Source organism: Streptomyces sp. NPDC005402 (genome assembly GCF_040606575.1).
In the GTDB taxonomy this organism is placed as follows: domain Bacteria; phylum Actinomycetota; class Actinomycetes; order Streptomycetales; family Streptomycetaceae; genus Streptomyces.
Map to the genome: position 1 here is coordinate 1 of NZ_JBEXFB010000035.1, position 57671 is coordinate 57671.

Sequence of the window (57671 nt, forward strand, 5' to 3'; positions counted from 1 at the left end):
ATTCGGACAGTGTGATCGACACAGCAGAAGGCCCCGGATGCGACATGGCAACAGGGTACTTACTAACCCTCAGGATTTCTGGCGCAGCACACTAGCGCCGCGCCAAGGCGAGGGCGTTCTCGATTCCCTGCTCGAGAACCTCATCGGAGAACTTCCGATCGGAGACGGCGCGGGACAGCTGCAACGTTCCCACCGCCATGGTGTAGAGCCCGATGGCCCGACCGCGGGCGGACTGCGGATCCTCCGGATTCAGGTGGGCGGCGAGCTCGTCCAAAATGGCTTTGGCGCCGTCGGTGTAGGCGCCCTTGGTCGCGTCACCGCAGCGGCCGATCTCGTCGAGCAGGGCCGCGGACGGGCAGCCGTCGCCAGGGTTGTCCCGGTGCTCGGGCGACAGGTACGCACGGATGAAATCCTCGAGTCCCTCGCGGCCGGGCCGCAGCGTGTCGTACTGCTTGACCTGCGCACGCAGCTGCTCGGCGACGACGTGGGCGACGAGGTCGTCCTTGGACTCGAAGTGGGCGTAGAAGGCTCCGTTGGTGAGTCCGGCGTCGGACATCAGCGTGGAGATGCCGGAGCCGTCGATGCCGTCCTGCTTGAAACGGTGGCCGGCCCGCTCGATGATCCGCTGCCGCGTCACCTGCTTGTGTTCTTTGGTGTAGCGCGCCACAGGGTTCCTCCCTCAAGTCCGCCGGGACATTGCAATTGGCTTCGGATGCCTGGGCAACCGACGCAGCTCTGCTGACCCGCCTGGGAACCAGGGGCGCTCGGCACGGCGACCGCAGCGGCTGCGACGCATGCTTTTACCTTCATCGGGCCGGCCCGAGTGACCAGGAAATCGAGCGCTCCTCGGGGAGTGGGGGCTGCACACAAACCATACTGGGCGGCGCACAGTCCTCTATCAATGCAGATCAGACGCGTAAACGATGCCGCGCAGGCGAAACTCGCGTGGAGTGATCGCGCGGACAAGCGGGAGGCTGACCCAAGGGCATACGGATTTTCGTGGATCACCTGCTTCGCCACGCACACCCCCGGACGTCCGATCACCAACTCGTACTCGGTGACTGCCTGACTTCGATGTCCACAAGGCCGTCTAACCGTGTGAGTCCGCCGCGTCCCTCTCGCGTGCAGAACGCGACACCTCAGCGACGAGCCGGCACCGAATGGCTCGGCGCCCTACGCGGCGTCCGAGCAGCTGACGAAGCCACAGTAGAAGTTCGCCGACTTGCTCGCCGGGCAGTTCGGCACCGGTCAGGGCGCGCAACAGCTGTCGCGTCGGATGATCTGACCGACCGCGTGCCAGTCCTCGCTGTCACCGTCCGCCCGGTCGACGGCGAGGCGGTGGGAGCCGACCACGCTCTCTTGTCGGTGCGTGATGCCGTCGCGCATCACCCAGGAGACCCGCGTCAGGTCGTTGAAGTCCCGGAAGGGGTCGCCGTCGATCACCGTGAGGTCGGCCAGTTTGCCGGGTTCCGCGGTGCCTAGATCGTCCTCGACTCCGAACATCTGGGCGGGCATGACGGTGGCGGTACGCAGAGCCTGCGCGGGGGACCGGCCGGCGACCTGGTGGAGGGCGCGAAGGCCGAGGTGGACCTGGAGACCGGTGGGGCACGATCGGGGCATCGGTCCCCATGACGAGCGAGCCGCCCTCGTCGAGAATGTGCCGGTAGGTGGCCATCTCCAGCCGCAGATGCCGCAATTGATACTCGGTGGGCCGGGTCTTGGCCAACGCGGTCACGGTGGCCCTGTCCCAGCCCGGCATGAGGGTGGTCACTCGCGGGTCGTCGGGGGTGGACCGGCCCGCTGGTCGAGTCAGCACAGGCCCGCGGGCGGGCTGTGAACGCTCCCCACCTCGTCGCTCTGGTCCCTGCCGGGGCCCGCTTCGAACGCGGCCACCTCGTCGAACGCCCCTGGACCCTCTCGGCGTGAGCAGCCTCAGCCGATTCGCTGAAGCCGGGAGGATCTCAGGCTCTCGGGCGCCGTATGTGCAGGTGGCCATCGTGGGGGAAGGAGGGCGGTGCCGCGGGCAGGATGGTGTCGAAGGCGTAGCGGCTCTTCTGGGCAACCCGGCACGATGCCAGGTTGTCCACCTGGTGCAGGAGTTCGAGACGTTTCAGCCCGTCGGGTTCGAAGGTGTCGAAGGCCCAGTTGGTGAGTGCCTCCAGAGCGCGGGAGGCCACTCCGCGCCCGCGAGCGGGCGCCGCGGTCCAGTAGCCCACTTCGGCCGCCGGTTTGCCGGAGGTGACTTCCTTGAGGACCACGTTGCCCACCAACTGTTCGCGAACTGAGCCGGGTTGTGTCTCAAGGACGGCGAAGCCGAACCGATCCCCCGCTGCCCAGCCCCGCTGCTGAGCCTGCACCCAGCGTGCCCCGTCGGCATCGCTGTCCACGACAGAACTCGCCCACTGGCGCAGTGCGGGATCCCGGCTCACCGCGACCAATGCGGCAACGTCCTCCATGCGCCAGGGGCGAAGAACGAGAGCGGGAGAGACCGGCGACGCGGCCACCTGAAGTATGACCGGGGCACTCATCAACCGATCATATGCGGCAGCGTTTCATCCGACGCCAGCCGCGTCCGCCCCATGCCGCCTTGCGACCGCCCCGTCATTGCTGTGTCCGGACGCGCAGAGCCTGGACGGACCAATCGAACACTGGAGCCAGACTCTCCGGGGCCGGCCAGCCGTTGACCACTGCGAGCAACTGGAGGTACCGCTCCCTGCGGGGGTCACTCACGCTCTCCAGCCGCGTCGCCAGCCGACGGCGAAGCTCAACGTCATCGGGCCGGCCGAGGACGTGCGCGCAGTGCGCCGTGAACGCCGCGATGATCGGATCGGCCTGGGGCGAGGCCGGGTCGATGCCGGCGGCCAGGGCCGGGCCGACCTGGTCACGGACGACTGCGGCAATGTCGCGGCGCGGGCCCACCATGTCGCTTCGGGTTTGCTCGGCTGCCTGGTCCTCGGCCATCTGCCGCATGACGGCGCGGAAACCCGGGTCCAGAGACAATTCGGCCAACTCCACCCACGCCTGGACCTGCTCTGCCTCCGAGTTGTCGGGCAACTCGGGGGTCATCGAGCGCATGACCCCCGCGAATGCGGGGGCGGCGTCAAGACCGCCGAAGACGGCGTCGAGGAAATCGCCGATCAGACGTCGGCGTTCGTCCTCGGAAAGCTGGGCCAGCCGGTGCATGAGTTCTGTCTCCTCAGGTGTTGCCCCTCGCTCGGCCACCGCCATCAGCACCGCGCGCCGCAGGCGCAGGACGCGGATCTGCACCGCCAGTGCTTCGGCGTGCGCCGCGGCGACCTCGGGAAGCGAGAGCTCGCGGTCCACGACCTTGCGGATCGTGGGAAGGTCCAGTCCCAGCTCGCGCAGGGTCCGCACGAGGTCCAGGCGTGCGACGGCGTCGATGCTGTAGAGGCGGTAGCCGGCCGGGCTGCGGTCCGTCGGCGCCACGATTCCGCGATCGGAGTAGAACCGAATGGTCTTGACCGTGAGACCGGTCCGTCGAGCGAGTTCGCCGATCGAGTAGAGCGTGTCGCCGTCCATGCCCCCACCTTTGTGTCTCCCCTTACTGGAGACTCAAGTCCCTTCGCCTGCCAGCACCAACCTCTCCTCATCCCACACGTCTTGACAATTCTTCGTGTAGCCGCGTTGGTCCGGTGTGTCGATGACTTCCTGGGCCACCGGATTCGCGGGCGGACCTGACGCACGGCCGGGTGATCGAGGTACTGGTGGCGAACCGGCTGACCGCTCCCGCGCCGCTGTTCCGCGTCGGGGACTGGGCGTACTCGTGTGAGGCCGTCAAGGGTCTTGGTGGAGGCTTATGCGTGTCCCGGCTGCTGCATTGACGGGTCCCATCGGTGTCCTGCTCGGGGCTTCGGCGATCAGCGTCGGGGTCGCGTCCGGCCGGTGGCAGCGAAGCGTCTCCTCAGGGACGCCACCGGAACTCGAAGATATCCATGGCGAGACGCCGACGTGTCAATCGGGTAGGAGGGTCGGGTGACCGGCCTGCCTACCCGATTGCTGCTCCGTCAGAAGACCAGCTCAGGCTCCAGTGGGGCGTATCCCGCCTCACCGGTGGGAGACAGGTGGGAGATGATCATGGTGTGGTGCTGCGATCAGCCGCTAGTGTCCTGCGCCAGAGATCCGTCGACAGAAGCGGGCGAGGGAGTCGAGGATCTCCCCGGCTGCTTTGGTCCAGATGAAGGGCTTGGGGTCTTCGTTCCAGGCCTTGACCCAGGTCCGGATGCCGGCTTCGAGGGCCTGGATGTTCTTGTGTGCGCCGCGGCGGATCATCTGGTGGGCGAGGTAGCCGAACCATCGCTCGACCTGGTTGATCCAGGAGGAGCCGGTCGGGGTGAAGTGCAGCTCGAACCTGGGGTGTTTGGCGAGCCAGGCCTTGATCGCTGGGGTTTTGTGGGTGCCGTAGTTGTCCACGATCAGGTGGACCTGCAGGTGGGCGGGCACCTCCTTGTCGATCCGGATCAGGAACTTTTTGAACTCTACGGCCCGGTGCCGACGGTGCAGGGCGGTGATGACTTCGCCGGTGGCGACGTCGAAGGCGGCGAACAGGGTGGTCAGGCCGTTGCGGACGTAGTCGTGGGTACGCCGCTCGGGCATGCCCGGCATTATCGGCAACACGGGCTGAGAGCGGTCCAGGGCCTGGATCTGGGACTTCTCGTCCACCGAGAGGACCACCGCGCCCTCGGGCGGGCTGAAGTACAGGCCGACGACATCGTAGACCTTCTCCACGAACAACGGGTCCGTCGACAGTTTGAAGGTGTCCGCGAGATGCGGCTTGAGCTGGAACTGCCGCCAGATCCGGCCGACCGTGGACTTCGACAGACCACTGTGCTCGGCCATCGATTTGCGAGACCAGTGGGTGGCGTTCTTCGGGAGCTGTTCCAGCGTGGTGACCACCACCGCTTCCACCTGGTCGACGCTGATGGTGGGAGGCCTGCCCGGCCGGGGCTCGTCGGACAGCCCGTCCAGCCGTTCGGCGAGGAAACGCCGCCGCCACTTGCGGACCGTGTCCGCGGACACCCGTAACTCCCGGGCGACCGCGACAATGGGCGGCACCTCCGGCCCGGCGCACGCCAGCACGATCCGCGCCCGCAGGGCCAGGACCTGGGCCGACGTTGCCCGACGCGTCCATCGCTCCAACACCGCCCGCTCGTCATCAGCAATAGTTCCAGCTTCGGGCAACGACGGGGAACTGTCGCACCAGCAGCAGAAGTCACGCAACTACTAACGATCAACTACTGGCGCAGGGCACTAGGTGCGGGCGATGCTGCAAGCGTCGTGAGAGCCACTGTGCGTTCTCTTTGCATCTGTAGAAATCCAGCACCTCGGTATGTTCCAATGGGCGCGGCTTAACGGATGCATGGGGCGATACCGTGTCACCCATGGTTGGCGCGGCGGCTGCGGCGACACGGCTGCGCTGAGAGGAAAAGCCCTCTGAGTCCTCGGCAGGCGGGGGTTTGGTCGATGACGCGTGTCAGCGTTCGGACTGGAGGACGGACCGGTGTTCGCTTCAATGCGCCTGCGCACTCCCGTGACTGTGTGCAAATTTTCCGAGACCAGGACGAAAAGCCTCAAGGTACTACGATCAGCAATCGGTTCGGCGAAGTGCGGGCCCTTCTTGTGGAGGGCGGTCCGCGCGAGATGATCCGGCCCAACAGGCTACTAGAATCCAATGCGGACAGGTATCTGAGCGTGTGTCGACCGCTGGCCGGCGAGATACTAGTCCTCCAGGGCGGAAAACATGCGGCGGCCCGTGGGGCGCAGCTTGTCTGCTACGACAAGTCACGGCCTTACAAAGTGTGGACACAGGGATCGAATTTTCGTCCGATAACGCGACGGGCCTTCCCGGACGGCGAGCCGCCACAGCGAGTTGCTACTCGGAACCCGCGAGCCGGCAGAACTCGACGTCCGCCGTCGATTTCGCGGGATTGATAGGGGCGAATCGACGTCGATGCACAACGCCGAGCCTCACCGGAAGGACAGTGGAAGAAGCAGATGGAGGATCAGGTGCGCGCGGTGCTTTCCACAGTGCCGCAACTAGCAGGAATCGTTGAGGATCTGCCCTCGGATGCGGATCTGTGGAGTGCCGGCATGAACTCCCTGACTAGCGTGCAGGTCTTAATGCGGTTGGAGGACAGTTTCGACATCGAGTTCCGCGAGGAGGATCTGACGCGGGAGACATTCGGAAGCCTGCGAACCATAGCAGCGGCAGTTTCCGCCCTCCTGGCCGCCACCGAGAACCACAGGTCGTGATGGCTATGCCCAAATATGACACACGCTCGGGTGCTGCCTGCGAACCGCCCAACACGTCCCGGCATATCGAGGACGCCTATGAAGCAGTGGAGCGTGCCGCGGCGCAGGCCGCGGCGGCCGCTGCCGAAGTCGACCGGAACGCCCGTTTTCCACACGAGGCCGTGACGAGCCTTCGTGAGGGGCGGCTCCTCAACGCCGCGGCGCCAACGCACCTCGGCGGTCTTGGGCTCACCATCGAGCAACTCGTCGACGTAGGGGGCCGGATCGCCCGGAGCTGCGGAACGTCAGCCATGATATGGGCGATGCATCAGGTGCAGCTCGCCTGCGTGGCACGTCATCACCCCGACGCCCCATTGCTCGCGCGTATTCTGGCGGAGCAATGGCTGATCGCCTCGGTGACCAGTGAGGTCGGCATCGGCGGGGATCTGCGCAGCAGCCGGGCCTCGGTGAACTCGGCAGACAACGGTGTACACACCCTGGAGAAGCAGGCGAGCACCGTCTCCTATGGGGCCGATGCGCAGGCCTTCCTGGTGACTGCGCGGCGAGACGCCGACGCCGCACCGAGCTCACAGGTGGCCGTACTGGTCGGCCGGGAGCAGGTGGCCCTTGAACAGACGGGACAATGGAACACCCTCGGCATGCGTGGCACCTGCAGTCCACCGTTCAGCCTCACCATGCGTTTCTCGCCTGGGCAGATCCTGCCCGTGCCCTTCGGCCAGATCGCCGCGTCCACAATGGTGCCGATGTCCCACGTCTTGTGGGCGGCAGTGTGGGCCGGAATGGCGGACGAGGCTCTGGACCGTGCTGCCCGGGCCGCGCGCCGCCGCAGTGCGCCGGGAGACGACGTCTCGGACCTCGCCGTGGCGCACGCCAGGCTTGCCGGTGTCCGGGCCCAGCTCGACGCCGCGGTGCACGTGGTGAAGCCAGTGCTGGAGGGCACTGCCGAGCCCACGCTGGCGTTGACCGTGCAATTGAACGCGCTAAAGATCTCGATGTCGGAGACGGTCGTGGATGTCGTGAGGCTGGCCCTCGCCGTATGCGGAATGGTCGGTTTCTCGGAGGACGGTCCCTATTCCGTCGCCCGGATTCTGCGTGATGCGTTTTCGGCACCTCTCATGATCGGCAACGGCCGACTCATCACTTCGAACTCACAGATGCTGCTCCTACGGGGAGGCATACGTTGACTACTCCAAACCCGCCGCTAGGCGATGCCGGCATGGGCTACGGCGTGCCCGGAGTGGTCCTGACACCGAGAGAGGATGCAAGGATCTTCGACGGTCTCAGGCGCGCCATCGCAGACCGGCTCGGCCGTGGCATCCAGCAGCATTACGTGGCGCCGCCGGTCATTGCACGAAGCATCGTGGAGCGGGTCGGCTACCCACTGTCCTTCCCTCACCTGCTCGGCTGGGTCCATCAGGCTGTCGACGGCGAAAGGACGAAGCTTTCGGACGTCGTCCTTACCCCGGCCGCATGTCACCACCTCTACCCGCTGCTCGCCGACCGCGTTCTCAAGTCGCCGACCACCATCAGTGTGGAGGGGGACTGTTACCGCGGCGAGGCCACCTTCGAACCGGGGCGGCTGCGCTCCTTCCGCATGTACGAAATCGTTTACCTGGGGGTGGCTGAGGAGGTCACCAACTGGCGCGACTCACTCCTCGACGCCGCCCGGGCCTGGCTGGCTGACATCGGATTGCACTCGGACATCGTGCCGGCCAGCGATCCGTTTTTCGGCCGGGGCGGCAAGCTGATGGCCTCGGCGCAGCGAACGCAGCAGCTCAAGTACGAGCTGACAATGGACGTGGCGGACGGCGTCGTGCAGGCCGTCGGCTCTGCCAACTGTCACAGGGACCACTTCGGCAAAGTGTTCGACATTCGCGGCGGCGACGGGCTTGTGGCCCACAGCGCCTGCCTCGCCTTCGGCCTGGACCGACTCGTCCTCGCTCTGCGGCACCGGCATGGTACGCAGACCGAACAGTGGCCACGGGGCATCCGGGAGAACCTCTCCGTAAGTGTATGACCGCGGTGCCGGGGCCCGGCACGGCTCCGATGAAGACGACAGCTCCGTTTGCTCGACGGTTCTGCTCGCTCCCGGGGGGGGCAGGGCCGTACGACGTCCGCCCCCTCGTGGACCGGCTGCGGTAGAACTTGCGTGCGGATCCGGTCCTCAGCCCCCGGCAGTCGGTAGCGCGTCAGTCCTCAGGCAAGCGAGTCGAACCACGCCAGAGAAAGCCGCTCCATGTGCCGGAGACAGTCACGTATCTCGCTCGGGGGGAACAGAGCAGTGTCGGCGCGCAGGGATACGGTCGTCTCACCGTCGGACTGGCGCACTGTCAGGTAGATGTTCATGTCTTCGTGCTCCATGGACGGCCCCCTAGTGAAGCGAGTGAGCCCCGCCAGCTCGGACAGGTCGTCCTCATCGCGGGCGGCCCCGCCGGTCGTGAGGTGCGACGGCATGAGCATGGTACTGAGCAGGTTCACCGCGCAGGAGAGGTCCGGCACGTGCCCGGTCTCCTGCCGCACCAGCTCCAGCATGGAGGCGAGCGCGGCCGGGTCGTACTGTGCCGAGAAGATCCCGTTCGAGAGGGACGTGTGAATGGCACGCAGCGTCTCAAGCAGCGGCCGTCGACCGGTCTCCACGACTACCGGGTAGTCCTGCACCAGACATCCTGACAGGTCCTGGGCGCTCCGCGTGAACCTGTTGTGACAGAAGATCAGGAACCCGACCCGCGGTTGTCCCGACCGCTCGGCCAGTATCGTCGACGCCAGGGACACGTACACGGACTGGCTCGACACGCCAGCGTGCTCCGACAATGTCCGGGCGGCCGCCTGGAGCGCCCTGGAGTGCATGTGAATCTCTTGGAAACGAGGTGCCTCCGGCGCGCGTCGCGACGGGACGTCGTTCGCCGCGGGAAAGGCGAGGATCTGGTCCTTCCAGTATTGGAGCGATTTCTCTGAGCGTTCTGCTCCGCGCCGACTGAACTCGTACTCGGCGCGGTCCGACGGTTGAACGACTCTTGGTTCGGGCTCGTCGACAGATTCGCCCGCACGCTTGCGCATGATCCGCCCTAGGTCGTCCTTGAGACGACATGCGGCCCAACCGTCGATCGTCAGATGGAAGACGACGAGCACGACTGCGGAAGGCACGCCGCGGGTCGTGATCACGGCCGCCCGCACGGCAAACTCGGGCACCGTGAAGGGCAGGGCCGTAAGAGCCGCGACGGCTCGCTCGGCAGTCCGTGACGGATCCTCCTCCCCGGAGTCGTGAAGCTCGACCGCGATTTCACCACTGCCGAACACGGTCTGCCGCGGGCGGCAGGATTCATCGACATGGAACCGTGTGCGCAGGGCATGATGCCGGGTCATCAGCACGGACAGCGCGCTGAAGGTGTCCTCGAGGCCGAGCCCGGTCGGCACCGGCACTGTCAGCTTCAGGTTCAGATGCAGCAAGTTGGGAGCGTTGAGCTGGACCGCTCGCCACATCCATTGCTGGGACCAGGTCAACGGGAAGCTCCCGGCTCCTGGCCCCGAGAAGGTGACCGAATGTGTCTGCGAGGGAATCTTCACAGTCCGACCCTTCGTTCTTGATGTCGACGTGGACCAGCTCGCCGGGCCGGCTGCGCTCGTAGCGGCGTATGACACGGCCGGCGGCCCGGTCCAGGTGAGCCAGGCCATAGGGGGTGAGCACCCGGTGCACGGTGGAGGGCACCAGTCGCAGCAGGTCCGCGATCTGTGCGGGCCCCCAGCGGCGCAGCAGGCGAACTTTGATGATGCGCCGCTCGTTGCGTGCCGGGGTCCGGCGGGGGCTGTGGTGCGGGCGGCTGGAACGGTCGGCCATGCCTGCCTCGCCGAGCCGCCGGCATCGGGCGGCCCACCGCTGGGCCGTGGTCAGCGAGGCCTGGAAGCGTCGACCGAGTGGCAGGTGACCAGGGTGGCGGGGCTCCGTGCAGCTCGAGGTCCGCCACCGCGCGCAGGCCCGCGTCGAAGACCGCATCCGCTGCGGCAAGACCACCGGCTTAGGCCTTCCCCTCACGTCACTTCGCCATCAACCAGCTGGAGAGCGAACTGGCCGTCGCCGAGCCGAAGAAACAGCGCATTCGCCTGCCTCACAGCCCTACCACGGCCAGCCACCTGAACCACGGCATCCTCCCTGCCCGCCCATGACCTGAGGAACCCTGGAGACCCCGACCCCGCGCGTCGGGCCTCAGCCATGCCCACCCGGCCACGAGCAACCAAGACCACCGCCTCACCGCGACCAGACCGGCTCAGCCATCTGAAGCGAAACAAGAAGGCTAGCTCTGGCGGACCCGACCGGGTCAGGACTCTTAGCCCCAGGCGCTCCAGACGGGATATCAGCACATGGACTCAACCAGTCGTCGGCCTCAAAAGCAACGGCATTGGCATCCGTTCGGCAGTGGAGCACAGCCATGCCGAGCCCGGAGGCCAGCGGCCCTCTTGCAAAACCGCGGGAAAACATAATGGGGAGAGTCCACCCGGTGGCGGGATCAAGGGCGGGCATGTTGGCGACCCAACTCGGAGCGCCTACTCTAATCGGGCAACACGACAGCGACGGCTCCCGCCTCCGGTGGTGCGGGCCGGCGCGACCCCGTCACCTGCCGTCTCACCCTCCCACACGCACAGGAGGTTGCCGACTCCATGATTCCGCCCGATAAGTCCTCCACGGCATGGCAGATCCTGGAAAAGATATCGATTGCCGACTCTCCAGAAAGCGGGGACTACAAGTCGGCTGTGCAGCAGTTACGCGAGGGGTTCGATCCCGATGCGCTGATGTCCCTGACCGTCCGCCAGGGCATGGCGCCAATAGTCGCCGACTTCCTCGACCGAAACGACCTGATGACGCTCATGCCGCGTCCGGTGCGCGCCGCCCTGCGCGGGTCGCTCCATTGGAACTCGCATGTGACGAACGAGTATACCGCCGAGGCGTCACGTATCGTCTCCTCGCTTGAGAGAGCTGGTGTGAGCGTCGCCTGCAACAAGGGCATCGTGTTACAGGCGACGCTATACCACTGCAGGAACGTGCGATTCTTCAGCGATGTCGACCTCATGATCAGGCCCGAGGACAAAGAAGCGACTGCCGAGGTGCTTCGCTCCCACGGCTATGCGGAAGGCAAGCGTTACGACTTCCGGACCCGCAGACTTGTCAGCCGTCCGCGCGCAGAGATCATCACCTACAAGCTCTATCCCGACCACCTGCCACATTTCTACCGGCTGCCAGCTGACTCTTCGCTCCCTTTCTTTATGGTAGACGTCGCTTACAACCTGACCTGGTACGGCTGCAGCTGGCAGATTCCTATGAGTGAGGTATTGGGTACAGTCGGCCGGGTTCCGGTGTCAGCCACCGACCCCGAGCGGACGCTGCCTGCCCTCTCGGCCTCTTACGGATTCCTCTTCCTCGTCACCCACCTGTTCCGGGAGTCGTGGTTCGAGCGCACTATCCGCGACAAAGGCGTGCGGCTTACTCAGTTCGCCGACGTATTGCGGTACTGGCGGCGGTACAGCGACACCTACGGCGAGGAGATCCGCGCACTCATCGCGCAGTATGAACTCGGGCCGGTGGTCGCCTGGGTCTGCCATTACGTCGACCAGCTCTTCGACAGCCATCTCATTGAGCAGGTTGGGAAGTTGGACACATACCTTGACCCGGGCTGGCTGCGCAGTGCGGCAGCGGTCAACGGTTCGTACCTGGAGTGGGACGGCAACATGCGGCATCGGTTGCGCGTCGTCGGCACCGATCTCGCGCTGCGACAAGCGAAAGCCCCGCTGTTCGCCGAGCGTGTGCGTAACTACTCGAAGGGCCGTGGGTGAGGGGCCGTGCCATACGGAGGGCATTTTCGCGCGGCACGGTGCGCCCACTGTCTGATCGCGGTGTAGGGCCGCGCCGCGCGACCACGCGGTGCTGAGGCGAGAGCGACCGGGTCAAATGCACACGGGCAAACTGACGGCACGTCGAAGTTCCTGTAATTCAGGACTATGAGTCGAGATCTCCCTCAATGGGAGCTTAGTTGTGTGCGTTTCGGACCACCGCTACACCGTCACACAGCCCTCGCCAGCACAGACCCGCATGCACCAAGGCTTTGAGAGCAACCTTTTGCCCCACGGCTTAGGCAACACCGCGACGCATGGCGGCCGATGGCAACCGTCAACTGAGACGACGAGAAATGATGAGGAACCCGGTGGAGAGTGAAGCTTCCCTGGCCGTGGCCGGGCGTGGTGTGACAGTCCTTGGCGCGGCGGCAGGTACCGGAAAGTCGGGGGTATCTATCGGGATTTCACGGACACTGGACGACCGAGGCATCCGCTGTGTGCCCTTCAAGGCCGTCGCTGTGGTCGCGCCGAATGACCCCGCCTATCCGGCTGTGCCGCCCTGGCAAAGAGGCATTCTGCACAACTGCGGCGCGGCGCGGACGCAGGTGCGCTGGTGGAACAACCCGGTAGTCGTCAATCTGCCGGCTATTGGTGCCCATTCGGGTGACCTGTACGTGAGGGGGCGACGGATCGGCGAGGTTCCGGTGGCCGGCGAGGACAGCCTTGATTTGGGGGCGTTGCCCGAACGCCTGCGTCAGCTCTGTGTCGAAGCGGCGCACGAGGGCTTCGCGCGGGCAAGCGCCGACGGCGGGTGGCTGGTCGTCGAGGGCGCGGCTGGCGTGGGGGAGCTTGCCCCCTCGGTGGACCTCGCCAACCAAATCCTGCCCGAGCACGCCGGGCTGCCGACGCTGCTGGTCACCAATCCTCAACGCTCCGGCCATCTCGCCGCGCTCGCTGGCAGCGTACGGCTCCTCAGCTCCGGTCTGCGCGCGCAGGTGTGCGGCTACGTCCTCAACCAGGTTAGGAGGCCCGAGGCGGCCTCTGCCATAGGGGAGCGGCTCTCGGCGGCGACGGGGCTGCCCCTGCTCGGGGTGATCGGGGAGTCCCCGCTACCCGTCGACTACAACGGCTCGGCTGAGATGCTGGAGTCGCTCTACAGGCGACGCGCGAACTTTGTCGCCGCTTCGGGTTTGATCGAGCGCTTGTCGGGCGGCGTGGCGACGTCCGAAGAGGTTGTTTCGCGTGGCGGCGGCGCCGATCCCGACCAGCTGACCCACCGTGGGGGTATCGGCCGAAGCGGTAGCTCCGTTCAACGACCTCACGAGGGCGACCTTTCTACGAGGCCCCGGCGTTAACCGTCGTGCTGGGCAGTGCTGAGCCGGATGACGGTAGTAGCCCAGTCGCCGTCGAGTCGAGGAGCCGTGTGAGGAAGCCGACCGTATCCAGGCCGAATTGGCCGAGGCCGAGCAGGAATGGCAGGAGTGGGTGATCGCTCGCAGGCGGGTCGATACGGTGCTGGCTCCGAACGGCGGCGACACTGCCGGCACGGGTGGACTACCAGCGCATCCTAGGGGTCGGCATGGACGTGGTGCCGACGCGAGTGGAGGCGCTGCGGTCGAAGACGAAACGCCTGGTCGCGCGCGGCTGGCTGGCCGGTCCCGCGCCGGGCCGGTTCACACTGCTGGGGGCAACGCGCCGCCGGGCGTGAGGAGTTCCTCGACGCACCCGGACAGCCGTAGCGCCAGCACCCTGTGACTACCTGCGTCGCTGTCGCACACCGGCTCGTTGAACACTTCGTCGAGATACTTGACCATTCACCCCGCACAATTCCATGAGGGGGCGGGGCGTCCGGCCCCCGGGTGGAACGAACCGGTCGGTGAGCACCGCGCGACCGATCGATGCACCACGATGCGTCCCTTTCCTGAGCAGGGTGTCAATGGTCCACCGCCCCAGGCAGCCAAAGCCGCCCGTGATGACGATCCTCATGCACTGTCTCCTCGGTAGTTGTCCAGCCAGCCGAGGCCGTCGCTCGTGCCGGCACGAGGGATGTACTCGCAGCCGATCCACCCGTCGAAGCCCAGGTCGTCGACGACGCCGAACAAGTAGCTCATGTCGAGCTCGCCGTGGTCGGGCTCGTGGCGGTCCGGTACGCCAGCGATCTGCAGGTGACCAACCCGACCGGTCGGGAGATCGCGGCGCAACGTCGTCGTGAGATCGCCTTCGACGATCTGGCAGTGGTAGAGGTCGAGTTGCACCTTGAGATTCGGGGCGCCCACGTCCCGCACCACCGCGTGGGCCTCCGCCTGTCTCGACAGGAAGTAGCCCGGCATGTCGCGGCCGTTGATGGGTTCGACCAAAATGTCGACATCCAATTCGGCGGCTCGTGGCGCGGCCCACTCCAGGTTGGCCAGGTAGGTGTCGCGGTGCTCGGCCAGTTCCTTCCGAGTCACGTCCGGCGGTATGAGACCGGCCATCACGTGCAACCGCGGGCAGTCCAGTGCGGCGGCGTACTCCAAAGCCCGGGCGATCCCGGAGCGGAACTCCCTCTCGTGGCCAGGTAGCGCAGCGATCCCCCGTTCTCCGGATTCCCACGCCCCGTAAGGTGCGTTGAAGAGCACCTGGCTGAGGCCGTGGTCATCGAGCCGGTGGCGCAGTTCCCTGGCGTCGTAGGCGTAGGGAAGGGAGTATTCGACGGCGGTGAAGCCGTCTGCCGAGGCCGCGGCGAAGCGGTCGAGGAAGTCGTGCTCGGTGTACATCATGGACAGGTTCGCTGCGAACCTCGGCATGTTGGCTCCAGTGTGTGGGAGGAGGAGGGACTGGTGCGCACGCTGTAGTCGAGGTGGAAGAGAGTGGCCACGCCGATGAAGACGGCAGGGGTCGCCTCCACCAGGAACATCCACGCTAGCCCTGCCAGCCGTTCACGCCTTGAAACCGGTCCCAGATCCAGATGGAGAGCGGGTTGCCGAAGATGACGGACACCAATATGACGGACGCGAAAAGAGCGATCACCCGAGCATGACCAAGGTGAACAGTTCCATGTCTTTTCTATCGGCCCCCGGGCGGCGAGCTATTCGGGGAACAACTGATGATGTTCGGTAACCGATCGGATAGTCCCAGGCACAGCTCGCGCACCCCTGAACTGTGGAAACGGCCGGATGCTAGTGGCGGGTGGAGGTGCCGGCGGGTGCTGTCTCCCGCTCCAGGACCCCTGCCAGCTCAACTGACACATCGGCAGGTCGCGGAGCCCTCCGAATTTCGGCGCCTGTGACCGGCCATCACCCTACCCACCACGGGCACCCCATCCACCAAAGGTTGGATGGGAGCTCGACCGCCGTTTTGCTGGTGCGAGTACCGGTCCGCTGACCGGACATGTTTTCCCAGTGAACCGGCGAAGTCAGCCAGTCGACCACCTTCTGAATCGCGATGGCCTGCCACCTGTGGGTCTGCGGGTCGAGGTAATCGGGATCCCCGCGCACTGCGAAGCCGTGCGCCGCCCCTTCAATCTGCACCAACGCGTCACCGTCCTTGAGCCGCTTGATGGCGGCGTGGGAAGAGTCGATGGGGACGAAGGTATCCTCGGTGCCGTGAACGATCAGGGTTGGCGCCAGAATCTCATCGAGTACGGTGAACGCCCTGATCCAGAAGACTTCGTTCAGCAGTGCGCGCCCATGTTGCACGGTGGGAGAGTGGTCCAGGAAACCACGCTCCCTGAGCTGCTGCGCCTGCTCCTCGTCGAGAAAGTCATTGACCCACCACGGCTTCTGATCAATGAAACGGTGCTTGTGGTCGAGCTGCGGGTTGAGTAGCACCAGTCGGCCGACCTCAGTCGGTTGCTTGGCCGCGTAGTAGGCAGCCAGACCGCCACTGAAGCTGGTACCGACCAAGTTCGTGGCCTCGACTCCCGTCATCTCGCGTACGTGCGCCAGGGCGACCCGGATGTCATTCAGGTGCGAGGACAGTGTCCGGTCCTGTTGGCTCCCTTCGCTCTCCCCGTGAGCGCGAAGATCGAATCGGAGGCTGGGCACGCCCGCCCGCCCCAGCGCGGCAGCCAGCCGCGTGAACAATCCACACTCTTCCCTGGTGACACCGTTGCCGTGTAACAGGACCACCGCAGGGCCCCTGGGTTGTGCCGGTAGTGTCAGCGTGCCTGCCAAGTACAGGCCGTCGAGGGCACGGAATCTGGTGTCGGTGCTCTCGATGCGCATTCTTGCTCCATTCATGGGCACGGACAGTGAAACGGGAGCCAATCGGGCTGAAGAAAAAACAGGACTGGTCGCAGGCGGTGATCGATTCCTTCCAGGGCCGGGCCGTCGGTATCGTGCTCTCACCGTCGGCAGGTCCCGCTCGCGGTGTTGCTGACCGGGCCGCAGGACAGAGCCTTGAGAATGCCGTGCTCGGGGACGGCAAGGCGGTCAGGGCATCGTCGATCAGTGACCTACAGGTTGCTGAAGTCCGCTTGTGCAGTCCGGGTCCGCTTGATCTCGTAGAAGCCTGGGATTGAGGCGACCGCGATCGCACTGTCCCAGAGCTTGACGGCGTCCTCTCCCATGGGGGCCGGGGCGACGACGGGGCCGAAGAAGGAGATCTCCTCGCCGTCTATACCGGGCAGGGCGATGATCGGAGTGCCAACTTCCTGCCCGACCTTCCCGATGCCCTCCGTGTGGGAGGCGCGGAGAAAGGCGTCGAACTCGAAGTCCTCCTGGTCGGCGTACTCGATGAGATCGGCAGGGAGACCGACGTCCGCCAATGCGCCGGCGAGCGCTTCGATGGTCGGGCCCTCGCCGTTGTTGTGGAAGCGGGTGCCAAACGCGGTGTAGAGCGGGCCCACGATGTCGCCGCCGTGCTTCTGCCAGGCCGCGCTACACGCACCGGTTGCCAAGCGTGGGCTTCGAGCATCTGCCGGTAATCCGCCTGCAGCTCTTCGGGTTTGTCCTCGTTAAGTACGGCCAGGCTCATGCTGTGCCAGTGGACCTCTATTGGGCGTGATTTCGCCACTTCCAGTAGCCGGCGGCATGTCATCCAGGCCCAAGGGCACAGCGGGTCGAACCAGAAGACGACCGGACTTTTCACGGAGGCGATGGCTCTCTGGGGCACCGGCTCTCCTCGTAGTGCGGCAACCTGCACGGTCGCCGATATCGTTCCATTCCAGAGGGTGCCATTTCAAGGCCGCATGACGAGAAAATTGATACTTCTTATCGAGTTTGTTCTTGTTGTCCTGGTCTGTCGGTCCACGTATTCTCATCATCGGTTCCTGCCGATGCGTGGAGTGAAACGAGATTTACCAGCATCGCCGATCAGGAATTTTCGTCAACTGGGAGGTTAACTAATGGGTTCCAATTTCCCGGAGGCGTTGCGTCGATTTGACCTCACTGGCCGGGGGCCGCGGTGACGCGGGCTTCGTCCGGGCTCGGTGAGTGAGCCCATTCCAACTTCAGGCGGCAGCCGATCGACGCTGTGCCACGGAGGTCTGGTAGACCCTGGCTATGACGTTCTTGGCGGTGGTCGAAGGCGATGCGTGCGGATGGCGCATCGATCGGGATGGTCTGACAGAAGCGATGCGTGCCCGGTGGCCCGGGGGCGAGATCGACTCGAAGCAACGCAGCGAAGTGCGCAGCCTCATATGGCAGTTCGAGACCGCGAACGGCCCAGGTGAGGCCTATCTGCACGAGGACGGTACCTGCCTGTATATGGACGTCTGGGAGAAAGACGCGATCTGGTTGGCGATCGTCTTCCGCAGGCTGACACCCACGGACCTTGACCTGGTGTTCTGCGATGAGGGTTACACCTTCGACGTTCGTCTGCGGGCTGGGACTACGGAAGCCGAGTTGACGGACTTGGTGAATGCTGCGGGTTGATCTCAGCCCGTGGCAGTGAGCTGGAGGACCAGGACGGCTTGGACGAGGCTGGTAACCCGAGTCGTCGAGCAGCGGAGTTTGCGGAGGAGGCGCCAGGACTTGAGGGTGGCGATGGCCTGCTCGACGAATGCATGGATCTTCGCGTGGGATCGGTTGACGGCCTGCTGGCCAGTGGAGAGGCTGTCCCATCGGCCGTGGTAAGGGAGACGGACCGTGCAGCCTGCACCCTGGTAGGCCTTGTCTGCCCAGCAGCTGACGCTGGCCTCAGCGAGTGCCTCGATGATGCCGTGCTCGCGCGCGGCCCGGATGTCGTGGACGGCGCCGGCCAAGGCTGGTGAAGCCCCCATCAGACGCCCTTTCGGATCGGCTATGACCTGCACGTTCATGCCGTGCTTCTTGTGTTTGCCCGAGTAGAACGGATGGTCGGCGGCGATTCGGTCGATGGGCAGGAGCGTCCCGTCGAGGATCACATACGCCTTCATCGACGCCGCGCGTACGGCTTCGGCGAGGGTGGGGGCGAGGGCGGCGAGGAGGGTGACGGCCTCGGTGATGTATTGGTAGGCGGTGGTGGTGCCGATCCCGAATCCGGCAGCGAGCTGGGCGTAGGGCTGGCCGTTACGCAGGTGGGCGAGGGTGAGCAGGGCCTGTCGCCCTGCGTTCAGGCGCCGCCATCGGGTTCCGAGAGCACGGCGGTGTTCTTTCAGGCAGGCAGCGAGGAAGCGCAGAGCCGAGCTGGACACGTCGACGCCGGACGGGTAGACAAGCATGCGAAGCCTCTGGTGGAGACGGTTCTCTTGGTCGAAAACCCATCCAGGGGCTTCATCTGTCTGTCAGCCCAACCACCCGCCTGGCAAGTGAGGTTGGAAAGGGCTCATTGAGCGTTTTCAACACGGCCACCGATCGGGTGACGTCGGCGGAGTGCGCAACGCACGAGGCTCCCGTGCCGTTGGGGGAGGTGTTCGAAGTCTCAACCCACAGGCACAGGAGCCGCGTTGGTTATGTATTCTGCCGCACTCGACCTGCCGCACGCCCTGGTCGAGTGGGTCACCATGCTCTTCGTCACCCGCGAGGGTGACCGACGGTGCAAACTCCCACCGCACCAGCGTGCCCTGGGCGCTCTGACGTACCTGCGCAAGCACGACACGCTCGCCCGGATCGCCACCGGCTTCGGTGTCTCAGTGGGCACCGCCCACGCTTACACCGCCGCGGTGATCAGACTGCTGGCAGAGCGTGCACCGGGCCTGCTCAAGGTGCTGCGTGAGACCGATCCGGACTACGTTCTGCTCGACGGCACGCTCGCTGAGTGCCACCGGGTCGGCGACGGCCGGGCCGACTACTCCGCCAAGCATCGCCGACATCGCGTGAACGTGCAGTTGGTGACCGATCCGGATGGCCGGCTGCTGTGGATCTCACCCTCCCTGCCCGGCCGAACGCACGACCTGACCGTGGCCCGCACCCGCCGGATCATCCGGATCTGCGAAAGCCAAGGCATCCCGGTTCTCGCCGACCGCGCCTACATGGGAGCCGGCCCGTGGGTAACGACGCCCGTCAGACGCCCGCCCGGCCGCGGCCTCACGCACACCCAGCAGACCGTCAACCGTGCGCTGTCCGCCGCACGGGCACCGGTTGAGCGCGGCGTCGCACGACTGAAGTCCTGGGGGATCTTCCGTAGGGCGCGCTGCAGCCCGAATCGAATGTCGTCAATCACCGCGGCAGTCCTCACCCTGGAGCGGCTCCGCTGAAAACGCTCATTGCCTCCCATCCGCACTGGTCCGATCGCGCCATCGCCTCGGCGGCGGGCCTGGCAGCCAAGACTGTGGGCGCGATCCGTCGCGCGACCGGGGACATTCCTCAGTTGCGCGCCAGGGTGGGTCGGTCCTCATGTATTCAGCTACGACTGTGATCTGACGCTCCGACAGGAGAAGGGTGCCTTCCACCTGCGATGATCTGGATTGTCTAGATCAAGAACGTCGTGAGGAAGAGACACCCAACAGGTGCAGGTTACCGAATGGGATCACCCCCGCGCAGACCGGGTTCGTTCCCCGGGCCAAGCGGTGGGTCGTGGAACGCGCCTATGGGATCTTGATGCTGCACCGCAGGCTGGTGCGCGACTACGAGCATCTGCCCCGCAGTTCGGAGTCACGGGTGTACTGGGCGATGACCGCGGTGATACTGCGCCGGCTGACCGCGGCGACCGTGCCCGCCTGGCGCACCGCATGACCGGCAGGAAGCTGACCCTCGGCGCGGTGCTGGCACGGCTGGAGGAGCGGGAACGGGAGATCACCGCGCAGGCCGAGACGATACGGGAACAGATCACGCAGCTGACTGCACGGCTCGACGAACTCGGCCGGGCCGCCGAGGAAGTCCGGATCACCCGCAAGACACTGCTGGGGCTGCCCGACCCCGGGCCGCCCGCGCCACCGGCCCCGAAACTGCCGGATCATCCGGCCTACCAGCAGATCATGGCGGTGTTAACCGCCGTCAGCCACCCGCTGCGGGCCCGGCAAGTGAGCGAGGCGATGGACCTGCCGGTCGCGCCCAACAACATCAACAACGTCCGCCTCAAGCTCAAGCGGCTGGCCGACCGCGGAATCCTGACCGAAACCGAGCCAGGCTTGTTCACCCAGCCCCGGCCATAGCCGACCGACATCGCCACGACCTGCCCGCTTGTCTCGCACGAAACGAAGAATCGGGCATCAGGTCTCATACCGCCCTCTCAGAGCGGCACACGAACGAAGACCGCGTGAGCGGGTGTCGACGACCTGAAGTCCTCGGCGATGAAACGGAGTCAACCGCCTACTGGGTGGTCCAGCCGCCGTCGACGACGACCGTCTGCCCGGTCACGTGTCTGGCGGCGTCACTGACAAGCCAATGGACAGCGCCGGTGAAGTCATCGAACGTGGCCTGCCCGGGCAGAGGTTGGTTGCGCGCCAGCCACTGGCGGAACTGTTCGTCCTGGAAGAGCTCGTCGTTGATCTCGCTGCGGAAGAACCCGGGAGCCACGCAGTTGACCCGGATGCCGTTCCGCGCCCATTGCACGGCCAGCTCAGCGGTCAGCCCGGCCAGCCCCTGCTTGCTGGCGGCGTAGGACGCCTGCGGAAAACCAGGGATGCCCACCTGTCCGCTGATCGACGTGACGTTGACGATCGAGCCGCGCCCTGCGGAAGCCATCAATGGGAAGACGTCCTGGCACAACCGGAACGGCGCGACGAGATTGAGGTCCAAGGTGCGTCGGATCGCTTGGATCGGCTCGGCCTCGGCCGGGTCCCTGCTGAAGATGTCGCCCGCAACATTCACCAAAATCGTCGGCGGCCCCAGGGCTCCCGAGACCTGGGAGATGAGCCCGCCGAGCTGGGCGTCGTCCAGCAGATCGCACGGAAAGGCGGTCCCGCCCGTCTCCTGCGCCAGCGCCGCCAGCCGGTCCTGCCTGCGTGCCACGAGGGCCACGCGAGCGCCCGCCGCGGCGAGGGTCCTGGCGACCTCGGCGCCGAGGCCAGAGGAGGCGCCGGTGACTACAGCCACCCGGTCAGTGAGGTCGAAGTTGCGTGACATCGACGGTGCGGAAACAGCCAAGGAAGCAGTCTTTCTCATGGTCAGAGACGGCGACGATCGCCAGTGCCGCAGCTAGGGTACGCGCTATGGATATGAAGTCCCCCACGCCCGGATTCGCAACTCGCGCCATCCACGCCGGCCAGGAGAGCGACCCGCTGACCGGCGCGGTGGTGCCGCCGATCTACGCGGTCTCCACCTATGAGCAGGACGGAGTGGGCGGCCTGCGAGCTGGATACGACTACAGCCGCAGCACCAACCCGACCCGGACCGCGTTAGAGACCTGCCTGGCGTCGCTCGAGGGCGGCGCCCGCGGCCTGGCATTCGCCTCGGGGCAGGCGGCCACCGACGTCCTGCTGCGGACGATCTGCGCACCTGGTGACCACGTGCTGATCCCCAGCGATGTCTACGGGGGCACCTATCGGCTCTTCTCCACTGTGTACGCGCGCTGGGGAGTCGAGTACACGCCGGTGCCGCTGGAGGATCTCGACGCGGTCCGAGCCGCGGTCCGGCCGACGACCAAGCTGATCTGGTGCGAGACTCCGACCAATCCGCTGCTCCGGATTGCCGACATCGCCGCCCTCGCACAGATAGCGCACGACGCGGGGGCGCGTTTGGCTGTGGACAACACGTTCTGCTCGCCTGCTCTGCAGACGCCGCTCGCCCTGGGCGCAGACGTGGTCATGCATTCCACGACCAAGTACCTCGGCGGGCACTCCGACGTGATCGGCGGCGCCCTGGTGGCCCGGGACGCGGAGCAGGGTGACGAGCTGTACTTTCACCAGAACTCGCTCGGCGGAGTGGCCGGCCCGTTCGACGCCTGGTTGGTGCTGCGTGGGATCAAGACCCTCGAGCTCCGGCTCGAGCGGCACTGCGCCAACGCCGCGGCGATCGTCGAGCTGCTCCAGCGGCACCCCCAAGTCACCCAGGTGTACTACCCGGGCCTGCCGGACCACCCGCAGCACGTGGTCGCGGCCAAGCAGATGCGTGGCTTCGGCGGGATGGTCTCGTTCCGGGTGGCCGGCGGGGCCGCCGCTGCGCTCGCAGTGTGCGAGGGGACACAGTTGTTCAAGCTGGCTTACTCACTCGGTGGCGTCGAGTCATTGATCGAGTATCCGGCGAAGATGACTCACGCCGCAGTCAGTGGCTCCTCGCTGGAGGTCCCGGACGACCTGGTCCGGCTCTCGGTCGGTGTCGAGAACATCGAGGACTTGATGGCCGACCTGCGCCAGTCACTCGGATGACCAGCCGCTCGGAGATGTTCCTCGGCCCATCGACATGTCTCTCGTTGGGCCCGCCTGATCGCGACCTGGGAGGCTCGCCGTGAATCGTGCGGGAGAACTGAAGGCCCGCGTGTGCGCCGAGGTGGACGCCTGGGCCGAGGAGCTGGTGAGCATATCCCGGGCGATCCATGCCCACCCAGAGGTCGGGCACCAGGAGGTCTTCGCCCACGACCTGCTCACCGACGCGCTGGAGCGAGGCGGACTGGCCCCCGAGCGCAGCGCCTACGGCCTGGCCACCGCATTCGCAGCACGGGCGGGGAACGACGGACCCACTGTCGCGGTTCTTTGCGAGTACGACGCGCTGCAGGACATCGGGCACGCTTGCGGACACAATGTGATCGCCGCCGCAGGACTGGGGGCCGGGCTCGCGGCCGCCACCGTGGCCGACGAGGCGATCGGCAGACTTCTCGTGTTGGGGACGCCGTGCGAGGAAGCAGCACCTCAGGGCAAGATGACCCTGGCCGAGCGAGGTGCCTTCGCTGGTGTCGACGCCGCCATGATGGTGCACCCGGCCGACGCCGACCTGTGGGAGATGGATACGCTGGCCAGCATCGGCCTCGTGGTCACATACACCGGCCGGGCGGCGCACGCCGCGGCGGCCCCGCAGCACGGACGGAACGCGCTGGACGCCGCGGTCCTGGGGTACAACGCCGTCGCCGCGCTCCGTCAGCACATCGCGCCGGACGAGCGCATCCACGGTGTGTTCACCGAGATGCCCCAGAAGGTCAACGTGGTGCCCGACCGTGTCGTTGCGCGGTGGAGCCTGCGTTCGGCGACGCTGGCCCGCGCCCAGCAGCTGGAAGCACGGGTCATCGCGTGCCTGGAGGGCGGGGCGACGGCCGCCGGGTGCGAGATCCACGTGACGAACCTGGGAGCGACGGAGGAGGTCAGGACCAATCGCGCGCTGACCGCGAGCTACGTCGCCAACATGGCGGCCCTGGGCCGTACCGTCGGTGACCCAGCCGGCGGTGGAGGAACGGTCGGGTCGACCGACATGGGTCACGTCAGCTATCGGATGCCGGTGATCCACCCCCTGATCGCAGTGGCTCCTCCAGGGGTCAAGATCCACGAGGTGGAATTCGCAGCCGCCGCCGCGTCCGAGGCCGCCGGCCAGGCTGTCATCGACGGCGCCAAAGCCATGGCGATGACGATGGTGGATTACTGGACGGATTCGTCCGTGCGCGCGCGGGCCCGGTCGGAGTACGAGTCCACTTTGGCCTGTGGCACCGACAACTGAGAGGGGCCGGGTGGTTGTTGAGGCTCCTTGCGCGTGAACTGCGCGTCACATAAGTTCGCGACCAATGCGCATCCCGCGGTCGGCAACGCGCACCATCTCAGTCGGTCTTCATCGTGAAGTTTATCTATCTTCATCGTGAGGTTTATCTATGACTTTGCCATTTCCTGTTACCGATGCAAGCCGTGTCGACGATCGGGAGCTGCTCTTCGCCGAGCTCGCAGCGCACGACCGGGTCGGCGACGCCCTGATCGAGCGCCCGGGCTGCGTCTTCGTGTCGGACTGGAACGGCGACCACCCCTTCATGGATCAGTTCCTCGGCGATCTCGGCGGGATACCGATCGGCAAGCTGGGTTCGCTCGGGACGTACAGCCGTATGGATGAGGACCTGGAGCTGTCGGACGCCGTCGCCGAGCTGCACGTGCGGCGGTACGGCGAAACCTCCGTCACGGCAGGACGCTGCGTGACGGGGGCCGGCTCGACCAGCTTTCTCACTACGCTGCTGATGTACCAGTTCCTCCAGGGAGTCAAGGAGATTGCCTACCTGCCGCCGGTCTACTACAACGCCGCGTGGTGGATCCGCAAACTCGGGATGAGTGTGCGCCGAGTGGCATCCGACGTCGACTTCTCCGACAGCGCCGAGTTGAGCTTGCCCGAGGGCCGCGGGCTGCTCTGGGTCACCGACCCGGTGTGGTTCGCGGGCGTGCCGCTTCGAGATGCCACCATCGACCGGATCGCCGACTGGCAGCGGCGTACGGGTTCGACGGTCATCGTGGACGGCACATTCCAGTACATGGGGTGGGATGGCGCCACCAAGGAGGCAACTGATCGCCTCGATCCTGACCTGACGTTCCGGTTGGTGTGCCCCACCAAGACCCTGGCGATGCACGGATTCCGCTTCGCCTACGCCATCGTGCCGTCTCAGCATGCGGCCGCGTTCACCGAGCTCCACAAACGACTGCACGGAGCCGCGGGACTGGCGGACCGGCTGTTCGCCCACCGAGCGGTCGAAGTGCTGGGCACGCATGATGGTGCTCTGCCGTTGATGAGCTTTGCGCGCGACCGCTATCGGCAACTGCTGGCCAGCGGTGCTGTGACGGAGGCGGTCGAGCCGGAGTCCGGATTCTTCGTCTTCGGCCGTCCGTCGGTGGATGCCACCACTTACGTGGCGATGGACATCAACTGCTTCGGCGGAGAGGGTTACCCGGGGTTTGTGCGGGTCAACCTCCTGAACCCGGCAGCCGTCTCTCTGCTGACGCGTTGATGATCGCGCGACCATTCTCACCGAGAGTTGCACGCTCGGTGCGCTCGAGCGGGTCGCTGTCCGTGCCGAGCCGTCGGTCCCTCGGGGCCGGCGACGATGCCGGGCCGGGCGCGCGGACGAGGGATCTATGACGGCAGCGGCGGACTCCACCAACTACGAGCTCTGCATCGTCGGTGCCGGGATCGCCGGTCTCAACGCAGCGTTCGTCGCCGGCCGTTACCTGCCCGAGGGCGCGCGGGTGCTATTCCTCGATCGGCACGAGCAGCCGGGTGGCATGTGGAACGACGCCTACTCCTACGTGCGACTGCACCAGCCGTACTCCTTCTTCACGGCCGGCAACATCCCATGGAGCCTGACCGCCGATCGCGGCTACCTCGCGCGAGGAGACGAGGTGCAGGCCCACTTCCGCCACTGCTTCCGCATCATCTCGTGCAATCTCGACATCGACGCACGATGGGGGTCGGAGTACCTGTCGCATGTCGAGGGTCCCGAGGACGTCATGATCCGAGCCCACGATCGCGAAGGGCGGGAGCACACGTTCAGGGCCGCGCGACTCATCCACGCAGCCGGGTTCGACGTATCGGTCAACCCCCCGCTCTCGTTGTCCAGCAAGCAGGTGCGGTCGACCGCACCGCACCTGTTGGCACAGGACGGTCTCCTGTCGTCGGATGACGACGGACCGGTCTGGGTGATCGGGAGTGGCAAGACAGCGATGGACACCGTGCAGGCTCTGGTGGCCGGGTCCGGCCGAAGCATCGGCCTCGTCGCCGGATCGGGGACCTACTTCTTCGACCGCGACAAGCTCTACCCGACCGGCATGCGACGGTGGTGGGGCAGAACTTCGACCAGCGCGATGTATGCCCAGGCGCTACGACGATTCGATGGGACGAACAGCGAAGAGGTCTCCCGCTGGGCACAGTCTCGCTACACCACCAGCCCTGTGCGTGACCCGATCCACAACGTGGGCGCGATACTCTCCCGCACCGAGACCGATGTCGTGCGGAACGGGGTGAGCCGAGTTCTTCGCGATCACCTGATCGACGTCGAAGACACCCTTGCCGGGCCGGTCATGGTGCTGCGCAGCGGTGCCCGCATGTCGATCCCCGACGGCAGCTGGATCGTGAACTGCACCGGCTTCCTCGGCCCACGCGAGGTTGCGCACGAGCCGTATGCGTCGCCGGGGGGACGGATGATGTCGGTCAACCTCACCTCGACCACGACCGGGGTGAGCGGGACGGCCGGATACTTCCTCACCCACCTGATGTTTCTCGACGAGCTGACCACCGTCCCGCTCTATGCGCTGAACTGGTATGAGCTCCGCCGCAGGGCACCGCAAGCGGTCCCGTGGGTTCGTGGGTCGCTGCTCGCCTACAACCTCGGCCTGATCCTCGACGTCGTCCCTAAGTCAGCCCTCCTCGACTACGGCCTTGACACCGAGAGGTGGTTCCCCTGGCCCCGTCGGCTTCGTCGCCGGATCATGAGCCGGGGCGGCCGTGAGCGGACCCGCCAGCACTGTCGCCGGTCCCTCGACAACTTCAGTCGGGCCACCGGGGTCCCTTGTGCGCCGCTCCAGGGGCCGGCACAGGAGACCATCCGATGACGTCGGTCGTGGTTGCCTGCTGTCAGCTCGCACCCGTGGCAGGGGCGAACACCCTGAATCGTGGACGTACAGAAGCAGCAGTGCGGACAGCGGTGGCGAACGGGGCGTCCGTCGTCGTGCTGCCCGAGCTGGTTTCCAGTGGACACGTGGTCGAAGACAATCGGGAGGCGTTTGCCTGCGCTGAGTCGGCCGAGGGTCCAACTGTGAGCTCATGGGTCCGATTGGCGGCCGAGCTCGATGTCGTCGTCGTCGGTGGGTTCTGCGAAGTGTCGCAGGGACAGTTGTTCAACAGTGCCGCCCTGGTCGACGTACAAGGGCTCCGCGCGGTGTATCGGAAGGCTCATCTGTGGGACAGCGAGGTCAACTGCTTCGCGAGCGGCGACGCAGAACCGCCGGTCGTCGACACCCGGTTCGGGCGGATAGCCACGATGGTCTGCTACGACCTGGACTTTCCTGAGTGGGTGAGGCTGGCGGCACTCAGAGGCGCTCAACTGCTGTGCGCACCCACGAACTGGCCACAAGGGCCTCTGGCGGTCGGCGCGATGCCGATGGAGATCGTGCGGATCCAGGCAAGTGCTTCGGTGAACCGGTTGTTCATCGCTGCCTGTGACAGAGCTGGGTCCGAGCGCGGGATGAGCTGGGTAGGTGCCTCCACCATCGTCGACGTCAACGGGTGGCCACTCGCCTCCGCCTGGACGCCGGGCGGATCGATACCGACCATCACGTACGCTGCCTGCGACCTCGAACGCGCATCGACCAAGGACGTGGGGCCACGCAACAACGTCCACACGGATCGTCGGCCGTCGCTCTACCACGGCCTGGTCGTCGGACCCGGTAGCCGGGAGTGACCCTCATTAGGCGCGACTGGGGATCGCGAGCATGCCCGGTTCGTCGTCATCCGGCACGCTCCCGTCCGCACCGATGAGACAGCGGACCGTGACGCCCAGTGCGTTCGCCTTCGCTTCGCCCTCGACCCCGACGATGTCCCACGAGACACGCGCACATCCCGACGCTGCGGCCTCGATGGCCTCGTCGAGCGTGGACACGTCAACCGTATGTGCCTCGCGGTTTGCCAGCGCCTCGGTGTAGAGCGCCTAATGCTCGGCGTCGAGGACAGCGGTCACCTTGGACGCGACCTCTTCCAGGGCGAGCTGTTCCTTCGTGGCACCGATGCGCGTCACCACGGTCGCCTGACCGGCCGCCAGATCGCGGGGACCGATCTCGACCCGGAGGAGTAGCCCTTCAGCTCGGCATCGACGGCCCGGCGGCCGAAGGGCGTGTCTACCCCGTCGTCCAGCCCGACGCGGAGGCCCGCGTCACGCAGTGAGTCCCGCATCTTGTGTGCAGCGGCCATGACCTCGTCACCGGCCGTCACAGCCACTACGAGCACTTGGATGGGGGCAAGGCGGGGCGGCACCCGCAGGCCGTCGTCGTCCCCCTGACACATGATCATGCCGCCGACCATGCGTGAGGAGGTCCCCACGACGTGGTCTTGCAGTACTGCCGATGGCCCGCCGCGTTGGTGAACCTGATGTCGAAGGCACGGGAGAAGTTCTCAGTGCACTCACGCAGGGTGCCCATCTGAAGGGCCTTGCCGTCGCGCATCATGCCCTCGAGCGCGTAGGTGGTAGTCGCCCCAGCGAAACGCTCCCGCGCCGTCTTGCGGCCGACGACCACCGGGATCGCGAGCACGTTCTCCATGAAGTCCCGGTAGACATCGTGCAGGATCATGCGGGCGAACGCCCGAGCGTCATCGAAGTCGACGTGGGCGGTGTGCCCCTCTTGCCAGAGGAACTCCGAGGTCCTCAGGAAGATGCGCGGCCGCTTTTTTCCAACGCACCACGTTGGCCCACTGATTGAGCAGCAGCGGAAGGTCGCGATGGCTCGAGATCCACTTGGACATGTACTCACCGAACAGCGTCTCGCTGGTCGGGCGGATCACGACAGGATCGGACAGCGCTTTGCCGCCGGCGTGCGTCACCAGCGTGAGCTCCGGGTTGAAGCCCTCGACATGGTCTGCTTCGCGCGCGAAGTACTCCTCCGGGACGAACAACGGGAAGTAGGCGTTGTGCGCGCCGACCGCCTTGATGCGCCCGTCGACCTCATCCACCATGCGCTCCCACAGCGCATAGCCCGTCGGCCGAATCACCATCGTCCCGCGCACCGGCCCGTTGTCGGAAAGCTCCGCCTTGCTGATGACGTCCTGGTATCAGCGGGGGAGTCCTCGGCCTGCCGAGTGCGTACGTGCGCCAGGGTCGGAACCCGATCGCCGCTCGGGTTCGAGCAGGGACGTAGGGCGCGCCACACGCGCTCGCGTCAAGCGGTGTGGACGACGTGGAAGGCCTCTACGAGTCGCCCTTCGGGCAGCTCGAACCGCTCGGCCGTGAGCCTCATCCACTCGGTGATGTACGTCTCCACGTCGATGTGGGCGACCTGTGAGACATGACTGTTGAGCGCTGCCACCTTGAGCCCGACGACGTCGGTGACATCCACAGTGTGGTCGGCACGCGCGGTGCCGTAGAGCCACACCTCGTTCGCCGTCCACGCCTCGAGCCCCTCATCGCCCAGCAGCTCCGGGAAGGCGAACGGATTGCGGGCGTCGGGGTACACCGCGCGCAGCGTCGCCTCACCGGCCGCCATGTGGTCGGGGTGTGAGTTGTCGATCCACTCCCAGTTCCGCTCGGGCGAGCTGGTGACGACCCGCTGCGGCCGGACCTCCCGAATAACCCGCGCGATGTCGCGGCGCAGGTCCAGGCTCGGCTCCAGCAGGCCGTCCGGGTACCCGAGGAACCTCACGTCGGTCACGCCGACAGCGGCCGCCGCGGCGCGCTGCTCGGCCCGGCGCAGCGGTCCGATCTCCTCGCGCGGCACCTTCTCGTCGAAGCCGCCGGCATCGCCGTCGGTGAGGATGCAGTAGGTGACCTTGGTGCCAGCCGAGGTCCACGTCGCCACGGTGCCCGCACTGCCGAAGTCGAGGTCATCTGGGTGCGCGGCCACGCACAGCGCGCGCTCGACGTGCTCAGCTGGCCCGGCAGGGCGCTGGAAAAGGTTGCTCACCCTTCGGAGCCTACCGGGAGTGAAGGGCGTTCTCCCGAGTGCCGGGCCCCGGATGAGGCAACCACGGCCCCAACGTCCTGGGATGCCGATCAGTGGGCCTGCCCGATCGGCTCACTGTCGCCGGGACAAGCCCTGCACCGTCCTACGGCCACCGGAGCTCCTCAGGCAGAGCCGATCGAGCCCCAGGGCCCGGATGTCGACCGGGGGTCCGCTCTGGCGCCGGACCGGCAGCGCGTGCACCTCTCCTGGCGTCCACCGCCGGGCACGGGCACGAGTCGAACACGCCCTGTCCCGGCTGAAGAACTGGAAGATCCTGCGGGACTGCCGGCTCAAGGGCAACCGCGTTCACCAGGCCATGCTCGGCATCGCCCGGCTACACAACCTGGCCCTCACCGGATAGCTCACGCCCCCTACGGGACAACCTCTAGCTGCCATAGATCGAGTACTACAACATTGAACGCCGCCACAGCGCGATCGGAGGCCAGCCCCCAATCATCCGACTGCTACCAACCCGATGGCCGGGTACAACTCGATGGGCGGATATCGGTTGGGCGCTCATGGCGTCCACACGGCAATCCGCGCCGAGTGCACTTCAAGCCACGGATGGTGCGTCAGCTGACGACAGCGACACCTCAGGTCGCTGAATGGACCTCATCAAAAGCGCCTTGGCTGCCGAGCGTGGCGGTGGGCGTGACGACGATGCTCTTGCGCACGTTGCGGGCCAGGAACCCGTCGGCGGCCCCCGGTCGGATCGGCTCGCCGTGCATGCCTAGCCGGGACAGGTCATCGCATCGAAGGCCTCCTCGTACGTGCCGATTCGCCCGGCGGGCGAGAAGGGTGTCGGAGCGCTCGCCCGTCTGGGCATATCGCCCGTAAACCGTGGCGACGAACTTGAGGCGGGCGATGTAGCGCTGGTCAGTCTCGACCGCCCGCAGGACTCGGGGATGACGGTGACAACGTCGCCGCCTGCTGCCACCACCGCGTCGGCGACGTACGTAACCTACGCGCAGGGAGGGACCCCGGGACGATCCCCATCAGGCCGACCGAGCCATTGCCCTAGACGCGAGGCCGATGCCGCGCTCGGCGGACGCACCCCCGACGCTCTCGGCGCTACGCCGGGTCGGTCCCGGGTGCGACCCGCAAAAGACACTCAGGTTCGTCAGCTCCAAAGGCTTGATCCTGCCGGCGAGGTGCGAGACGCCTCACGCGAGGGTCGACCAGGCGGCGACCGCGTCGTGCGGGCTCATGTATGCCAGCGAGTCGGGGCGTCACTAGCGTCAACGCGGAGATCAAGCCCGCCGCTCGGCGCGACGCCGGTTCGGGCTCAGGTCGGCGGTGAAGCCGAGGCGAGCATCCGCGAAGCGCTCTTCTGGGAGCATCTCCACGGACCGCAGCACCGACAGCTGCCCATGGCTGAGGGGCATCGAGGCCTCGTCCTTAGGCCCTACGACGCCGCGGGAAGCCGGATCTCGTTGGCGTCTCAACCGTCGACGAGCCCCTCCCGCGCTGGTCTTGCGAGGTGCACGATTTGGAGCCCAATCCGATGAGGCGATTCGCCAGCTCTCGCAGAGGCATCGCCTCTTCTCGGCCACCAGGGAGACTTTGAATGGCAAACACTTTTTCCGAATTCAACCCATCGCGCCAACGTCGATACGAAAGGGCGCGCCCTCATTCGTTCGGCGTGCTCAGTCCGCTTCGTCGAATTTTGCCCGCAGCATCCCGGGGCAGAGCGGCGACAAATTCGAACGACTTCGGGATCATCTCCAGCTCCATGCGCTCGTGGCAGAACTCGACCAAATCAGTTTCCGACAAGTTCGGCCGCGACCGAACGACAATAGCATGTGGCTGCGCACCAAGAATGTCATGAAGGCGTCCGACAACTACGACGTCTCCAACGCCATCGCACTCCAACAGAATGTTCTCGACCTGAGTCGGATAGATATTTGCACCGCCTACATTGATCACGTCACTGCGACGATCAACGAGATAGATGTACCCGTCCGAGTCGCGAAAGCCAAGATCGCCGACGCTAAGAAAGCCTGCATGCTCACGTAGCTTCCGACCGCCTCCAACGTACGTTGGCTGCCGTGGTTCCGCTGACTTCAGATAGACCTGGCCAATCTCGCCACACGCGACTTCGTCCCCGATGTCGTCGAGGATCCGTACGTCGACGGCTTGGCCGTCCGCTCCCTTGTCGGGTTGAGGGCGACCAACGCTACCGGGATGGTTCAGCCATTCGTCTCCTCGGATGAGAAGGAACCCGATACTTTCTGCCGCGCCGTAGATCTCGTACAGTCGATGAGCTCCGACGAGTTCGATCCATCGCCGCTTGACGTATTCCGGGCATGGTCCCGAACCGTGATAGACGGCCTCCACGCTGCTCAGATCGAATTGGTTGACGTCTTCGACAGAGATGATGGTGCGCATGAGAGTAGGCACGAGACTGACGAAGTTGACGCGGTGCTCCTGAATAAGACGCAAGAAGCTTCGCGGTGAAAAATTTTCCATCACGACGACGGTATGGCCGAGGGCCAGGCCGTTGTGCAGCTCGATGAACCCACCGTGGAACATCGGTAGTGCCACCAGTTGGATCTGCCCCGGTCGCATTCCAGGAACGTCGTAACCTGCGGGCCTGAGATTATTCATGTCATAGACCCACGGGGCCCTGCGCAGGACGACTCGCGACCGGCCTGTACTGCCTCCGGTCAGTGCCGCAGAGCGCGGTGTCCCCATCGACGGGAAGGGTGAATCATGGCCGCTCTTGAGTAGCTCGGTCGGGGCCAAAGCACCTGGAAGGTTGCCGACAACGACTGCTTCCGGGATCATGTCGCGTAGTTCAGTTATTCTACCCTCCGGTAGTGCCGGATTGACTGGTACGACAAGGCCGCCAAGCTTCCAACTCGCAATGGTTGCTACGATGTGTTCTATTCCGTTAGGCAACGCGATGAGTGTGACGCCACCTGCGGCCCCCCTGTCACGCAGCACCCGGGCTGCCGCGTTAGCCTGGGCCTCCAACGTGGCCCACGAATATTTTCTCTCGCGCCCTTTCGGCCCGACGAGGATGATCGCGGTATCGTCAGGATGCTCAGAAGCCAGCATGCTGATTCTGTCGCCGATGCGGATGAGACCTTCGGACAGCGATGTGTCCAAGGGGTCCGCATCTGGACCGGCAGACAGGTCGTCGTACCCTCCGGGCCCTGTCGAAATATCGAGTGTTTGACTTTTGCTCACAGGTCCGGTGATCGAAGCCGTGGCTTCTGTCTTCGTGATGACCGATCGGCACAGTCCCCCGAAGTCACCATCTGCAATAACATCCAGAAAGTCCGCATAAGTCATTGTTTCGCCGAAGAACTCAGTGATAGAGGCGTAAAGCGCGATGGTCTCAAGCGACTGCCCGCCGGCCTCGAAAAAATTTTCGTCATTCGCGACGGCATCCTCGCTTTCTCGTCCTAGAATCGCCAGCCACTGTCGCTCTAGTTCCTTCCGCAGAGCGCCCGCCTCAGCCCCCGATGCTTCGGACATGAGTCCTCCTTGAATTGATTGGTTCTCGAGAACCGCTCGATGGAATCTGAGCCGTTGTGACCCGGCTGAAACCCGATGCACAGATTTCATCGGTCCAAGAGGTCAGAACCCCACCGCTCCGCGGTTGGTGGGCAACGCAGTCGGAGCGAAATCCCGCACGGTGTTGGCCGCCCAGGTCAGCGGCCAGCATCGGCCGCCACATTCTGATCACAGGTCACGGAGCACCGCAAGAACGCCCGCGACGGGCACCCTCGCACCGCCATGGAACGCCCGGTCAATGACCGGTGGCGCATTTGCACCGCCTGGGGCAAGCGCTTTCTCCCACCCTGTTGACAGCGTTGCGCAAGGTCACAAAGCATGCCTGCGTTCCCTGCACCACACCGGCGCCCCTGTGGCCGCCGGTGGTCCCGCATGCCTTCCCCGGCGAAAGACGAGGTCATGCCAGCAACTTCTGCGACGAAGGCCCTCGCCCGGGCGACTCGCCTGACGCGGGACCGATGGCGGCTGCTGCGGCTGCTGTCGGGCAGCCCTGGGCAGGTGTGCGTGCTCACCTCCTTCGGCATGTGCCTGGCCGTGCTGCCCACCGCGACGGCCTTGATCAGCGGCTGGCTGATCGCGCGCATGACCGCGGTGGTCCGCGACGGCGCCTCGACCACGCAGGTGACCGCGCCGCTGGTGGCGCTCGGGGGGCTCCTGCTGGTGGAGGCGGTGGCGGTGGCGGGGCAGGAGAGCAGCCGGTACGCGACGGCCGCCCACGTGGATGGCCGCCTGCGCCGGCGCCTGCGTGCCCTCGCCGCGGCACCCCGGGGAATCGGCCACCTCGAGGACGCGGCGTACGCCGATGACGTCTCCCGAGCCTCGGATCTGGGCGGGCGGCATCTGCTGTCGCCCGGGGCAGGCGCGGCGGGACAGGTCGTCCTGCTGGCCCGCATGCTGAGCGCGATGCTGGCCACCGCCGTCATCGCCCTCCACTCCCTCGTCGCAGCGGCGACCCTGCTCCTCTTCTCACTGGTCATACGGTCGGTGGTGCAGCGTCAGTGGATGCGCCTGCACGAGGTGGTGGACTCCCGCGCGCGTCCGCTGCGGCGGCTCGACTACTGGTCGGACGTCGCGGCCGGGGCGGAGGCCGCCAAGGAGATCCGGGTCTTCGGTCTGGCCCGCTGGGTGGTGGCGCGACGCACCGCCGAGGCGTGGGAGTGGGCCGCGGTGATCTGGCGGACGCGCCGTGACATCCTCGTCCATCAGCGGTTGGCCGTCGTCCTGTCGCTGACCGCCGTCGGCCTCGCCCTCCTGCTGCCCGCTCACGCGGCCCGGCAGGGGCACCTCACCCAGGGGGAGTTGGTCACCTGCCTGGTCGCGGCCTGGGGGGTGCTCGGCATCACCGCCCTCGGCATGGAGGCCTTCGAAATCGAGGTGGGGCTGGGCGCACTGCGCGCGATGGACCGTCTCACCGCACACGTCCCGTCCGCCGTGGCCCGCCGCGACGAGCCCGCCTGGCAGGCGCCCGCGGGGCCGCCCCAAGTCCGCTTCGAGGACGTCACGTTCGGCTACCCGCGGGCGGCGGGCCCCGTCCTGCACCGCATGAACCTCCAGGTCGACTCCGGCCGGGTGCTCGCCCTGGTGGGCGCGAACGGAGCGGGGAAGACTACCTTCATCAAACTCATGGCCGGGCTGTACGAGCCGGCCGAGGGCCGCGTCAGCGTCGCCGGCACCGACCTGTCCGGCATCGACGCCCGCGCCTGGCGGCGCCGGATGACCGTGATGTTCCAGGACTTCAACCGGTATCCGCTCAGCGTCGCCGACAACGTGGCGCTGGGCGCCCCCGAGCACCGCGCGGACCGCGCGGGCATCGCGCACGCGCTGGCCCGGGCCGGGCTGACCGCGGCCGTAGACGCCCTCCCCGACGGCACCGACACCGTGGTCAGCCGCGATGTGCACGGCGGTGTCGACCTGTCCGGCGGGCAGTGGCAGCGCGTCGCCCTCGCCCGCGTCCTGTTCGCGGCGGCCCACGGGCGGGACCTCATCGTCCTCGACGAACCCACCGCGCACCTGGACGTCCACGCCGAGGCGGCGTTCTACCGCGACGTGGTCGCCTCGGTGGCCGGCGCCACGGTCGTGCTGATCTCCCACCGGCTGTCCACCGTGCGCCACGCCGACCGTATCGCGGTGCTGCGCGCCGGGCGGATCGCCGAGGTCGGGGACCACGACAGCCTCATGGCCGACGACGGAGAGTACGCGCGCCTGTTCAGGCTCCAGGCGTCCCGCTTCGCGCAGCACCGGTCGGCCGCACGCGCCGCTCTCGACACCCCGACGGCGCTGTCATGAGGTCCGCCGCGCCGGGACGCGTCGCCGTGCTGCGCCATTCCGTCCGTCTCAACTGGCAGGCGAGTCCGCGGATGGCCCTCCTGATCGTCCTCCTGGTCGTCCTCGAGTCGGCGGCCGTCGGCCTGATCGCGGTCAGTTCCCGCTGGCTGGTGGACGAGGCCGGCCTCGGCAGCACTACCGGACTGCTGTCCGCGGCGGCACTCGCGGCGGTCGCCCACACCGTGGCCACCACGGGCCAGCGCGTCGAGGACAGCCTCGCCCTCGAACTCATCAACCGGGTCGACGTGCTGATCAACGAGGAGATTCTGGGCACCGTCGCCGGGCTGTCCGGCATCGCGCACGTCGAACAGCCCGACTATCTGGACCGGCTGTTTCTGCTGCGCCAGGGCAGCAGGACGCTGGCGACCGCGGTGTGGAGCCTCGCGGTGAGCGCCGCGGGCACCGTCGGCGTGGGCCTGTCGCTGTGGCTGCTCGTCGGCGTGCACCCCGGTCTCGGCCTCCTCGCTCCCCTGGCGCTGCTGCCGTTGTGGATCAACAGCCGTGCGCACGGCCGGCTGCGCCTGGCCGAGCACGCCGCCGCCCGCCACCGCCGCCGGGAGGAGGCCCTGCACCGCCTCTGCGTCGATGCCGCATCGGCGAAGGAACTGCACATCAGCGGGGCCCACGACGTCATCGACGCCGACGCCGAAGCGACGTGGCAGCACTGTACGTCGCTCGTCACCCGCGCCCGAGTGGCGGGCAGTTGCTGGAACCTGCTCGGCTGGTGCTGCTTCGGTGCCGGCTACCTCGCGGCGCTCACCTTCACCGCGCACCTGGCCGGGCAAGGTCGGGCGAGCCTCGGCGACGTCGTCCTGGTGCTGGTCATCGGCACCCGGCTGCGCGGACAGATCCAGCAGACCGTCGAGCAGCTCGGCAAGGTGATCCAGACGGGCCAGGTGACCGAGCACTATCTGTGGCTGCGCCGCTATGCGTCCGAGCACGGACGGGAGGGCAGCGGCGCCCCGCCGCAGGGCGGCGCGGTGCACCTGGACAACGTCACCTTCCGCTATCCGGGGGCGGCCCAGCCCACGTTGCGCAACATCGACCTGCGCCTGGCGCCGGGAAGCGTCGTGGCCCTGGTCGGAGTGAACGGAGCGGGCAAGACCACGCTCGTGAAGCTGCTCACCGGGATGTACCAGCCCACCTCCGGCACCATCACCGTCAACGGCACGGACCTGTCGACGATCGACCCCTCGGCCTGGCTGCGGCGGGTCACCGCCGCCTTCCAGGACTTCGTCAAGTTCCAGCTCCCGGTCCGCCAGGCGGTGGGGATCGGTGACCTGGACCGCGCGGACCGGGCGGACGCTGTGCACGCCGCCGTCGCCGCGGCCGGGGCGGACGAGTTCGTCGCCCGGCTCCCGCAGGGCATCGACACCCAGCTCGGCCCGCTGTACGACGGCGCGGACCTGTCGCAGGGGCAGTGGCAGCGGCTCGCGCTGGCCCGTGCCCTCATGCGCACCGCGCCGGATCTGCTGATCCTCGACGAGCCGACCGCCGCCCTCGACCCGGCCGCCGAACACGACCTGTACGAGAGATACACCCACTCCGGCCGGGCGCGGCCCGACGGCATCACACTGCTCGTCACACACCGCTTCTCCACCGTACGGTTGGCCGACCACATCGTCGTCCTCGCCGACGGGCAGATCGCCGAGCAGGGTGACCACGACACACTGACAGCACTGGGCGGTCACTACGCGCGCCTGTACGCGGCGCAGGCCGGCTCCTACCGGTCCGCCCCGGCAGCGTCCGGGGACTGACGCCATGTCGCACACGCATCGGGAGGCTTTCGCACACGTGACCACACGCCGAGAGACACGAGAGCTGGAATTCCGCGGTGAGCGGGGGGCCCGCGGTCCCTCCACCTGGGGACAGCGCCACATATGGACGACCTTGCAGGTGACCCGCCCGCACGACACGAGGTTCAACCTCGCGCTGTCGGCGCAGGTGCCCGAGGGGCGGTCCCTGGACGACGTCCTCGCGGCCCTGCGCCTGCTCGTGGAACGGCACGAGTCGCTGCGTACGACCTTCGACGAGCGCGACGGATACCCGCCCGCACAGACGGTGGCGTCACGAGGCCGGATGACCGTGTCGGTGGAGCATCTCGACGGCCCGGGGGAACAGGACCCGGCCGCGAGGGTTTGGTCGGAGGCCGCGTCCCACCACTTCGACATCGCCTCGCACTGGCCGGTCAGGTTCCTGGTCTTCGTGTACCAGGGACGGCCCCTCCAGGTCGGTGCCGCACTGTCGCACATGGCGGTGGACATCCTGGGCGGGGACCTCCTCAAACGCGACCTGGAGGACCTGCTGAGCGGGGCCGCGGGGAAACCGGGCAGCACGGCCCGGGCGCATCAGCCGCTGGACGAGGCAGCCCACGAGCAGTCCGACGCCGGGCGGGAGGCCCTCACCCGTACGCTCGGGCTGTGGAGATCGGCGATCGAGGGCGCCCCACCCCTGTTCCCCTCGGCGACACGCCCGTACAGCGGTGCCCGGTACCCCTCCGGCACGCTGTACGCCAAGGGCCTCGGGCGACGCGTGAAGCAGGCCGCGGACCGGCTGAAGGTCCGCAGCTCGGCGTTCTTCATGGCCGCCACGGCCGCCGCACTCACGCGCCACGCCGGCGCCGACTCCTGCGCCCTCACGATCACCTGCGCCAACCGCACCTCCGCGCGCACACTCGACTACGTCGGCACCATCGCCCAGCAGGGACTCCTCGTGCTCGATTCGCTGGGACCCTCACTGCACGACACGGTCCGGCGGACCTGGCCCGCACTGCTGCGCGCCCACCAGTACAGCAGGTACGACCAAGGGGCCCTGGACCGGCTGGGCGCCGAACTCGCCGGGCGACGCGATCTGGACTTCGAGCAGACGCAGCACTACGTGAACTTCAGCGAGGAGACCACGCCGATCCGAGGACCCGAGGGCTTCCCGGACCTCGCGGACGGCGAAGTCGTGTACCAGGAGGGCACCCCCGTCACCGGCACACCGCTCAAGTTCGGCATGCGGCTCGGCACGGACGGCGACGACGCCTACATTAGGGTCTTCGCCGACCGGCACTATCTGGACGGCAAAGCCGTCAGAGGAATCCTGGACGAGACGAACCGGCTGCTGCAGAGCGGCGCGGCGGGAGACGTCTCCTACTCCTAACTGAACGCCACGCAGAAGGGACACCTGTGCGCGAAGTCGAGGACATCAGGAAGGACCTGTTGGAGATATTCGGCAGGGTTCTGCAACGGCCGGCGATTCCCCCCGAAGTGAGTTTCTTCGATCTGGGCGGCTCGTCGCTGGCCGCGATCCAGATCGCGGCGATGGTGGAGGAGAGATACGGCATCCCCATGGACGTCATCGAGGTCTTCGAGACGAAGGGGCTGGAGGACCTTTCCCTCAAGGTCCACTCGCGCCTGGCCTGACCCGCCGCGTCGTCGTCGACGGCGTGCCGGACCGGCGGGGCGCGTGGCCCCCGCCGGTCGGCAGGAACGGCCGAGTCAAGCGGTGGCGCAGGTGGTGCCGTTGAGGTGGGAGCGGTGTTGGTGGCGCCCTTGTTGGCGAGGAAGCCAACGGTGACCGAGCCGCTCGCGGGGATGGTGGCAGTGTAGGTGGCAGGTGCTGACGCTCACCGTGCTGCGCGGGCGGCCGCGTTCAGCTCGGCCAGCAGCACCTTGTGCAGCCGCTGCCCCCTCGCACGGCGACGAACTCCATGAGCTTCAGCCGAACGATCGTCCTCATGGGCAATGGTGAGGCCCAGGGACACTGCCCCCCTTCACCACCACGTCTGCTTCAACCGTGCGGGGCCCACGGATGCCCCTGGCGGGCAGCCTGGTTGAAGGCGAGGTAGCGGCCGCGGCAGGAGGTGTGCGGGCGAGGAGGGCGAGGGTGGTGGTCTTCCCGGTGCCGGCGCCTGCCTGCAGGACGAGGGGGTTTCCGGCGTGGAAGGCGTCGGCTGCTGCCGCCTGTTCGTCGGTCGGTTTCATGGCATGGGCCTTTCGGGAAGCCGGGTGAGCGCGTGTCCGACGGCGGACAGCAGGTAGGCGGGGGTGGTATGGGCCAGCAGCTGACCTACCGCCCGGTCGAGGCGGTCGGTCTCCTGGTCGGCGGTGCTCGGCCAGGGCCCGGTGCAGGGCCAGTTCCACGCAGCGCTCCGGGGTCTGCTGCGCACGGCGGGCGGCGGCCTTGAGGACGGCGTGCGTGGTCGGCGGGAAGGCGACATCGAGCAGCACCCTGTGGTCTGCGTCCGGGTAGTGCGTGGTGATCACGTCGATCGGCAGCCGTGCGCCGAGCCGGTGGCGTAGACGGCGGGCTGCCCGGTGGGGGGTGGGGCCTTGGCAGGTACGAGGGCCATCAGACGGGTGGCGTCGTGGTTGGCGGCGAGCGGCAGCACGCGGGCGGCGCGGAGCAGGGCCGTCGGGGACAGGGGGCGGGTGAGCATGATTTCCAGGGCGTGATGCGGCATCGTCATCCCCTGCCGTGCCGGCGGGCCCGGGGGTGGGGCAGGTGGGGATAGATGTGCACCGCGTGCAGGAGGGAGTCGAAGGGCTGCCATCCGGCCAGGGCGAGGTCGGCGACGCCGGGGGCGGCGGCGTGTGCGGGGCAGTGCTGGGCGCGCCAGAGTAGTTGCTCGCTGTAGGGGAGGTGGCCCAGGCCGTAACCAGCCATCAGGATGTCGGACAGGGTGAGTTGGCCTCGCTGGGGGCCGGTGGGCAGCAGTCTCCAGGTCCCGGCCTGGGCCGGTGGGACAAGGACCGGATTCGTGCAGCGGTGGCGGGTCTGGGCCACGCAGCGCAGTCCCCGGATGGGACGCTCGGCAACGTAGCGGCACAGCAGCGTCTGCACGACAGGACGGTCAGGTCCGTCGGTGTCGGCGCCGGGCGCGCTGCCGCCGGGGGGCGGGGCAGGGGTGAAGGCGCCGGTGTCGGTCAGACGGCGGGTACGGACGGCAAGTTGGCGACGGACCGCCTCGAGGCAGGGGCTCATCCGGCAGGTGGGGGTGCGGCGCGGGCAGAGCACGGCGTGCGGGATGCGGCACCAGGCGCTGCCGTCGCCGTGCGGGTGGGCGATGCCGCCGCTCAGGTGCCAGCGACACGATTCGGGGACCTGTGTGGCGGTCAGTTCGGTGGGGTGCAGGGCGTTGGGCCGCTGGTCGGTACGCGGGTAGAGGTCGATGCGGTTGCCGCAGTGACGGCAGAGGCTGTGCTGGCCGGCGCGCAGCAGGCGGCTGGGCCTGGTGGCGGTCACCCGCAGCAGGCGGGGGTGTCGGGTGAACGCGGGGGCTGCCGTCCCAGTGGCGGCCGGCAGGGGCTGGAGTGGGGCACATGGCAGGGACCGTGCCAGGCGACACGCAGGCGCGAGCAACGTGTCGGAGGGATTGCGCAGATGTGCAGATCAGGAGCGTGTGGACGGGGGCGACAATGCGTCCGATGCGGTTGGTCGAGCATCGGGCTCTAGGGAGTAGACGCCAGGTTTTCAACTGTGCGAAGGTGCGTTCGCCGGGGGCACGCAGTCGGGCATGGTCCCGGTTGTACTGCTGGTAGTGCTCGGGCAGTTCGTGGTGGTGGTAGTAGGGGGTGCGAACGGTGGCGCCGGCGCCCTGGTAGGCGCGGTCGGCCAGGACGAGGATTTGCCGGGTGAGGCAGTTCTCGATCACGCCGTGAGCGCGGGCGGCGGTCAGGTCGTGGGTGCGTCCGGGCAGGGCATGCGAGAACCACAGGGGTGTGTCGGGTGCGGCGACGACCTGCACGTTCATGCCGTGCTTCTTGTGTTTCTGCGAGTAGTACGGCTCGTCGGCGGCGACCCGGTCGGTGGGGATCACAGTGCCGTCCAGGATCACGAAGTCGTCCTCGCCCCGCCCTGTCAGAGCCTCGCGCAAGCCGGGCGCCCAGGCGGCAAGGACGTCGACTGTCTCGTCCACGTACCGCCAGGCCGTCGCTTCAGAGTCGCCGAACTCTGCGCTGAGCTGGGCGAGCGTCTCGTTCTTTCGCAGATGGGCAAGGGCGAGCTGTGCCTGACGAAAACAGCCCGCGGCTGGATCCCCGCACTAGGATCCAGCCGCACTCTGACAAACCATTACATTTCTATGGCGGTGCGCGCTTTGGCATGGCTGGCCGTTTCGAACGCTTGCCACATCGAGGCGTACTTCCCGCCGTCGGCGAGCAGGTCCTCGTGGTTCCCGGCTTCGATGATCCGGCCGCCTTCAATCACGACGATGCGGTCTGCCGTCCGGGCCGTCTGTAGTCGGTGCGCGATCACGATCGTGGTCCGGCCGTGCGAGACGCTCCGCATTGCCGCTGCAACCCGGGTCTCGGTGGCGAGGTCGAGGTTGGAGGTGGCCTCGTCCAGCAAGAGCAAGACGGGGTCGACCAGTGCGGCCCTGGCCAGTGCGATGAGCTGGCGTTGCCCGGCCGACAGGGATCGGCCACGTTCGGCCAGCTCGTGCAGATAGCCGCCGGGCAGTCCGGCGATGAAGTCGTGGGCACCAACCGCCCTCGCCGCCGCCTCGACCTCGGCGTCGCTGGCGCCGGGCCGGCCGTAGGCGATGTTGCCGCGAACCGACCCGGTGAACAGAAAGGCTTCTTGAGGCACGTATCCGAGCTGGCGCCGGTACGACAGCAGGTCGAGCGTTCGGAGATCATGGCCGCCGACGCGGATGGCGCCCTCGCCTGGATCGTAGAAGCGTGCCACTAGTTTCATGATTGTCGACTTGCCCGCACCTGTCTCGCCCACGAACGCGACCGTCTCGCCGGACTCAATATGCAGGCTGATGCCGCACAGCGCCTCGGGTGGCTGGGTCGCCAGGGTGTCGCAGTTCTGGAGACTCGGAAGGTCGTGCAGGCCGTTGCGTTCCGGGGAAGATTCGTGCCTTGCCGGCACAACCGCATAAGAGAAGTGCACGTTGTCGATGACCACGTCACCGGACAGCCGGCCCGTTTCCTTGGGGTGCTCGGGGTTCGGGGTGAGGGTGTCGATCTTCATGAGGTCAGCGACACGGTTCACGGAAATCCGGGTCTGTTGCCACGAGTCGAAGACCTGCGAAAGCTGTTGGAGGGGTGAGAGGAACAGGTCGATGTAGAGGATGAAAGCGATCAGTGCGCCCGATGTCAGGTGCCCGGACGTAACCATCCCAGTTCCCACGCCTAGGACGATGGCTACGGCAGCGTCCGGGAGGAACTGCATGAAGAGGAAATAAGCAAGCATCAGCCGTTGGGCCGAGAGCCGGGCGACGATGTAGTCGTGTCCAAGTCGGTGGTATTGGGCCTTGGTGATGTCCTCGTGGACGAAGGCTTGCGCTTCGCGTACCCCGGACAGGCTTTCCTGGAAGCTGGCGTTTACGAGTGCGATCCGTTCCCTGGCTTGGTCGTACAGAACGGTGCCCCGCCGCCGGTAGAGCACGGTCGCAACGGCGAGCGGCAGCACGACGAGAAGCGTGACAGCTTCCAGTTCGGGGTTGAGTACGAACAGTGCTATACCCACGCCGACAAAAGTCACCAGCGAGACCACCGCGGACAGCAGGCCGTTCTCGATCAGCGACTCAAACTGACTGACATCGGTGGTCATTCGAGTCATGATCCGCCCGGACATCTCGCCCTCGTAGTAGTCGAGGGAGAGTCGTTGCAGCTGTGCCCAGATCCGGATCCGCAGGGACAGCATGATGCGCTGGGCAGTCTTACCCGTCACGAACGTGCCGGCGATTTCATCAACCGTGCGAGCCAGGGCCACCACCAGGTAGAGGCCCGATGCGGTGAAGAGAGCGGACTCTGATCCGGCCATCACGCCGCTGTTGATGCCATTTTTGATCAGATAGGGGCCGGCCAGCGAGGCGAGCGAGTCGAGGACGACGAGGAGCAGGCCGAGCAGGAGCGGGCGGCGGAACTCGGCCAGTAGTCGGCCCAGGCTGAACGAGGGGTCCCGGTGTGACTCGGTCTCGAGGTCGACGGTTGGAAGGTCGCATACCGGCTTGAGCGCTGCCACGCGGCTCGGCAGTTCGGGAGCTGCTGGGGTGTTGCCGCGCCATCCGCGGCCGCCGTCGCCCTGGCCTTGCTGACGCTTCTCATTCGACGCCGGGGCGGCCGTGCCGGTGGCGGACAGGGGTGCCTGTGTCCCGATCCCGACACCGACCGCGTCGCGGTCGAACTCTCCGTTGAACAGTGTCCGGTACAGGGCGCTTCGCTCCATGAGCTCGTCGTGAGCGCCGGTGTCAACGACCTGTCCGTGGTGCATGACGACGATCTGGTCCGCAAGGTGCAGGGTCGAGCGGCGGTGCGCGACCAGGATGGTGGTCCGCCCCGCCATCACCTCGCGCAGGGCGTCGTGGACGGTCTCCTCGGTGGAGGCATCTACCGCGCTCGTCGCGTCGTCAAGGATCAAGACTCGGGGGTCGTACAACAGCGTCCTGGCCAGGGCCAACCGCTGACGCTGCCCGCCCGACAGGCTCTGTCCCCGCTCACCCACCACGGTGTCGTAGCCATGGGGCAGGTCCAGGATGAAGTCGTGAGCGCCTGCCGCGCGTGCCGCCAGCTCGATGTCGGCGTCGCTGGCGCCGGGGCGCCCGTAGGCGATGTTGCCACGAACCGACTCGGAGAACAGGAAGCTGTCCTCGAACGCCACACCGACCTGGCTGCGCAGGGAGTGCAGAGTCACGTCCCGTACGTCGTGGCCGTCCACCAACACAGCACCCTGCTGCGTGTCGTAGATGCGCGACACCAGGGCTACCGCGGTCGACTTGCCGCACCCGCTCGGGCCGACGATGGCGACGCGCGACCCGGCGGGGATGTGCAGGTCGAGGCCGCGCAGCACCTCGGCGCCTTCTTTATAGGAAAAGTGAACACCAGAGAAGGTGATTTCACCGCGGAGAGCCGGCAGTTCGATCGAGTCAGGCGCGTCGGCGATGGCGGGGCGTATGTCGATGAGTTGGAAGATCCGTTCGGCACCAGCCCTGGCCTGCTGCGCGAGGATGGGAAGGAGGGCCAACCGCCCGGCAGGGGGGACGAGTTGGCCGATGTAGGTGGAGAAGGCCAGGAACGTGCCCAGCGTGATGTTGTGGCGCAGTGCCATCCAGCCTCCGAGAGCCAAGATGACTACCTGCCCAAAGACCGGAATGGCCTGCAGGACCGGCTGGTAACGGGCCTGCAGTCGCACCAGGCGCATCTGCGAACCGTAAAGGGCTTGCGACGCCTCCGCGAGCCGCTTGAGTTCCCGCTCCTCCTGGCCGAAAGCCTTGACGACCCGCACCCCGTTAACGTCCTCGTCGACGATCTGGGCGACGTCGCCCACACGCTGCTGGGCGTCCCAAGTGGCGGGGAACACCTTCCAGCGCATTCTGTAGGAGACCATGAGCACCATGGGCACGATGACGATACTGACTATGGCCAGCAATGGGGACAGGAAGAGCATCACCCCGACCGACAGCACCACCCGCAGGGCGTCGCTGCTCAGGAACGGGAAGTAGTTGAGCAGTCCCTGGACCAGTGTGGTGTCGGAACTCGCGCGCCCGACGAGTTGGCCTGTCGGCATACGGTCGAGGTTTTCCGCGTCCATGGACTGAAGGCGGTCGTGCATGGCGTTGCGCAGGTCGCACTCGACTTCAAGGGCAAGGCGAGCGCCGGACAGACGGCGGAGAAATTCGAAGCTGACCGTAGCTGCACCAAGCGCTAGGACGAGGGCCAGCCAAGGCCACAACGCTGACCCGTGGGTCAATATGACGCCGTCGATGATCTGTCTCACCACCAGAGGCATGGTGATCATGCAGACGCTACCGAATACCGCGCCGAGCAGTGAGAGCATCAGTGTCCGGCGGTGCTGGAGCATATGAGCCTGCAGGCGCCGAACCCATCCCGGCGCGGCCGATGAGCCTGTGGTCATCGACGCTCACCTGGGGTGGTGACGCTGTGGTCGGTGAGATGCCTGCCCATGGCCGCACCCGGCCAGACGCTCCGCCCTCTTGGCTGGTGGGCCGGCCGACGTCCGCGTATATCGGGTTCGTCAAGGGCCCGCTGTAGTTCAAGCATGTCGTCGGCCACTCGAAGTTCCTTTCTGGTGGCGATCCGCTGGTGGAGGGAGGTTTGTCACCCGTGGAGTGTGATCGGATACCGCGATCTTTCGGGTGATGACCGATCGGTTCTTGGTCGACCCCGCACTCGAGGAGGCTCTGCCACGTTCGAGATGATCTAGTTCGGGAATCCACCACAACTGTTCTGGCTCGACGGTGTTGACGTCGATTGCATCGCTGCGGCGGGAGCGGCCAGCAGCTTGCCGGCATGATCTTCAGCAATTTGATCGGGATCGAAGTCGAGGATGGCGAGGATGATTCGGCCCTGTCGCTGGAAGGTGATCGTCGCTTCGTACGACAGTCGGTTGTTCTCCCCGGCCGTGGGCACTGCTAGATCCCGGATCCGGCTGACCAATCCGGCACATACCGGATCGGAGGCCTCGTCGCCGACGCGGACATCCACAGCGAATCGTCCGGTTCGCCGCTCGAATTCGGGTGCTGAGGCCGGCGTAGGGCACCTCATCCAGGCCAACGGATGCTTATCCGACGAGCCGGCCGCGTCGCGCGTTGTCGCGTAAGCGTCGGTGCAGTGTCCGGTGGCTCGAGCGGCGGATTCGACGGCGTCGAGTTCGGCCCGCATGCCTCGGATCTTTACTTGCCGGTCTGTCCGCCCGGCGATCACCAGCTGTCCGTCTGGGCGCAGCCAGGCACGATCGCCGGTGAGGTAACCGGGCCGTCCCGGCGCTTGCGGGTCCCGCCGGAACCGGGCTCTGGTCAGGTCGGGGTCGTCTAGGTATCCGAGGGCAACTCCGGCGCCGGTGAGCATGAGGTGACCGGTCACTCCGGGTGGGGCAGTGGCTGCACCGTCGATCAAGATGCGCGCCCCGAGTCCTTGGATCGGTGGGCCGACCGGTACGGGCTGGACGGTGTCGGTGTCGGTGTCGGTGTCGGTGTCGGTGGCAACGGCGGCGGTGACGGTCGCCTCAGTCGGTCCGTAGATGTTGAACAGGCGTTTTCCGGCGAACGTGGCGAGGTCTGCGAGTCGGCAGTGATCACCAGCGGATGCAAGCACCTGCAGCGTGGGCAGGTCCGCGCCGGTGAGCAGTGGGACCAGCGGAGCGGGCAGGAACGCGTGGGTGACCCGCGCCCGGGCGAGGTCTCCTGCGAGATCTCCGCCTCCCGGGTCGACCTGGACCAGAGTGGCACCACACAACAGTGGGCCCGCGACGTGGCAGATCCATGGGTCAACGACTGGTGGTGCCACCAGTAGGACCCGGCTGGCCGTGCCGATATCAAAGCGGGGCCCTTCGCCGCGGACCGGACTGGCCAGCGCAGAGCGACTGACCACGACACCCTTCGGCACGCCGGTGGTTCCAGAGGTGAAGATGATGTATGCGGGGCTGTCCGGCCCAGTGGCCGTGCGAGGCTGTCGCGCGGAGTACGGCAGCTTTTCGACTCCAGTGGCCCTGACACGCGCCACGGCCATGCACTGCTGTTCGATCGGTACCGGGTCGGTGCCGACGCGGTCGTCGTATGGGAGCCTTGCAGCCAGCCGCCGTCCGGGTGCCAGACCAGGCGAAGGGCGTCGTAGGTTTCGAAGGTGCGCTGGTAGGCGTCGGCGAGCCGGTCCGGGTCGATCGGTCCACTGACGGCGTACGCCCTGGTGCAGTTGATGGGGTCGCCGCCGGTGTTCTTGGCCAGCAGTGGACCTTGCTCTGCGCGGTGAGCCGCCAGTAGTCCGCCGGGGCCTGCGATGTCGTCGTTCATGGATCCTCCAGGACGGCTCTGAGCGCGCTGAGCCGGGCGAGAGAGGCGAGGCATAGGTCGGTCAGGGAGGCTGCCGACCCGTCCTTGCGGACGCGGGCCCGCCGCCGCAACCTGCTGATTCTGATGTCATGTTCCGCGTCAGGCGAGAAGGCGCTGGGCGACGGCACTGCCTCTACGGCGCGGCCGCTCGCCGTCCTCGGACTCGCACCTTGAACCGGGATCTCGAAATGGATGTGGCGCAAGACCTGGATATTCCTTGAGACCGGGCGAACGCCGGCTATGACTCAAGGTGCCCCTGTACGGCCAGGATGGGACGTTCGACGCATTCAATGTCCGCCATGGCGACGCCAACTATCAGCGCTTCGATCGCAAGCAGGACGCGCCGAGCTGAGAGCCCTGGAAAGTAGAAGTCGTGGATGATGATGGTTATCCGCTCGATGTCGGCATCCTGAAGAGAGCAAGAAAAAAACCGGCCGTCTCCTCGATAGTGTTCTTCTCCCTCTGTCACGACAGTCCGACTCAGCACGTCGTGCACCGCGGGCAGTGGTGCGTTGCTCTTCCTGGAGCCTCTCCCATCATTGAATGCGATATCGAAGACCCGCTTGTCCAAGTTTCTGTCTTCATCCATCCGTTGATGCATATCGAGCAGCTCCTGTTCGTCGAAACTGCTGAAGGTGTATGCCGTGAGACTTGACCTCCACGCTTTCCTGACTACGGTTTCGAATGACTCATCAAGAGACTCCAACAATCCGCCAGCATTTTGCACAAGTTCGCCCACGAAAGACTGTTCCTTCACCGTCTTCCGGTTAGCAAAAGCAGACAGGAACGAACATGTGGTTCGCTGGGTGAGCGCACCAGCGACCAGCCCCAACGCTGCCAGGTACACCGCAGATGTGCTTACTCTGCACTTCTCGGCAATCTGTGAAGCGGCGCTCGCGAGAGCAGGAGAAGTCATTATGCCCGATCGGCTACTGCAGGACGGAAACTTCTCGAGGACCTCCTTCCAATACGCGAGGGCGCGCGAATTCTCGCGTATGCCGATTTCTGATTGCTCCCATCGTGCGCGATCCACGGGCTGGAACACGGGGTCCGTCGCGCGCACATACTGGCCCATGAGATAGCTTTTTATCGCTGAATTCAGTGCTATAGCACCTTGGCAGTCAAGCGCAAGGTGGGACGCCATATGTATGAGGTGTGTCGGAGCACCGCCAGCAGTCACTACTGCAAACACTGCGGAAATATCCCTCCGGATATCATGCAGCTCCTTCCCGAAGCGGCTCACCGCAGCCTGGACATCATCCTCCAAAGTCAGCTCACCCGCTCGGACAATGTCTATCTCCACGGACCCTGCTCTGATCACTTTCTGGCACGGTGCTCCGTCATTCCCCACAGGGTACGTAGTGCGGAGTGATTCGAATTCCTCATACGCCCACTTGATCGCGGAACAGACCTCTTGGACTGTCTTGCCCGGTGGAATTGGCACAGCTTGCACAATCCGATACTTATACTGAGTTCCCTTCCAAGTCCTCTTCTGTGCCCAAGTCAGTGGTGCAGTCGCGTCTCGGTCGCCTTCGAAGTCAATTACGATCTTTTCCACTGACGCTCCCACCGGTCAGACAGTTGGCGTTGAATGAGATGTTTTGCGACGGAAGACCGAGTGATGCCGGCTGGCTTGCTCGTCTGTGAGGGACTGGCGGTTTCTCCTTGCCACGCACGGAGATTCGGCCTCGTTCCAGCCATGAGGTCCGTGACCCAGCCGAAGAGCAGACTCCCTGCGCCGAGGCCGAACAGCGTGGCCCAGCCGATCGCGCCGTACCACGTCGGACCGAGATCCACTTGGGGGCCCCACGACGCCAGCGCGAAGCCCCCACTCCCAGCACGTACCCGTCCAGGAACAGGCTGCCGCCGCAGGAGAGAACAGCACGGGCATGGAACGCGTTGAAGGGTACGTCGTCCAACCTGACTGGAGCTGTGCGCACGAGCGTCCTCTCAATTGCCCGCGCTTCTCCCGGATTCCGCGGCCGACTTCACATAGGGGCCGGCCCCGACGCGCTCTCAGGTGTCGGTCGATCCGCTGTGCCGCACCGTGATGTCCAGGCTGACGTTGTCCTTCCACATCACCGTGTCGTCGATGAGGAGCACGTCGAGCCCGGACTCGGTGAAGCACCGGATCGCGTCCTCCGGGGTACGCGCGATCGGCTCGCCGCGGACGTTCAACGAGGTGTTGAGGACCATGGGGACGCCGGTAAGCCCGGCGAAGCAGTCGATCAGCCGGTGGTAGAGGGGGTTGGCCTCCTCGGTGACCGTCTGGACCCGGGCGGTTCCATCGACGTGGGTGATGGCTGGCACGGATTCCCTCCGGTCCGGCCGGACGTTGAGGGCGATCAGCATGTACGGGGACTCGATCGCGGGCTCGAACCACTCCGCGTTCCTGTCGGCCAGGACGGACGGAGCGAACGGGCGCCACGACTCCCGGAACTTCACGTGCATATTGATCTTGTCGGGCATGCGCGGGTCGCGCGGATCCGCCAGGATCGAGCGGTTTCCCAGTGCCCGCGGACCGAACTCCATGCGCCCCTGGCACCAGCCCACGACCAGGCCGTCCGCCAGGGCCGCCGCGGCGACCGCTGCCGGGTCCTCGACCTTCGCGACCCGGCTGACTCCACTGGCCGCCACGGCCTTTGCGACCTCGGCCTTGTCGATTGCCTCGCCTAGGTAGATCTGGTCGGCGGGGACCTTCGGCGCCTGCCCCGAGTGCTCGACCCACTGGAGGAAGGCCGCCCCGACCGCGGCTCCGGCGTCATGGGCGGCCGGCGGGATGAAGAGCTTGTCCACAATGGGAGACGCGGCCAGCACGCCATTGGCATTGCAGTTCAGCGCGACACCGCCCGCGAGTACCAACTGCTGGTACCCGGTGAGGGACTCGAGGCGTTCCGCGAGGAAGTTGTACACCTCCTCGAGCTTCTTCTGTACGCCGTAGGCCAGTTCCCGTGAGTTCTCGTCGGGCTGCCCCTGGGCCACCTTGTAGACGTCCAGCTCCCGCAGCCTCTCGCGGTTCACGTGGTACCGCCCGGACGCGTAGGTCACCACTTGGTCGAAGTCGATCCGGCCGGAGCCGTAGCCGGAGAGCCCCATCGTCTTGCCCTCGTTGCCGATCGCTCCGAGGTGGCCGGCCTTCTCCTGCCGCCCGCTCCTTCGGTAGAGGCCGCAGAGACTGGTGATGTAGGTGTACAGGTGGCCCAGAGAGTCGGCCACCGGGTAGGACTCCAGGTGGTCGATCTTTGTGCCGGAGGCGCTCCAGAGAGAGGTGGACTCCTCCTCGCCGCGACCGTCCATCACGAGCACATTGGCCTCGGTGAAGCCGCTGAGGTAGTAGCCGCAGGCCGCGTGCGTCAGGTGATGCCGGAAGTGGCGGGCGTGACTCAGCCCGTTCCGCTCCAACTGATCCTTCGCCTCCTGCCACGTCTGCGTGTTCAGGTCTCTGATCACATCGAGGCTGTCGGCGCGGAGGTCGTCGTGGTCGATCAGGTTCTGGTCGAACGGGTTGGCGTTGTCCTTGAACTTCTCGTAGTCGAAGGTGAGGCCGACACCCAGTACGTCCTCGCGGCGCACTGCTGCCTGTTCCAGGCAGTAGTCGATCGCCGCGTTCGGGAACGCTGCGGTATGCCGGTCCCGGTTGAAGCGCTCCTCCTCGACGGCGCAGATCAGCTCGCCATCCACGACGATCGCCGCCGATGTGTCATGCAGGATGTTCAACCCCAGAAAAGCGGCTGTCATTTGCCCCTCCAGAAACTCTCTGAGTTCCGTTCGGCAGATTCGATAAGGGTGGCGTCAATGCAGTTGGCGCCACCAACTGCATGATTGTGGTGGCTCGGAGCACACCGCGATGAAAGCGTCACAAATCTACGGGGATTTGACGCTAGTCCCTGGTGAAGTACCTGAGGGCAAAGTTACGGAAATTGATCCAGCCGGGCAAGGCACAGGTTCCGGGATCACCTACAAGACGATGGTGTCGAGGATATTGGGTCAGATGTCCGCCAGCGGGTCATCCTACCGCTGCTCTGGTGCAGCAGCAGGCGGTTCCGGTGACTGTCTTGTTCTGGGGGGTGCGCAACCGAGGACTTGCGTCAGTTGCGCGCCGATCGAGCTAGAGTAGACAGATTCAGCAGGGCCGCGTAGACAAGCACACGCGGCCCGACTGGCCGGACGTTCGATCATATTGAGCGGCTCACGTCTCCGGTGACGGCTTTCTCATATTGCCCTGATGTCCGGTCCGGCTTTTTGTCTCCCTTGACGCGACCAAACTGTCGTGATGCCCTGGGTTCGCCCGCGTCGACGGAGATCGATATGGAAATTCGGGCCGACTGCGATCGAACGCGCGTCGATCTTGAGAGGAAGCGAATGCACCGACTTCCGAGCACCTTCGAGTTCCAGACCTCCGCGGAGACCATTCGCGCCCACCACTGGCGGTCTTACACGGACACCTACAAGGGCTGCGAGTTCGAGTGCCAGTACTGCCTGTACAAGGGCCCCGGAGAGTACGGACGGCACGTCCGCCCCGTCGAGATCTCCGTGCCGGCCCGCTCCGATCTCGGCATCGTCGACATCGGCACGACCACGGACCCGTATCAGCCGATGGAGGCCGAGCAGAAACTGACCCGCTCGATTCTGGAGGCGGCCATCGCCGAGCAGATCCCGCTGTTCGTGCTGACGCGGGGCTCTCTGGTGCTTCGTGACGTGGATCTGCTGCGCGAGCTGGCCAGCGCCGGGCTGGTGGAGGTCTGTGTCTCCATCATCACGCTCAACGAGGACATCACCACCCGTATCGAGCCGAACGCCCCGCGCCCCAGTGAACGGCTGCGGGTCGCCGAGCAGTTGGCCGCCCAGGACATACCCGTGGCGTTCCATGTGGCACCGCTGATCCCGGGCCTGGACACCCCGGAGGACCTGGCCGCGATGGGCAAGCGGCTCGCGGAGGCATGCGGGAGCCACGTCTTCAGCGCGATGCTAGGCGCCCGCAAGCCGTACTGGGAGCCGTTCTACCGGGGCATGGACGCCGTCGCGGACAAGTGTGGTTCGTTCGAGACCTTCGAGCGGGCCTACCCCCGGGACTTCGACTTCAGCCGTGACGCTGCCGGTACCTGCGACTTCGAGTACGCCCTGCCGGCTCTCACCCCGCTGCGGGACGGCGTTACCGAGGGCGGTGCCATCTACGTGTCGGAGAACTATCCCTTCCTGACGACTGGAGCGCTGGAGAAGGGCATCTACCGGTGGAAGCTGCCGACCGTGTACGACATGGCCAGCTGGATCGAAGGGCGCGGCTCGGTTGCCGAGTGGCCCGAGTTCCTCGACTGGTACCGCGGCTTCCAGCCAAGCGACCGGCTCGTCGGGCTGGTCCGCTCGCTCTGGGAGAGCGGTGAGTTGTTCCTCGGCACCCATCTGGCCAAGCAGGGCGACGGTTACGCACGCTCCGAGGAACTGTTGCTTCCCGCTCAGCACACCCTCGTTGCCAAGCGCACACCCGTTGCCTGATCACCAGGCCGACAGCACAGTACGACTGCCCTGCTGCCAGTTGCGGCAGTTGCTCGGAGGGACGCAACGATGACGCACACGGACGGGCACGCGGTCGAACGCCCGGTGAAGCAAGCGGGCCAGAAGTTCGCCACGCTGGGGGAGATCTACGCCTGCGCGCGAGAACGTCTGGACGAGGACGCGTGGGCGGTGCTGGACGGAGGGGCCGGCGCGGAGCAGAGTCTGAGGGACAACCTCGCCGCGTTGAACCGGTGGAGCTTTCGCCCGACGTACATGACCGGGGTGACCGAACTCGTCACCAGCACGACCTTCCTGGGAATTGATCTGGCCTTCCCCGTCCTCACTGCACCGATCGGCGGAGACGGCCTGTTCCATGAGCGCGGCCAATGCGAGATCGCCGCGGCGACTGCCATGGCGGGCATCGCGCCAGTGGTCTCCGAGGCGTCCCGTTTCTCCCTGGAGACCGTTGCCGAGGCGAGCGACGGACCGAAGATCATGCAGCTGCATGCGTGGGGCGAGCCCGACGAGTTCCTGGCCCTCGCCAAGCGGGCGCACCGAGCCGGTTACGCCGCGCTCTGCGTCACCATCGACTGCCCCACCCTGGGCTGGCGGGAGCGCCTCATGACGCGGCGCTTCGAGACCCCCGCGGAGCAGTGGAGCGGCAACTACGACCCCATCGGCACCACGGCGGCCAACCGATTGGTGTCCGGGTACGGCTCCGACTGGACCTGGGAGACCCTTGCTGCGGTGAGGGCGGCGGTGGACAGTCCGTTGCTGGTCAAGGGGATCCTCACGGCGGAGGACGCCGAGCAGGCGATTTCCGCCGGGGTGGACGGGATCGTGGTCTCCAACCATGGCGGACGGCAACTGGACTGCCTTCCTGCCACCTTGGTCCAGCTCCCGGAGGTAGTGGCCGCAGTGCGGGGCCGGGTGCCGGTCGCGATTGACGGAGGCATCCGCCGCGGTGCCGACGTGCTGAAGGCTCTCGCGCTGGGCGCGGATGTGGTCCTGGTCGGCCGTCTGACGGCGATGGCTGTGGCGGCCGACGGGGCGGCCGGGTTGTATGCGGCCCTAGGGCTGCTGCGCGAGGAGTTCGAGCGGTCGATGCTGCTCGCGGGCCGGCGGTCCCTCGATGAGCTGGACCGCTCGGTGGTGCAGCCGCGTGTGGTGGATCAGGGGTGATGGGCGTAGTGAAGGGAAGGGCCCGATGACTGACGGCAGCAGGACCGACTGGAAGGCGATGGCCGAGAAGGTCACGCTGGATCCCCGCCCGCTGCTCCATGGAGCGCGGGCCGACGTCGGCTGTGACACCTTCGATCTGCTGAGTCCCCGTGACGGCAGCCTCTTGTGCGCGGTTCCCGCCTGCGATGCGGCCGAAGTGGACCAGGCGGTTGCGCACGCCCGGGCCGAGCAACGCGTCGGATGTTGGCCGAACTTCTCGCCTCGTGACCGCGGCGCGATCCTGAGCGCCTGGGCGGACGCGATCGAGGCCGAACGCACTGAGCTCGCACTGCTGGTCAGCTTGGAGACCGGCAAGCCGATCAAGGATGCGGTGGAGATCGACGTTGCCGGCGTCCAGCGGGCCATCCGCTGGTACGCGGCGCTCGCGGACAAGCTGCACGGGGACCATCCCGACGTCGGCGCGAACGATGTGGCGCTGGTCAGTAGGGAGCCCGTGGGCGTCGCCGGGATTCTGCTCCCGTGGAACTTCCCGCTGGCGCTCGTCGGCTACGACGTGGCACCCGCATTGATGCTCGGCAACTCGGTGGTCGTCAAGCCGTCCGAACAGGCGCCGTTGTCCGTGCTGCGCGCTTGCGAGCTGGCCGTGGAGGCCGGCGTGTCCCGGGACGCCTTGAGTGTCGTCCCGGGCCTGGGTGCCGGAGCCGGGCAGGCCATCGGCAGGCATGGCGACATCGACGCGGTGTCGGTGACCGGCTCGGCGGCGACCGGGCGCGCGGTGATGCGCGCCAGCGGGGAGAGCAACGGCAAGCGCGTTTGGCCCGAGCTGGGGGGCAAGTCGTCCGCCTTGGTGTTCAAGGACGTCCGTGACCTGGCCGAGGCGGCTCGCGCCGTGGCATGGGGCGGGTACTTCAACCAGGGTGAGATGTGCACCGGCTGCTCGCGCGTGATGGTGGAACGCGAGGTGTACGACCAGTTCCTGGACTTGGTGAGTGTCGAGGTGGACAAGCTGCGGGTAGGGGACCCGCTCGACTGGGAGACCTCGGTTGGCGCGCTGACCACTGAGCATCAGCTGCACGATGCCCGCTTGGCCACCGAGGAGGCGGTGGCGGGCGGCGGCCGGGTAGTGCGGGGCGGGGAGCCGCTACGCGTACTGCCCGGGGGGCACTACTTTGCACCAACGCTGCTCGCCGACACCCCGGAACATAGCCGGGTCTTCACCGAGGAGGTGTTTGCCCCGGTCGTCGCAGTACGCCCCTTCGACGACGTGGATGACGCACTCCGGGTGGGATTCGCATCCGGGTACGGGATGGGCATCTCGGTGTGGACGTCCGCCCTGGACACGGCGTTCCGGGTGACGCGCGCTGCGAAGGCGGGCATCGCCTGGGTCAACTGCTTCGAGGGCGACGACCTCACCGTCCCGGCGGGCGGCGTCGGCAGGTCCGGATTCGGACGCACCAAGGGACTCGCCGTCCTCGACAAGTACTCCGATGTGAAGACCACCTGGGTGCACCTCGGAAGCTGACGGCGCCGCCTGTGAGCGCAGAGCCGTGGGTCGCCTTGTTGACGCTGCTACTGAAAGGAATTCCTGATGCTGTACGCCTTCGGCTTCGACAGGCTGGGGTTGGTGGTGAGTGACCTGTACTTCCAGCACCCCGACCCCCCGGAGGGGCAGGAAGGGCCGGAGCACGGCGTCCGGCTGGAACTGCGCCACATCAAGGCAGGCGAACTTCGAGGGGGTGTCTATTCCGCTCGGCCGATCTCCGTCGAGGAGCCGATCTGGCGTGTGGACCTGCTGGAGTCGGTGGGCGGCCGGCCCGGTAGCCTCGACCGGACGCACCATCACCCGAGATTCTCGGGCTGGGACGAGAGCGAGCGGAAGTTCGAGAAGGAGCTGTCCACCGACCCGTTGGCCTGGCTGGGGGAGAGGCTCTCGGACCTGCCCAGTGTGCTGGACCGGGCCGGTGTCGCCGCGGGCACGGCCAGCGCCGAGGACCTGAACGGTTTCCGGGCGGCCGTTCCGGAGATACTCGAGACCGTCCAGCGGCTGTTGGCCAGGGTACGAGCCGGGGAGCTGGGGCGGCCACCGGCAACCCCCTCGTCGGGACTCATCCGCTTCAGTTGGCTCTAAGGCTGGAGTTCGGCGCCCGCTCCTACGATGCGCAGACGGACGCCGAGTGATCTACCTGTTCGACACCAACGTCGTCGTCGAGCTCACGACCCGGGCGAAGCCCGACCCGCGGGTCCTGGCCTGGTTCCGGTCCACGGTTCGCCCCAACCGCGTCATGGATGGCCATCACGCCGTTCAGTCCGACGATTCGCAGGACTGCGCGAGGCTACCTCTTCGAGCCGACGACCCGCACCGGCAGCGCGAGTTCACCGGCATGCTGGCAGAAATCATCCAGTACGGTGACCCCGGCCATGGTCAGAAACGGCGCCGCGGCCCAGTCCACGACCACCGCGGACACCCCGTGACCGCGCCGGTGGTGCGTCAGTCCCGCGGACGCGCACCAGCGGGGCGGAATCCCCGTAAGGCATATCCGGACGCCCGGGGGACTCCGCAGCCTCCCAGCAACCAGGCCCCACCGCAAGACATGAAGCCCGGATGCTATCGCGACGCTGCAACAACCATCCCCGACTCCCTTGGCATGGCCGCTTCAGCAGCAGGTTCTGAACCCGCCACCCGCCAAGTGCTGCGGACCTCGCCCGCGTCACCGTTTCTCCCAGCCAGGAGAATAGGGCCAGGCGCACCACTGCCCGGCTGAGAGAAGACGCGGGCGTCGGGCCCCGGTCCTCTCCGCGACTCAGACCTCAACCGCCTGTGGGTTGCGTTCCTGGTCCGAGCCGGGCACCGGCTCGGACAGGTCCCCACCCCGGGCGACGATCCGATTGCCGCCGCCTACGCGGACGACCTTCGGCTGCAGTTTGCGCGCCTCGTCGTCGTCGACCTGGGCGTAACTGATGATGATGACTAGGTCCCCGGGATGGACAAGGTGGGCGGCAGCACCATTGATCCACGATCACTCCGGACCCGCGCTCACCCTCGATGACGTACGTCTCCAGGCGGGCGCCATTGGTGGCATTGACGATATGGACCAGCTCGCCTGGCAACAGGTTAGCGGCCTCGCGTAGAGCCGCGTCGATGGTCACAGATCCCACGTACTGCAGGTCGGCCTGGGTCACGGTGGCACGATGAATCTTGGACTTGAGCATGATGCGCATCATCCGACCCTGGTGATGACAAACCGGTCCGGACATACGACGGGGTGAGCGGGCGACAGCTGCCGGAGTATGTGCGCGCGTAGGTTCTCGGGGGTGAGGTGCGATGCCCGCGTCTCGATATGCGCGACAAGTGCGGGAGTTCCGGAGTTCTCCTCAACCCGGAGGACCGTTGCG

Annotated in this window: 44 protein-coding genes and 9 pseudogenes (1 of these 53 running past the window's edge); 26 read left to right on the forward strand and 27 right to left on the reverse strand. The window is 66.5% G+C overall.

Features of this window, described 5'->3' with window-relative positions:
• Positions 1–91 precede the first annotated feature (91 nt).
• Positions 92–667, reverse strand: coding sequence for a TetR family transcriptional regulator (locus ABZT02_RS41050; RefSeq protein ID WP_356027419.1), 576 nt, complete (start codon positions 665–667; stop codon positions 92–94).
• Positions 668–1248: 581 nt separating this feature from the next.
• Positions 1249–1620, reverse strand: coding sequence for an amidohydrolase family protein (locus tag ABZT02_RS41055; RefSeq protein WP_356027421.1), 372 nt, complete (start codon positions 1618–1620; stop codon positions 1249–1251).
• Between the two features lie 180 nt (positions 1621–1800).
• On the opposite strand from ABZT02_RS41055, the pseudogene ABZT02_RS41060 reads away from it, so the two are divergent.
• A pseudogene (locus ABZT02_RS41060) lies at positions 1801–1926 on the forward strand (IS256 family transposase); the annotation flags it as partial.
• A 35-nt stretch (positions 1927–1961) separates the two neighbouring features.
• On the opposite strand, the gene ABZT02_RS41065 reads toward ABZT02_RS41060, so the two are convergent.
• The 3 genes from ABZT02_RS41065 to ABZT02_RS41075 form a co-directional block, all read right to left on the reverse strand.
• A complete protein-coding gene (locus ABZT02_RS41065) occupies positions 1962–2528 on the reverse strand; it encodes a GNAT family N-acetyltransferase (RefSeq protein ID WP_356027424.1) in 567 nt (188 codons plus the stop codon).
• Between the two features lie 73 nt (positions 2529–2601).
• Positions 2602–3540 carry a MerR family transcriptional regulator gene (locus ABZT02_RS41070; RefSeq protein WP_356027426.1) on the reverse strand — a complete coding sequence of 313 codons (939 nt, stop codon included), beginning with the start codon at positions 3538–3540 and terminating at the stop codon, positions 2602–2604.
• A gap of 579 nt (positions 3541–4119) precedes the next feature.
• On the reverse strand, positions 4120–5199 hold the full coding sequence (locus tag ABZT02_RS41075) for an IS630 family transposase (protein ID WP_356027429.1): 1080 nt from the start codon (positions 5197–5199) through the stop codon (positions 4120–4122).
• 282 nt (positions 5200–5481) lie between these two features.
• On the opposite strand from ABZT02_RS41075, the gene ABZT02_RS41080 reads away from it, so the two are divergent.
• The 4 genes from ABZT02_RS41080 (at position 5482) to ABZT02_RS41095 (ending at position 8287) form a co-directional block, all read left to right on the forward strand.
• Positions 5482–5949, forward strand: a complete 468-nt coding sequence (locus ABZT02_RS41080; protein ID WP_356027432.1) for a hypothetical protein — start codon at positions 5482–5484, stop codon at positions 5947–5949.
• A 63-nt stretch (positions 5950–6012) separates the two neighbouring features.
• Complete coding sequence (locus ABZT02_RS41085) at positions 6013–6270, forward strand: acyl carrier protein (protein WP_356027435.1); 258 nt, start codon at positions 6013–6015, stop codon at positions 6268–6270.
• A gap of 5 nt (positions 6271–6275) precedes the next feature.
• Positions 6276–7454, forward strand: a complete 1179-nt coding sequence (locus ABZT02_RS41090; protein WP_356027437.1) for an acyl-CoA dehydrogenase family protein — start codon at positions 6276–6278, stop codon at positions 7452–7454.
• Positions 7455–7486: 32 nt separating this feature from the next.
• Positions 7487–8287 carry a hypothetical protein gene (locus ABZT02_RS41095; protein WP_356027440.1) on the forward strand — a complete coding sequence of 267 codons (801 nt, stop codon included), beginning with the start codon at positions 7487–7489 and terminating at the stop codon, positions 8285–8287.
• 179 nt (positions 8288–8466) lie between these two features.
• On the opposite strand, the gene ABZT02_RS41100 is transcribed toward ABZT02_RS41095, so the two are convergent.
• Complete coding sequence (locus ABZT02_RS41100; RefSeq protein ID WP_356027443.1) at positions 8467–9942, reverse strand: condensation domain-containing protein; 1476 nt, start codon at positions 9940–9942, stop codon at positions 8467–8469.
• Positions 9851–10174, reverse strand: a pseudogene (locus ABZT02_RS41105) (helix-turn-helix domain-containing protein); the annotation flags it as partial. The gene ABZT02_RS41100 and the pseudogene ABZT02_RS41105, both read right to left, overlap by 92 nt.
• A gap of 31 nt (positions 10175–10205) precedes the next feature.
• Here ABZT02_RS41105 and ABZT02_RS41110 point away from each other — a divergent pair.
• The 3 genes and pseudogenes from ABZT02_RS41110 to ABZT02_RS41120 all read left to right on the forward strand — a co-directional run.
• A pseudogene (locus tag ABZT02_RS41110) lies at positions 10206–10377 on the forward strand (IS1380 family transposase); the annotation flags it as partial.
• Between the two features lie 546 nt (positions 10378–10923).
• The gene (locus tag ABZT02_RS41115; RefSeq protein WP_356027445.1) at positions 10924–12093 is read left to right on the forward strand and encodes a nucleotidyltransferase family protein; all 1170 of its coding nucleotides are present in this window, start codon (positions 10924–10926) and stop codon (positions 12091–12093) included.
• A 356-nt stretch (positions 12094–12449) separates the two neighbouring features.
• Complete coding sequence (locus tag ABZT02_RS41120; RefSeq protein ID WP_356027555.1) at positions 12450–13448, forward strand: AAA family ATPase; 999 nt, start codon at positions 12450–12452, stop codon at positions 13446–13448.
• 627 nt (positions 13449–14075) lie between these two features.
• On the opposite strand, the gene otnI is transcribed toward ABZT02_RS41120, so the two are convergent.
• The 3 genes and pseudogenes from otnI to ABZT02_RS41135 form a co-directional block, all read right to left on the reverse strand.
• Positions 14076–14879, reverse strand: a complete 804-nt coding sequence (gene otnI / locus ABZT02_RS41125) for a 2-oxo-tetronate isomerase (RefSeq protein ID WP_356027448.1) — start codon at positions 14877–14879, stop codon at positions 14076–14078.
• A gap of 489 nt (positions 14880–15368) precedes the next feature.
• Positions 15369–16298, reverse strand: coding sequence for an alpha/beta fold hydrolase (locus tag ABZT02_RS41130; protein ID WP_356027451.1), 930 nt, complete (start codon positions 16296–16298; stop codon positions 15369–15371).
• Positions 16299–16528: 230 nt separating this feature from the next.
• A pseudogene (locus tag ABZT02_RS41135) lies at positions 16529–17187 on the reverse strand (disulfide bond formation protein DsbA).
• A gap of 389 nt (positions 17188–17576) precedes the next feature.
• On the opposite strand from ABZT02_RS41135, the gene ABZT02_RS41140 reads away from it, so the two are divergent.
• A complete protein-coding gene (locus ABZT02_RS41140; RefSeq protein WP_356027455.1) occupies positions 17577–17948 on the forward strand; it encodes a hypothetical protein in 372 nt (123 codons plus the stop codon).
• A 2-nt stretch (positions 17949–17950) separates the two neighbouring features.
• On the opposite strand, the gene ABZT02_RS41145 is transcribed toward ABZT02_RS41140, so the two are convergent.
• Positions 17951–18715, reverse strand: coding sequence for a transposase family protein (locus ABZT02_RS41145; RefSeq protein ID WP_356027457.1), 765 nt, complete (start codon positions 18713–18715; stop codon positions 17951–17953).
• A gap of 225 nt (positions 18716–18940) precedes the next feature.
• On the opposite strand from ABZT02_RS41145, the gene ABZT02_RS41150 reads away from it, so the two are divergent.
• From ABZT02_RS41150 to ABZT02_RS41160, 3 genes and pseudogenes are all read left to right on the forward strand, one after another.
• Positions 18941–19690: a transposase family protein gene (locus tag ABZT02_RS41150; protein ID WP_356027460.1), complete on the forward strand. Its 750-nt coding sequence runs from the start codon at positions 18941–18943 to the stop codon at positions 19688–19690.
• Positions 19691–19979: 289 nt separating this feature from the next.
• Positions 19980–20168, forward strand: a pseudogene (locus ABZT02_RS41155) (transposase); the annotation flags it as partial.
• A complete protein-coding gene (locus ABZT02_RS41160) occupies positions 20165–20587 on the forward strand; it encodes a hypothetical protein (RefSeq protein WP_356027463.1) in 423 nt (140 codons plus the stop codon). The pseudogene ABZT02_RS41155 and the gene ABZT02_RS41160, both read left to right, overlap by 4 nt.
• A gap of 157 nt (positions 20588–20744) precedes the next feature.
• Here ABZT02_RS41160 and ABZT02_RS41165 read toward each other — a convergent pair whose 3' ends face one another.
• Positions 20745–21521 carry an SDR family oxidoreductase gene (locus tag ABZT02_RS41165; RefSeq protein WP_356027465.1) on the reverse strand — a complete coding sequence of 259 codons (777 nt, stop codon included), beginning with the start codon at positions 21519–21521 and terminating at the stop codon, positions 20745–20747.
• A gap of 65 nt (positions 21522–21586) precedes the next feature.
• Between ABZT02_RS41165 and ABZT02_RS41170 the strand changes: the two genes are divergently transcribed.
• The 5 genes from ABZT02_RS41170 to ABZT02_RS41190 all read left to right on the forward strand — a co-directional run bounded on the left by ABZT02_RS41170 (position 21587) and on the right by ABZT02_RS41190 (position 27726).
• Positions 21587–22741, forward strand: a complete 1155-nt coding sequence (locus ABZT02_RS41170) for a cystathionine gamma-synthase (RefSeq protein WP_356027467.1) — start codon at positions 21587–21589, stop codon at positions 22739–22741.
• Between the two features lie 79 nt (positions 22742–22820).
• Complete coding sequence (locus tag ABZT02_RS41175; protein ID WP_356027470.1) at positions 22821–24017, forward strand: amidohydrolase; 1197 nt, start codon at positions 22821–22823, stop codon at positions 24015–24017.
• A 148-nt stretch (positions 24018–24165) separates the two neighbouring features.
• Positions 24166–25278 (forward strand): aminotransferase class I/II-fold pyridoxal phosphate-dependent enzyme, encoded by a 1113-nt coding sequence (locus ABZT02_RS41180; protein ID WP_356027472.1) that lies wholly within the window; start codon positions 24166–24168, stop codon positions 25276–25278.
• A 127-nt stretch (positions 25279–25405) separates the two neighbouring features.
• Complete coding sequence (locus ABZT02_RS41185; RefSeq protein WP_356027475.1) at positions 25406–26878, forward strand: NAD(P)-binding protein; 1473 nt, start codon at positions 25406–25408, stop codon at positions 26876–26878.
• Positions 26875–27726 (forward strand): nitrilase-related carbon-nitrogen hydrolase, encoded by an 852-nt coding sequence (locus ABZT02_RS41190; RefSeq protein WP_356027477.1) that lies wholly within the window; start codon positions 26875–26877, stop codon positions 27724–27726. The genes ABZT02_RS41185 and ABZT02_RS41190 overlap by 4 nt, the downstream gene beginning before the upstream one ends.
• 6 nt (positions 27727–27732) lie before the next feature.
• On the opposite strand, the pseudogene proS reads toward ABZT02_RS41190, so the two are convergent.
• Positions 27733–29131: pseudogene (proS, locus tag ABZT02_RS41195) on the reverse strand (proline--tRNA ligase).
• 63 nt (positions 29132–29194) lie between these two features.
• Positions 29195–29935: a PIG-L deacetylase family protein gene (locus tag ABZT02_RS41200; protein WP_356027480.1), complete on the reverse strand. Its 741-nt coding sequence runs from the start codon at positions 29933–29935 to the stop codon at positions 29195–29197.
• Between the two features lie 253 nt (positions 29936–30188).
• On the opposite strand from ABZT02_RS41200, the pseudogene ABZT02_RS41205 reads away from it, so the two are divergent.
• Positions 30189–30335 (forward strand): annotated as a pseudogene (locus ABZT02_RS41205) (transposase); the annotation flags it as partial.
• Between the two features lie 889 nt (positions 30336–31224).
• Here the strand turns inward: ABZT02_RS41205 and ABZT02_RS41210 are convergent.
• A complete protein-coding gene (locus ABZT02_RS41210; protein WP_356027482.1) occupies positions 31225–31359 on the reverse strand; it encodes a hypothetical protein in 135 nt (44 codons plus the stop codon).
• A 244-nt stretch (positions 31360–31603) separates the two neighbouring features.
• Positions 31604–33457: an AMP-binding protein gene (locus tag ABZT02_RS41215; protein WP_356027485.1), complete on the reverse strand. Its 1854-nt coding sequence runs from the start codon at positions 33455–33457 to the stop codon at positions 31604–31606.
• Between the two features lie 438 nt (positions 33458–33895).
• Here ABZT02_RS41215 and ABZT02_RS41220 point away from each other — a divergent pair, with 438 nt between their 5' ends.
• The 4 genes from ABZT02_RS41220 to ABZT02_RS41235 are packed head-to-tail and all read left to right on the forward strand — an operon-like array spanning position 33896 to position 39228.
• Entirely contained in the window at positions 33896–35782 is a 1887-nt protein-coding gene (locus tag ABZT02_RS41220; protein WP_356027487.1) for an ABC transporter ATP-binding protein, read from the forward strand.
• Positions 35779–37578, forward strand: a complete 1800-nt coding sequence (locus ABZT02_RS41225; RefSeq protein ID WP_356027490.1) for an ABC transporter ATP-binding protein — start codon at positions 35779–35781, stop codon at positions 37576–37578. Before ABZT02_RS41220 ends, ABZT02_RS41225 begins: the two co-directional genes overlap by 4 nt.
• Before the next feature lie 37 nt (positions 37579–37615).
• Complete coding sequence (locus ABZT02_RS41230) at positions 37616–38965, forward strand: condensation domain-containing protein (RefSeq protein ID WP_356027492.1); 1350 nt, start codon at positions 37616–37618, stop codon at positions 38963–38965.
• A gap of 26 nt (positions 38966–38991) precedes the next feature.
• The gene (locus ABZT02_RS41235) at positions 38992–39228 is read left to right on the forward strand and encodes an acyl carrier protein (RefSeq protein WP_356027494.1); all 237 of its coding nucleotides are present in this window, start codon (positions 38992–38994) and stop codon (positions 39226–39228) included.
• Positions 39229–39785: 557 nt separating this feature from the next.
• Here the strand turns inward: ABZT02_RS41235 and ABZT02_RS41240 are convergent.
• From ABZT02_RS41240 to ABZT02_RS41275, 8 genes and pseudogenes are all read right to left on the reverse strand, one after another.
• Positions 39786–39974 carry a hypothetical protein gene (locus tag ABZT02_RS41240; RefSeq protein WP_356027497.1) on the reverse strand — a complete coding sequence of 63 codons (189 nt, stop codon included), beginning with the start codon at positions 39972–39974 and terminating at the stop codon, positions 39786–39788.
• A gap of 93 nt (positions 39975–40067) precedes the next feature.
• Positions 40068–40268 (reverse strand): hypothetical protein, encoded by a 201-nt coding sequence (locus tag ABZT02_RS41245; RefSeq protein WP_356027499.1) that lies wholly within the window; start codon positions 40266–40268, stop codon positions 40068–40070.
• A 2-nt stretch (positions 40269–40270) separates the two neighbouring features.
• On the reverse strand, positions 40271–41050 hold the full coding sequence (locus ABZT02_RS41250) for a DUF6083 domain-containing protein (protein WP_356027502.1): 780 nt from the start codon (positions 41048–41050) through the stop codon (positions 40271–40273).
• Between the two features lie 133 nt (positions 41051–41183).
• Positions 41184–41831: pseudogene (locus ABZT02_RS41255) on the reverse strand (transposase family protein); the annotation flags it as partial.
• 47 nt (positions 41832–41878) lie between these two features.
• The gene (locus ABZT02_RS41260; RefSeq protein ID WP_356027504.1) at positions 41879–45670 is read right to left on the reverse strand and encodes an ABC transporter ATP-binding protein; all 3792 of its coding nucleotides are present in this window, start codon (positions 45668–45670) and stop codon (positions 41879–41881) included.
• A 305-nt stretch (positions 45671–45975) separates the two neighbouring features.
• Positions 45976–47283: an AMP-binding protein gene (locus ABZT02_RS41265; protein ID WP_356027507.1), complete on the reverse strand. Its 1308-nt coding sequence runs from the start codon at positions 47281–47283 to the stop codon at positions 45976–45978.
• Between the two features lie 558 nt (positions 47284–47841).
• Positions 47842–49161 carry a condensation domain-containing protein gene (locus ABZT02_RS41270; RefSeq protein WP_356027509.1) on the reverse strand — a complete coding sequence of 440 codons (1320 nt, stop codon included), beginning with the start codon at positions 49159–49161 and terminating at the stop codon, positions 47842–47844.
• A gap of 458 nt (positions 49162–49619) precedes the next feature.
• Positions 49620–51341 (reverse strand): carbamoyltransferase C-terminal domain-containing protein, encoded by a 1722-nt coding sequence (locus ABZT02_RS41275; protein WP_356027511.1) that lies wholly within the window; start codon positions 51339–51341, stop codon positions 49620–49622.
• 624 nt (positions 51342–51965) lie between these two features.
• Here ABZT02_RS41275 and ABZT02_RS41280 point away from each other — a divergent pair.
• From ABZT02_RS41280 to ABZT02_RS41295, 4 genes are all read left to right on the forward strand, one after another.
• Positions 51966–53096 (forward strand): radical SAM protein, encoded by a 1131-nt coding sequence (locus ABZT02_RS41280; protein WP_356027514.1) that lies wholly within the window; start codon positions 51966–51968, stop codon positions 53094–53096.
• 69 nt (positions 53097–53165) lie between these two features.
• Positions 53166–54278, forward strand: a complete 1113-nt coding sequence (locus ABZT02_RS41285; protein WP_356027516.1) for an alpha-hydroxy acid oxidase — start codon at positions 53166–53168, stop codon at positions 54276–54278.
• 58 nt (positions 54279–54336) lie between these two features.
• Positions 54337–55800, forward strand: a complete 1464-nt coding sequence (locus tag ABZT02_RS41290) for an aldehyde dehydrogenase family protein (protein WP_356027519.1) — start codon at positions 54337–54339, stop codon at positions 55798–55800.
• Between the two features lie 66 nt (positions 55801–55866).
• Entirely contained in the window at positions 55867–56406 is a 540-nt protein-coding gene (locus tag ABZT02_RS41295; RefSeq protein ID WP_356027522.1) for a hypothetical protein, read from the forward strand.
• A 205-nt stretch (positions 56407–56611) separates the two neighbouring features.
• Here the strand turns inward: ABZT02_RS41295 and ABZT02_RS41300 are convergent, their stop codons facing one another.
• The 3 genes and pseudogenes from ABZT02_RS41300 to ABZT02_RS41310 all read right to left on the reverse strand — a co-directional run.
• Positions 56612–56734, reverse strand: coding sequence for a hypothetical protein (locus tag ABZT02_RS41300; RefSeq protein WP_356027524.1), 123 nt, complete (start codon positions 56732–56734; stop codon positions 56612–56614).
• 345 nt (positions 56735–57079) lie between these two features.
• Positions 57080–57500, reverse strand: a pseudogene (panD, locus tag ABZT02_RS41305) (aspartate 1-decarboxylase).
• Positions 57497–57671, reverse strand: partial view of a condensation domain-containing protein gene (locus tag ABZT02_RS41310; protein WP_356027527.1) — the 3' end only. It continues 1448 nt past the right edge of the window; only the last 175 of its 1623 coding nucleotides appear in the window; its start codon lies off the right edge, out of view; the stop codon is at positions 57497–57499. Before ABZT02_RS41310 ends, panD begins: the two are co-directional and overlap by 4 nt.

Excerpts from the sequence above, each read along its gene's own strand:
- ABZT02_RS41055 (WP_356027421.1), bottom strand. The coding sequence starts at position 1,620 with ATGCCCCGATCGTGCCCCACCGGTCTCCAGGTCCACCTCGGCCTTCGC.
- ABZT02_RS41065 (WP_356027424.1), bottom strand. The coding sequence starts at position 2,528 with ATGAGTGCCCCGGTCATACTTCAGGTGGCCGCGTCGCCGGTCTCTCCC.
- ABZT02_RS41070 (WP_356027426.1), bottom strand. The coding sequence starts at position 3,540 with ATGGACGGCGACACGCTCTACTCGATCGGCGAACTCGCTCGACGGACC.
- ABZT02_RS41080 (WP_356027432.1), top strand. The coding sequence starts at position 5,482 with ATGACGCGTGTCAGCGTTCGGACTGGAGGACGGACCGGTGTTCGCTTC.
- ABZT02_RS41085 (WP_356027435.1), top strand. The coding sequence starts at position 6,013 with ATGGAGGATCAGGTGCGCGCGGTGCTTTCCACAGTGCCGCAACTAGCA.
- ABZT02_RS41090 (WP_356027437.1), top strand. The coding sequence starts at position 6,276 with ATGCCCAAATATGACACACGCTCGGGTGCTGCCTGCGAACCGCCCAAC.
- ABZT02_RS41095 (WP_356027440.1), top strand. The coding sequence starts at position 7,487 with ATGGGCTACGGCGTGCCCGGAGTGGTCCTGACACCGAGAGAGGATGCA.
- ABZT02_RS41100 (WP_356027443.1), bottom strand. The coding sequence starts at position 9,942 with ATGGCCTGGCTCACCTGGACCGGGCCGCCGGCCGTGTCATACGCCGCT.
- ABZT02_RS41115 (WP_356027445.1), top strand. The coding sequence starts at position 10,924 with ATGATTCCGCCCGATAAGTCCTCCACGGCATGGCAGATCCTGGAAAAG.
- ABZT02_RS41120 (WP_356027555.1), top strand. The coding sequence starts at position 12,450 with ATGAGGAACCCGGTGGAGAGTGAAGCTTCCCTGGCCGTGGCCGGGCGT.
- otnI (WP_356027448.1), bottom strand. The coding sequence starts at position 14,879 with ATGCCGAGGTTCGCAGCGAACCTGTCCATGATGTACACCGAGCACGAC.
- ABZT02_RS41130 (WP_356027451.1), bottom strand. The coding sequence starts at position 16,298 with ATGCGCATCGAGAGCACCGACACCAGATTCCGTGCCCTCGACGGCCTG.
- ABZT02_RS41140 (WP_356027455.1), top strand. The coding sequence starts at position 17,577 with ATGACGTTCTTGGCGGTGGTCGAAGGCGATGCGTGCGGATGGCGCATC.
- ABZT02_RS41145 (WP_356027457.1), bottom strand. The coding sequence starts at position 18,715 with ATGCTTGTCTACCCGTCCGGCGTCGACGTGTCCAGCTCGGCTCTGCGC.
- ABZT02_RS41160 (WP_356027463.1), top strand. The coding sequence starts at position 20,165 with ATGACCGGCAGGAAGCTGACCCTCGGCGCGGTGCTGGCACGGCTGGAG.
- ABZT02_RS41170 (WP_356027467.1), top strand. The coding sequence starts at position 21,587 with ATGGATATGAAGTCCCCCACGCCCGGATTCGCAACTCGCGCCATCCAC.
- ABZT02_RS41180 (WP_356027472.1), top strand. The coding sequence starts at position 24,166 with ATGACTTTGCCATTTCCTGTTACCGATGCAAGCCGTGTCGACGATCGG.
- ABZT02_RS41185 (WP_356027475.1), top strand. The coding sequence starts at position 25,406 with ATGACGGCAGCGGCGGACTCCACCAACTACGAGCTCTGCATCGTCGGT.
- ABZT02_RS41190 (WP_356027477.1), top strand. The coding sequence starts at position 26,875 with ATGACGTCGGTCGTGGTTGCCTGCTGTCAGCTCGCACCCGTGGCAGGG.
- ABZT02_RS41210 (WP_356027482.1), bottom strand. The coding sequence starts at position 31,359 with ATGCCCCTCAGCCATGGGCAGCTGTCGGTGCTGCGGTCCGTGGAGATG.
- ABZT02_RS41215 (WP_356027485.1), bottom strand. The coding sequence starts at position 33,457 with ATGTCCGAAGCATCGGGGGCTGAGGCGGGCGCTCTGCGGAAGGAACTA.
- ABZT02_RS41220 (WP_356027487.1), top strand. The coding sequence starts at position 33,896 with ATGCCAGCAACTTCTGCGACGAAGGCCCTCGCCCGGGCGACTCGCCTG.
- ABZT02_RS41225 (WP_356027490.1), top strand. The coding sequence starts at position 35,779 with ATGAGGTCCGCCGCGCCGGGACGCGTCGCCGTGCTGCGCCATTCCGTC.
- ABZT02_RS41245 (WP_356027499.1), bottom strand. The coding sequence starts at position 40,268 with ATGCCGCATCACGCCCTGGAAATCATGCTCACCCGCCCCCTGTCCCCG.
- ABZT02_RS41260 (WP_356027504.1), bottom strand. The coding sequence starts at position 45,670 with ATGACCACAGGCTCATCGGCCGCGCCGGGATGGGTTCGGCGCCTGCAG.
- ABZT02_RS41265 (WP_356027507.1), bottom strand. The coding sequence starts at position 47,283 with ATGGCCGTGGCGCGTGTCAGGGCCACTGGAGTCGAAAAGCTGCCGTAC.
- ABZT02_RS41275 (WP_356027511.1), bottom strand. The coding sequence starts at position 51,341 with ATGACAGCCGCTTTTCTGGGGTTGAACATCCTGCATGACACATCGGCG.
- ABZT02_RS41280 (WP_356027514.1), top strand. The coding sequence starts at position 51,966 with ATGCACCGACTTCCGAGCACCTTCGAGTTCCAGACCTCCGCGGAGACC.
- ABZT02_RS41285 (WP_356027516.1), top strand. The coding sequence starts at position 53,166 with ATGACGCACACGGACGGGCACGCGGTCGAACGCCCGGTGAAGCAAGCG.
- ABZT02_RS41290 (WP_356027519.1), top strand. The coding sequence starts at position 54,337 with ATGGCCGAGAAGGTCACGCTGGATCCCCGCCCGCTGCTCCATGGAGCG.
- ABZT02_RS41295 (WP_356027522.1), top strand. The coding sequence starts at position 55,867 with ATGCTGTACGCCTTCGGCTTCGACAGGCTGGGGTTGGTGGTGAGTGAC.